Annotated in this window: 50 protein-coding genes and 1 pseudogene (2 of these 51 running past the window's edge); 26 read left to right on the top strand and 25 right to left on the bottom strand. The window is 70.8% G+C overall.

Annotated elements, in window-relative coordinates:
* Positions 1 to 273, bottom strand: the start of a protein-coding gene (locus ABZ904_RS09570; RefSeq protein ID WP_360999292.1) for a glutathione S-transferase C-terminal domain-containing protein. 738 nt of this gene lie to the left of the window's left edge; 273 of the gene's 1,011 nt are visible here — the first part of the coding sequence; the start codon lies at positions 271 to 273; its stop codon lies beyond the left edge, outside the window.
* 224 nt (positions 274 to 497) lie between these two features.
* Here ABZ904_RS09570 and ABZ904_RS09565 point away from each other — a divergent pair, with 224 nt between their 5' ends.
* Entirely contained in the window at positions 498 to 1,439 is a 942-nt protein-coding gene (locus ABZ904_RS09565; protein ID WP_361822256.1) for a cation diffusion facilitator family transporter, read from the top strand.
* 151 nt (positions 1,440 to 1,590) lie between these two features.
* Here the strand turns inward: ABZ904_RS09565 and ABZ904_RS09560 are convergent, their stop codons facing one another.
* Positions 1,591 to 3,045, bottom strand: coding sequence for an MFS transporter (locus tag ABZ904_RS09560; protein ID WP_359400931.1), 1,455 nt, complete (start codon positions 3,043 to 3,045; stop codon positions 1,591 to 1,593).
* Between the two features lie 38 nt (positions 3,046 to 3,083).
* Entirely contained in the window at positions 3,084 to 3,512 is a 429-nt protein-coding gene (locus ABZ904_RS09555) for a DUF3291 domain-containing protein (RefSeq protein ID WP_361822238.1), read from the bottom strand.
* Between the two features lie 159 nt (positions 3,513 to 3,671).
* Here ABZ904_RS09555 and ABZ904_RS09550 point away from each other — a divergent pair, with 159 nt between their 5' ends.
* On the top strand, positions 3,672 to 4,304 hold the full coding sequence (locus ABZ904_RS09550) for a MerR family transcriptional regulator (protein WP_361822235.1): 633 nt from the start codon (positions 3,672 to 3,674) through the stop codon (positions 4,302 to 4,304).
* 237 nt (positions 4,305 to 4,541) lie between these two features.
* Positions 4,542 to 6,878: a SpoIIE family protein phosphatase gene (locus ABZ904_RS09545; protein ID WP_361822232.1), complete on the top strand. Its 2,337-nt coding sequence runs from the start codon at positions 4,542 to 4,544 to the stop codon at positions 6,876 to 6,878.
* A gap of 63 nt (positions 6,879 to 6,941) precedes the next feature.
* On the opposite strand, the gene ABZ904_RS09540 is transcribed toward ABZ904_RS09545, so the two are convergent.
* Both ABZ904_RS09540 and ABZ904_RS09535 read right to left on the bottom strand, forming a co-directional pair.
* Positions 6,942 to 7,388 (bottom strand): nitroreductase family deazaflavin-dependent oxidoreductase, encoded by a 447-nt coding sequence (locus tag ABZ904_RS09540; protein WP_359400920.1) that lies wholly within the window; start codon positions 7,386 to 7,388, stop codon positions 6,942 to 6,944.
* Between the two features lie 208 nt (positions 7,389 to 7,596).
* Positions 7,597 to 8,220, bottom strand: a complete 624-nt coding sequence (locus tag ABZ904_RS09535; RefSeq protein WP_359400918.1) for a LysE family transporter — start codon at positions 8,218 to 8,220, stop codon at positions 7,597 to 7,599.
* 334 nt (positions 8,221 to 8,554) lie between these two features.
* Between ABZ904_RS09535 and ABZ904_RS09530 the strand changes: the two genes are divergently transcribed.
* Both ABZ904_RS09530 and ABZ904_RS09525 read left to right on the top strand, forming a co-directional pair.
* Positions 8,555 to 9,763, top strand: coding sequence for a cytochrome P450 (locus ABZ904_RS09530; protein ID WP_361822228.1), 1,209 nt, complete (start codon positions 8,555 to 8,557; stop codon positions 9,761 to 9,763).
* A 24-nt stretch (positions 9,764 to 9,787) separates the two neighbouring features.
* Complete coding sequence (locus ABZ904_RS09525) at positions 9,788 to 9,988, top strand: ferredoxin (protein ID WP_359400943.1); 201 nt, start codon at positions 9,788 to 9,790, stop codon at positions 9,986 to 9,988.
* Positions 9,989 to 10,128: 140 nt separating this feature from the next.
* Here ABZ904_RS09525 and ABZ904_RS09520 read toward each other — a convergent pair whose 3' ends face one another.
* Positions 10,129 to 10,683, bottom strand: a complete 555-nt coding sequence (locus ABZ904_RS09520) for a helix-turn-helix domain-containing protein (RefSeq protein WP_359400913.1) — start codon at positions 10,681 to 10,683, stop codon at positions 10,129 to 10,131.
* 98 nt (positions 10,684 to 10,781) lie between these two features.
* On the opposite strand from ABZ904_RS09520, the gene ABZ904_RS09515 reads away from it, so the two are divergent.
* The 3 genes from ABZ904_RS09515 to ABZ904_RS09505 all read left to right on the top strand — a co-directional run bounded on the left by ABZ904_RS09515 (position 10,782) and on the right by ABZ904_RS09505 (position 14,627).
* Entirely contained in the window at positions 10,782 to 11,315 is a 534-nt protein-coding gene (locus ABZ904_RS09515; protein ID WP_359400910.1) for a flavoprotein, read from the top strand.
* Positions 11,316 to 11,394: 79 nt separating this feature from the next.
* Positions 11,395 to 12,282 (top strand): alpha/beta hydrolase, encoded by an 888-nt coding sequence (locus ABZ904_RS09510; protein ID WP_359400907.1) that lies wholly within the window; start codon positions 11,395 to 11,397, stop codon positions 12,280 to 12,282.
* A gap of 455 nt (positions 12,283 to 12,737) precedes the next feature.
* A complete protein-coding gene (locus tag ABZ904_RS09505) occupies positions 12,738 to 14,627 on the top strand; it encodes a ricin-type beta-trefoil lectin domain protein (protein WP_361822223.1) in 1,890 nt (629 codons plus the stop codon).
* A 17-nt stretch (positions 14,628 to 14,644) separates the two neighbouring features.
* Here ABZ904_RS09505 and ABZ904_RS09500 read toward each other — a convergent pair whose 3' ends face one another.
* The gene (locus ABZ904_RS09500; protein WP_361822220.1) at positions 14,645 to 17,038 is read right to left on the bottom strand and encodes a SpoIIE family protein phosphatase; all 2,394 of its coding nucleotides are present in this window, start codon (positions 17,036 to 17,038) and stop codon (positions 14,645 to 14,647) included.
* Positions 17,039 to 17,323: 285 nt separating this feature from the next.
* Here ABZ904_RS09500 and ABZ904_RS09495 point away from each other — a divergent pair, with 285 nt between their 5' ends.
* Positions 17,324 to 20,422 carry a glycoside hydrolase family 2 TIM barrel-domain containing protein gene (locus ABZ904_RS09495; protein WP_361822217.1) on the top strand — a complete coding sequence of 1,033 codons (3,099 nt, stop codon included), beginning with the start codon at positions 17,324 to 17,326 and terminating at the stop codon, positions 20,420 to 20,422.
* On the opposite strand, the gene ABZ904_RS09490 is transcribed toward ABZ904_RS09495, so the two are convergent.
* Both ABZ904_RS09490 and ABZ904_RS09485 read right to left on the bottom strand, forming a co-directional pair.
* Complete coding sequence (locus ABZ904_RS09490; protein ID WP_359400898.1) at positions 20,333 to 21,880, bottom strand: cytochrome bc complex cytochrome b subunit; 1,548 nt, start codon at positions 21,878 to 21,880, stop codon at positions 20,333 to 20,335. The two genes, ABZ904_RS09495 and ABZ904_RS09490, sit on opposite strands and share 90 nt — an antisense overlap.
* A complete protein-coding gene (locus tag ABZ904_RS09485; protein WP_360999310.1) occupies positions 21,877 to 22,155 on the bottom strand; it encodes a hypothetical protein in 279 nt (92 codons plus the stop codon). The genes ABZ904_RS09490 and ABZ904_RS09485 overlap by 4 nt, the downstream gene beginning before the upstream one ends.
* 626 nt (positions 22,156 to 22,781) lie before the next feature.
* Between ABZ904_RS09485 and ABZ904_RS09480 the strand changes: the two genes are divergently transcribed.
* Positions 22,782 to 24,443 (top strand): RICIN domain-containing protein, encoded by a 1,662-nt coding sequence (locus ABZ904_RS09480; protein WP_359400892.1) that lies wholly within the window; start codon positions 22,782 to 22,784, stop codon positions 24,441 to 24,443.
* Between the two features lie 73 nt (positions 24,444 to 24,516).
* Here ABZ904_RS09480 and ABZ904_RS09475 read toward each other — a convergent pair whose 3' ends face one another.
* Entirely contained in the window at positions 24,517 to 25,542 is a 1,026-nt protein-coding gene (locus tag ABZ904_RS09475; protein ID WP_361822213.1) for a LacI family DNA-binding transcriptional regulator, read from the bottom strand.
* Positions 25,543 to 25,681: 139 nt separating this feature from the next.
* Here ABZ904_RS09475 and ABZ904_RS09470 point away from each other — a divergent pair, with 139 nt between their 5' ends.
* Genes ABZ904_RS09470 through ABZ904_RS09455 form a run of 4 tightly spaced genes read left to right on the top strand, consistent with a single transcriptional unit; the run spans position 25,682 to position 31,143 of the window.
* Positions 25,682 to 26,986, top strand: coding sequence for an extracellular solute-binding protein (locus ABZ904_RS09470; protein WP_360999313.1), 1,305 nt, complete (start codon positions 25,682 to 25,684; stop codon positions 26,984 to 26,986).
* 7 nt (positions 26,987 to 26,993) lie between these two features.
* Positions 26,994 to 27,950 carry a sugar ABC transporter permease gene (locus tag ABZ904_RS09465; protein WP_359400886.1) on the top strand — a complete coding sequence of 319 codons (957 nt, stop codon included), beginning with the start codon at positions 26,994 to 26,996 and terminating at the stop codon, positions 27,948 to 27,950.
* Positions 27,947 to 28,765, top strand: coding sequence for a carbohydrate ABC transporter permease (locus ABZ904_RS09460; RefSeq protein WP_360999316.1), 819 nt, complete (start codon positions 27,947 to 27,949; stop codon positions 28,763 to 28,765). The genes ABZ904_RS09465 and ABZ904_RS09460 overlap by 4 nt, the downstream gene beginning before the upstream one ends.
* Positions 28,762 to 31,143, top strand: a complete 2,382-nt coding sequence (locus tag ABZ904_RS09455) for a glycoside hydrolase family 3 N-terminal domain-containing protein (RefSeq protein ID WP_359400880.1) — start codon at positions 28,762 to 28,764, stop codon at positions 31,141 to 31,143. The genes ABZ904_RS09460 and ABZ904_RS09455 overlap by 4 nt, the downstream gene beginning before the upstream one ends.
* Before the next feature lie 61 nt (positions 31,144 to 31,204).
* On the opposite strand, the gene ABZ904_RS09450 is transcribed toward ABZ904_RS09455, so the two are convergent.
* The gene (locus ABZ904_RS09450; protein WP_359400877.1) at positions 31,205 to 32,179 is read right to left on the bottom strand and encodes a 2-hydroxyacid dehydrogenase; all 975 of its coding nucleotides are present in this window, start codon (positions 32,177 to 32,179) and stop codon (positions 31,205 to 31,207) included.
* Positions 32,176 to 33,345, bottom strand: coding sequence for a lactate 2-monooxygenase (locus ABZ904_RS09445; RefSeq protein WP_359400874.1), 1,170 nt, complete (start codon positions 33,343 to 33,345; stop codon positions 32,176 to 32,178). The genes ABZ904_RS09450 and ABZ904_RS09445 overlap by 4 nt, the downstream gene beginning before the upstream one ends.
* Positions 33,346 to 33,458: 113 nt before the next feature.
* On the opposite strand from ABZ904_RS09445, the gene ABZ904_RS09440 reads away from it, so the two are divergent.
* Positions 33,459 to 34,628 (top strand): helix-turn-helix domain-containing protein, encoded by a 1,170-nt coding sequence (locus tag ABZ904_RS09440; protein WP_359400871.1) that lies wholly within the window; start codon positions 33,459 to 33,461, stop codon positions 34,626 to 34,628.
* A 33-nt stretch (positions 34,629 to 34,661) separates the two neighbouring features.
* On the opposite strand, the gene ABZ904_RS09435 is transcribed toward ABZ904_RS09440, so the two are convergent.
* The 3 genes from ABZ904_RS09435 to ABZ904_RS09425 form a co-directional block, all read right to left on the bottom strand.
* Entirely contained in the window at positions 34,662 to 35,306 is a 645-nt protein-coding gene (locus ABZ904_RS09435) for a LysE family translocator (RefSeq protein WP_359400868.1), read from the bottom strand.
* A 127-nt stretch (positions 35,307 to 35,433) separates the two neighbouring features.
* Positions 35,434 to 36,114, bottom strand: a complete 681-nt coding sequence (locus tag ABZ904_RS09430; protein ID WP_361822205.1) for a cyclase family protein — start codon at positions 36,112 to 36,114, stop codon at positions 35,434 to 35,436.
* Positions 36,114 to 37,700, bottom strand: coding sequence for a cytosine permease (locus tag ABZ904_RS09425; protein WP_359400862.1), 1,587 nt, complete (start codon positions 37,698 to 37,700; stop codon positions 36,114 to 36,116). Before ABZ904_RS09425 ends, ABZ904_RS09430 begins: the two co-directional genes overlap by 1 nt.
* A gap of 433 nt (positions 37,701 to 38,133) precedes the next feature.
* On the opposite strand from ABZ904_RS09425, the gene dnaK reads away from it, so the two are divergent.
* On the top strand, positions 38,134 to 39,993 hold the full coding sequence (gene dnaK / locus ABZ904_RS09420; protein ID WP_359400858.1) for a molecular chaperone DnaK: 1,860 nt from the start codon (positions 38,134 to 38,136) through the stop codon (positions 39,991 to 39,993).
* 2 nt (positions 39,994 to 39,995) lie between these two features.
* The gene (gene grpE, locus ABZ904_RS09415) at positions 39,996 to 40,505 is read left to right on the top strand and encodes a nucleotide exchange factor GrpE (protein WP_359400855.1); all 510 of its coding nucleotides are present in this window, start codon (positions 39,996 to 39,998) and stop codon (positions 40,503 to 40,505) included.
* Positions 40,506 to 40,535: 30 nt separating this feature from the next.
* Here grpE and ABZ904_RS09410 read toward each other — a convergent pair whose 3' ends face one another.
* Positions 40,536 to 41,138, bottom strand: coding sequence for a hypothetical protein (locus ABZ904_RS09410; RefSeq protein WP_359400852.1), 603 nt, complete (start codon positions 41,136 to 41,138; stop codon positions 40,536 to 40,538).
* A 372-nt stretch (positions 41,139 to 41,510) separates the two neighbouring features.
* Here ABZ904_RS09410 and ABZ904_RS09405 point away from each other — a divergent pair, with 372 nt between their 5' ends.
* The 3 genes from ABZ904_RS09405 to ABZ904_RS09395 all read left to right on the top strand — a co-directional run bounded on the left by ABZ904_RS09405 (position 41,511) and on the right by ABZ904_RS09395 (position 43,362).
* On the top strand, positions 41,511 to 41,942 hold the full coding sequence (locus ABZ904_RS09405; RefSeq protein WP_359400850.1) for a protease inhibitor: 432 nt from the start codon (positions 41,511 to 41,513) through the stop codon (positions 41,940 to 41,942).
* A gap of 368 nt (positions 41,943 to 42,310) precedes the next feature.
* A complete protein-coding gene (locus ABZ904_RS09400; RefSeq protein ID WP_359400847.1) occupies positions 42,311 to 42,433 on the top strand; it encodes a hypothetical protein in 123 nt (40 codons plus the stop codon).
* A 65-nt stretch (positions 42,434 to 42,498) separates the two neighbouring features.
* A complete protein-coding gene (locus ABZ904_RS09395; RefSeq protein ID WP_360999327.1) occupies positions 42,499 to 43,362 on the top strand; it encodes a Cof-type HAD-IIB family hydrolase in 864 nt (287 codons plus the stop codon).
* 21 nt (positions 43,363 to 43,383) lie between these two features.
* Here ABZ904_RS09395 and ABZ904_RS09390 read toward each other — a convergent pair whose 3' ends face one another.
* Together ABZ904_RS09390 and ABZ904_RS09385 are read right to left on the bottom strand one after the other, a co-directional pair.
* Positions 43,384 to 44,595, bottom strand: a complete 1,212-nt coding sequence (locus tag ABZ904_RS09390; protein WP_360999329.1) for a GAF domain-containing SpoIIE family protein phosphatase — start codon at positions 44,593 to 44,595, stop codon at positions 43,384 to 43,386.
* Between the two features lie 81 nt (positions 44,596 to 44,676).
* On the bottom strand, positions 44,677 to 45,681 hold the full coding sequence (locus tag ABZ904_RS09385) for a zinc-binding alcohol dehydrogenase family protein (protein ID WP_361822199.1): 1,005 nt from the start codon (positions 45,679 to 45,681) through the stop codon (positions 44,677 to 44,679).
* A gap of 133 nt (positions 45,682 to 45,814) precedes the next feature.
* Between ABZ904_RS09385 and ABZ904_RS09380 the strand changes: the two genes are divergently transcribed.
* From ABZ904_RS09380 to ABZ904_RS09370, 3 genes are all read left to right on the top strand, one after another.
* Complete coding sequence (locus ABZ904_RS09380; RefSeq protein ID WP_361822196.1) at positions 45,815 to 46,618, top strand: VOC family protein; 804 nt, start codon at positions 45,815 to 45,817, stop codon at positions 46,616 to 46,618.
* A 63-nt stretch (positions 46,619 to 46,681) separates the two neighbouring features.
* Positions 46,682 to 47,374 (top strand): ribonuclease H, encoded by a 693-nt coding sequence (locus tag ABZ904_RS09375; protein WP_359400832.1) that lies wholly within the window; start codon positions 46,682 to 46,684, stop codon positions 47,372 to 47,374.
* Between the two features lie 174 nt (positions 47,375 to 47,548).
* Positions 47,549 to 47,986: a PPOX class F420-dependent oxidoreductase gene (locus tag ABZ904_RS09370; protein WP_360999336.1), complete on the top strand. Its 438-nt coding sequence runs from the start codon at positions 47,549 to 47,551 to the stop codon at positions 47,984 to 47,986.
* 21 nt (positions 47,987 to 48,007) lie between these two features.
* Here ABZ904_RS09370 and ABZ904_RS09365 read toward each other — a convergent pair whose 3' ends face one another.
* Complete coding sequence (locus tag ABZ904_RS09365; protein WP_360999338.1) at positions 48,008 to 48,832, bottom strand: tyrosinase family protein; 825 nt, start codon at positions 48,830 to 48,832, stop codon at positions 48,008 to 48,010.
* Positions 48,833 to 48,867: 35 nt separating this feature from the next.
* Positions 48,868 to 49,251 carry a tyrosinase cofactor gene (locus ABZ904_RS09360; protein WP_359400823.1) on the bottom strand — a complete coding sequence of 128 codons (384 nt, stop codon included), beginning with the start codon at positions 49,249 to 49,251 and terminating at the stop codon, positions 48,868 to 48,870.
* A gap of 495 nt (positions 49,252 to 49,746) precedes the next feature.
* Here ABZ904_RS09360 and ABZ904_RS09355 point away from each other — a divergent pair, with 495 nt between their 5' ends.
* Together ABZ904_RS09355 and ABZ904_RS09350 are read left to right on the top strand one after the other, a co-directional pair.
* Complete coding sequence (locus ABZ904_RS09355; protein ID WP_359400820.1) at positions 49,747 to 51,249, top strand: MFS transporter; 1,503 nt, start codon at positions 49,747 to 49,749, stop codon at positions 51,247 to 51,249.
* Between the two features lie 98 nt (positions 51,250 to 51,347).
* On the top strand, positions 51,348 to 51,935 hold the full coding sequence (locus ABZ904_RS09350) for a TetR family transcriptional regulator (RefSeq protein ID WP_359400940.1): 588 nt from the start codon (positions 51,348 to 51,350) through the stop codon (positions 51,933 to 51,935).
* Positions 51,936 to 51,941: 6 nt separating this feature from the next.
* Here the strand turns inward: ABZ904_RS09350 and ABZ904_RS09345 are convergent, their stop codons facing one another.
* The 4 genes and pseudogenes from ABZ904_RS09345 to ABZ904_RS09330 form a co-directional block, all read right to left on the bottom strand.
* The gene (locus ABZ904_RS09345; RefSeq protein ID WP_359400817.1) at positions 51,942 to 52,568 is read right to left on the bottom strand and encodes an alpha-ketoglutarate-dependent dioxygenase AlkB; all 627 of its coding nucleotides are present in this window, start codon (positions 52,566 to 52,568) and stop codon (positions 51,942 to 51,944) included.
* A 191-nt stretch (positions 52,569 to 52,759) separates the two neighbouring features.
* A complete protein-coding gene (locus ABZ904_RS09340) occupies positions 52,760 to 52,933 on the bottom strand; it encodes a hypothetical protein (protein WP_359399664.1) in 174 nt (57 codons plus the stop codon).
* A gap of 20 nt (positions 52,934 to 52,953) precedes the next feature.
* Positions 52,954 to 53,046: pseudogene (locus ABZ904_RS09335) on the bottom strand (PRC-barrel domain containing protein); the annotation flags it as partial.
* Between the two features lie 500 nt (positions 53,047 to 53,546).
* A complete protein-coding gene (locus ABZ904_RS09330; protein WP_360999354.1) occupies positions 53,547 to 54,425 on the bottom strand; it encodes an alpha/beta hydrolase in 879 nt (292 codons plus the stop codon).
* A 130-nt stretch (positions 54,426 to 54,555) separates the two neighbouring features.
* On the opposite strand from ABZ904_RS09330, the gene ABZ904_RS09325 reads away from it, so the two are divergent.
* Complete coding sequence (locus ABZ904_RS09325; RefSeq protein ID WP_361822190.1) at positions 54,556 to 56,502, top strand: AfsR/SARP family transcriptional regulator; 1,947 nt, start codon at positions 54,556 to 54,558, stop codon at positions 56,500 to 56,502.
* Between the two features lie 85 nt (positions 56,503 to 56,587).
* Here the strand turns inward: ABZ904_RS09325 and ABZ904_RS09320 are convergent, their stop codons facing one another.
* On the bottom strand, positions 56,588 to 56,894 hold the 3' portion of the coding sequence (locus ABZ904_RS09320; protein ID WP_361822188.1) for a HAMP domain-containing sensor histidine kinase. It continues 773 nt past the right edge of the window; the window shows 307 of its 1,080 coding nt (coding positions 774–1,080); its start codon lies beyond the right edge, outside the window — the gene reads right to left on this strand; its stop codon occupies positions 56,588 to 56,590.

Here is a 56,894-nt window from a genome sequence, read left to right as displayed (position 1 = left end):
CGGATCGCGGCCTCCGGGATCCGGCGTGAAGCGCCAACTGCGGTCGTCCTGGATCGGATCGGCGATGGCCAGGGAGAGCGCGTCCTCCAGGCCGAGCAGGCGCCGCGAGATCACCGCCCGGCTCGCCCAGGGGCAGGCCCGGCTGATCACCAGACGGTACCGCCCGGCCGCCACCGGCCAGCCGTCGCGCCCGTCCGCGGTGATGCGGTCGGCGAAGTGGCTCCTGGACCGCTTGAACGCCTTCGTCCCGTACGCGCGGTTGCCGACAACCATGTGACCCCTCCTCACGCGGGCTTGCACCCCCACGCAGGCCGAGTTCCCCGTTTTCCGTCCGCACACCGTGTGAGGCAGCCCGAAGAGGGCAGTCGGGCGACGTGAGCGGCACATCATCGAACGCGGAGCGAGACACGGCGACAGCGGGGCGCGAGCCTTCGGACGGCGGTTCACCGGAGCCCGGGCGGCCTGGGCACGGCGGGTCCTCGGACCGCAGGACGCGTATCACGGTGCTGGTCGCGCTCGCCGCGAATCTGCTGATCGCCGTGGCCAAGGCCGTCGGCGGCGTGCTCGCGGGCTCTCCCGCCCTGCTGTCGGAGGCGGCGCACTCCGTCGCGGACAGTCTGAACGAGATCTTCCTGCTGGCGGCGCTGCGTCGCAGCCGCCGCCCGGCCGACCGGCGCCATCCCTTCGGCTACGGGAAGGAGCGGTTCTTCTGGTCGCTCCTCGCGGCTGTCGGCATCTTCGTGATGGGCGGCTGCTTCTCCTTCTTCCAGGGATTCGAGGCACTGCAGGGCGGCGCCAAGGAGTCCCATGAGGGGTACGTGGCCGGACTCGTGGTGCTGGGCGTGGCGCTGGTGGTCGAAGGCGTGTCCCTGCTGCGCGCACTGCACCAGGTGCACCGGCAGAGCGGTACGGCCGGGCAGGGACTGCGGGACCCGGCGCTGCGCACGGTCGTCGCGGAGGACAGCACGGCGGTGCTCGGCGTGGCGCTCGCGATCGTCGGGATGGTCCTCCACATGGTCACCGGGAACGTGGTGTGGGAGGCGTCCGCCTCACTCGCGATCGGCGCACTTCTTGTGTACGTGGCCTTCCGCCTCGGCCGTGACGCCCGCGAGCAGTTGATCGGCCAGGCCGCGGACCCGGAGCTGAGCGACCGGATGTATGCGCTGCTGGAGGAGCAGCCGGAGATCGACAGTGTGGAGGAGCTGCTCACCATGCAGCTCGGCCTGGACTCGATTCTGCTGGCCGCCCGAGTCGATCTGGTCCCCGGACTGGACAGCGAGGAAGTCGAGGACGTCACGGTGCGCATCAAGTTCTCCATCATGCGCACCATCCCGGAAGCCGACCAGATCTTCCTCGACATCACGGACGCCCCGACCCGTGCGGCCCGGCGCAAGAAGAGTGGCGGCCCCGCCGCGACGGGGGAACGCGGCGGGGCCTGACGGGCGGCTGCCCGGCTGCACACGGATCATGCGCACGAGTTTCGGGGAATCCGGGAGCCGGGCCACGTGGAGCCGCTCGGGGAACGAGCCGGGCGGCGGGACGTGCGCGGCGGCTCCCGGGCGCGACCTGCGCGACGTGGCCCGCCCCCGTCTAGGCGCCGGTCGATTCCACGGGGCGCGGCCGGCGCGGAATGGCCAGTGCGCACAGGGCGCCCGCGAGGACCACGCACACGCCCACCCACACCGCGGGATGCAGGCCGTCCACGAACTCCCGCGGTGACGCGGTGCTTCCGTGGCCCACGAACACCGTGCTGAGCACCGCGATGCCGAGGGCGCCGCCCACCTCGCGGACCGTCGTGTTGGCACCGGACGCCTTGCCCGCGTGCTGACCGCTGACCGAGGCGAGGACGACCGAGGCGGTGGGCGCGAAGACCAGGCCCATGCCGACGCCCGCCACGATCATCGGGCCGACCATCGAGGAGTAGGCGGTGGTGGTGTCCGCGACCAGGTTGATCCAGCCGAGACCGACGCCCTGGAGGAACAGGCCGAGCGCCATCAGCCGGCCGCCGCCGACCTTGTCGGTCAGCAGACCGGCGACGGGTGCGACGAACATCGGCATGAGCGTCCAGGGGAGCGTGCGCACCCCGGCCTCCAGCGGTGTGCGCGGCGGCACGATCTGCAGGAACTGGGCGAGCAGGAACAGGGAGCCGAAGACGCCGAAGTACATGGCGGCGGAGACGACGTTGGTCAGGGTGAACGCCCGCACCCGGTAGAAGGACAGCGGCAGCATCGGCTGTGGAACCCGGGCCTCCCAGGCGACGAACAGGGCGAGCAGCACCGCGCCGGCGGCGAATGCGCCGAGCACCTGTGCCGAGGTCCAGCCGTCCGTCTCTCCGTGCACGATGCCCCACACCACCGCGCACAGCCCGGCGGCGGCCAGGAGCATGCCGACGAGGTCGAGGCGGATGCCCGGCAGAGAGCTCTCACGCAGGGCCAGCAGCGCGAGCGGTATCGCGACGGCACCGACCGGCACGTTGATCCAGAAGATCCACCGCCAGTCGAGGCCGTCGACCACGGCGCCGCCGACCACCGGCCCCATGGCGACGGCGAGCCCGCTGATCCCGGACCACAGGCCCAGGGCAAGACCGCGCAGCCGCTCGGGCACGGCATGGGAGAGCAGGGTCAGGGACAGCGGCATGACGGCCGCGGCACCGAAGCCCTGGATCACCCGGAAGGTGATCAACTGCCCGCTGCTGTCCGCCAGACCGCAGCCGGCGGAGGCGAGGGTGAACAGCACGATGCCGAAGGTGAAGACGCGGCGGCGGCCGAACCGGTCACCGAGCGCGGCGCCCGTCATGAGCAGACAGGCGAAGCTGAGCACGTACGCGTTGACGAACCACTGAAGCTGCTCGGTGGACGCCTTCAGGTCCACCGCCAGGGTGTGCAGTGCCGTCGAGACGACCAGATTGTCGAGCGCGACCATGAACATGGGCACGCTGCACGCGACGATGGCGAGCCACAGCGGCACCGCCCGGCCCGCGGGCGAGGGCGCGAGGGGACCGGCCGCCGGGCCGGTCGCGAGCGTGTTCGGTTCGGACAGAGTCATGTCAGGGATCTCCTCGAAGAGGTTCCGGTGCGATCGGGTCAGTCGGTCGTGTTCTCGGTCGCGGGCTGTGCGTCCGCCCGCTCCTGCTCGGCCAGCCGGCGTCGTGCCTCCGCCCAGTCGAGGGGCAGATCCGCGGCCGGGATCTGCCAGAAGGTGAAGACGGAGCGGCTCATGGTGGACCGCAGTCCGCTCATGACCGACCGGTGAGGTTCGGTCCTGGCGTACCTGTAGAGGGCCTCCTTGTCCTCCCAGGCCGACAGGGTCCAGAACGTGCGCTTGAGGTGCTGGGCGATCAGCGAGGCGCCGTACGCGCCGGGCGCGCCGCGGACCTGCTTCCACGTGGCGAGAGACGGCAGGAAGAACCGGAGTACGTCGGAAAACGAACGGACTTCGAGGCGGGAGGCCATCACCAGGGCCTCGACCTCCGGGGCGGGAGCGTTGACGGTGGTCCAGGGCAGTGTGGGCACGGCACGGCCTTCTTCCGGGCAGGGAGGGGTAACCGCGGTGCGCGCGGCGGGCAAAGAGGCGCAGCGCAGGCAGGGTCAGTTCGGAGGCACGCCTTTGGATACCTCCACTATCCATGTTAGACAGTGGAGGTATCCAATGACCAGAGCGGAGCCGTTCCGATGCGCATGTCCGACCTCAGCCGCAGCAGTGGCGTCTCCGTCACGACGATCAAGTACTACCTCCGCGAGGGCCTGCTGCTGCCGGGGCGCCAGCTCTCGGCGACCCAGGCCGAGTACGACGAGAACCACCTGCGCAGGCTGCGTCTGATCCGTGCGCTCACCGGCGTCCGAGGCCTGTCCGTGAGCGCCACCCGCCAGGTCCTGGGTGCCCTGGAGGAGCACTCCGGCGACATCCACCGCCTGCTGGGCCTGTCCCTCGGCTCGATCAGGCTGACCGGGGAGCAGGCCGACGACGGCCCCAGGGGCACCGCGGAGCAGGACGAGGTCGACGCGCTGATCGACGAACTGGGATGGAACGTGCACAAGGCGGCGCCGGCCAGGGCCGCCCTCGCCGAGACCCTGACCTCGTTGAGGAACCTCGGCGCCCCGCTGGACCGGCGCGCCCTGGTGCCGTACGCACGGCTGGCGGAGCGGACCGCCGTCCTCGACATCGATCAGCTCGACGGCATCGAGGACTCCTTGGAGGTCGTCGAGCGTGCGCTGCTGCTGACGGTTCTCCTGGAGCCCGCGCTGCTGGCGCTGCGGCGCCTGGCCCAGGAGAACGAGTCGGCGCGCCGCCACGCCGACGGCTGAACCCGTCGACTGCACCTGGAGCGGGTCGGGCCGGATGGCCCGGGACCCGCGGTCGGTACCGGAGCCGTTCTTCCGTGACGCCTCCCTCTCCCGGTGGCCCTTCCGTCGCGCGTGAGCCGGGGCGGCGCGGCGCCTGTCCCGGCCCGTACGCACGGCCCCGAACGGGCATCCCGGGGCGCCGCTGTCGCCGCGGCCGCCGGGTTGAGGCAACGCATCGCAGGGATCATTCTGGACGACATGGAGCAAGTCGCCGCTGCGGCGATCGTCGACGCCCGGGGCACGGTGACGGGATGGAGCGAGGGTGCCCGGCAGCTGACGGGATACACGGCCGAGGAGGTCGTGGGGCGCGCTGCGCAGGACCTGCTCGCCGAGGGTGTGCCGCCCTCGGCGCCGACCGTGGTGACCGGCACCGTCGTGGTGCGTCATCGTGACGGTCACCCTCTGCCGCTGTGCCTGACCGCCCAACCCGTGATCGGTCCCGACGGCTCCCCCCAGGGCTTCGTGGTCACCACCGCGCCCAGCACGGGGGACGCGGACCTGGTGGCCAGAGCCTTCCAGCAGGCGCCGATCGCGATGTCCGTGTTCGACAGGGAACAGCGTTACCTGCGGGCCAACGACATGGCCGGTGGGCTCCTGGGGTTCGACGCGGACAGCCTCACCGGGCGGTACTTCCCCTACAGCGCGGACGATTACGACGTGAACGAGCGACGCTTCGACCGCTGTCTGCGCCAGGTCGCCGAGACCGGGCGTCCCGTGCACTACGAGAGCCACAAGCGCTCCGCGTCCGAGGCTCGTGAGCACGCCTGGATGGTCTACGTGTGGCCGGTGCACACCGCTCCCGACCAGGTGGCCGCCGTCGCCATGGCCGCCGTGGACAGCAGCGAGCAGTACTCGGCACGCCGGCGCCTGGTCCTGCTGAACGAGGCCGCGACCGCCATCGGCACCACGCTCGACGTGCGGCGCACGGCCGAGGAACTGCTCGAGGTGGTGGTCCCCAGGTTCGCCGACTTCGCCAGCGTGGATCTGCTCGACTGGGTCCTCGACAAGGACGAACCGCCGAGGGACCACCGCGCTGAGATCGTGTTGCGCCGGATCGCCCACCGGTCGGTCACCGAAGGCATACCGGAGGCCGCCGTCGTGCTCGGCGGAACCGACAGCTACGGGCCCTGCTCCCCGCCCCTGCGGGCACTGCGGGAGTCCCGGGCCGTGCTGCGCAGGGCCGGTGAACCCGACTTCGACCACTGGGTGCAGGAGCGCAACTCCCGGCCCATGGGCGACCCCGCGTCCCGCAGGGGCGCCCACTCCCTGGTGACGGTGCCGCTGAGGGCCCGCGGCACCACGCTGGGCGTGGCGGTGTTCGTGCGCATCCACAACCCGGACCCGTACGCGGCCGACGACGCCGCCCTCGCCGAGGACCTGGCGAGCCGGGCGGCCGTGAGCGTCGACAACGCCCGTCGCTTCGCACGCGAGCGCGGGACCGCACTGGCCCTGCAGCACAGCCTGCTGCCGCGCGGGCTGTCCGAGCAGGCCGCACTCGACGTGGCACACCGCTACCTGCCGTCCGGCTCACAGGCCGGAATCGGGGGCGACTGGTTCGACGTGATCCCGCTGTCCGGCGGGAGGGTCGGTCTGGTCGTCGGCGACGTGGTCGGGCACGGCATCCGCTCCTCGGCCACGATGGGCCGGCTGCGCACCGCCGTGCGCACCCTGGCCGACGTCGACCTGCCGCCGGACGAGCTCCTCACCCATCTCGACGACCTGGTCGCGCACCTGGCGGCGGCGGAGGGCGGCGACGAGGTCGGTGAAATGGGCGCGACCTGCCTGTACGCGGTCTACGATCCCATCTCGCGCCGCCTGGCCCTGGCCGCCGCGGGCCACCCGCCGCCGGCCGTACGGGAGCCCGACGGCGGTGCCCGGCTGGTCACGATGTCCGCGGGACCGCCGCTGGGCGTCGGTGGCCTGCCCTTCGAGGAGACGCAGCTGGAGCTGCCGGAGGGCTCGCTGATCGCCCTGTACACGAACGGGTTGATCGAGGGCAGCGACCGCGACCTGGACGACGGCGCGGTCGAACTGTGCCGGGCACTGGAGACACCCAGCGACACCCTCGACGACCTGTGCGACAAGGTCGTGAAGTCGGTGCTGCCGGACGAGCCGGGCGACGACGTGGCCCTGCTCCTCGCCCGTACCCGCGCCCTCGGCGCGGACCAGGTGGCCACCTGGGACGTCCCGCCGGACCCGGCCGAGGTCGCCACCACCCGGCAGTACGCCATCGAACAGCTGGCCGAGTGGGGCCTGGCTGAGGTCACGTTCGTCACCGAGCTGGTCGTGAGCGAACTGGTGACCAACGCGATCCGCTACGGCGGGCCGCCCATCCAGCTGCGGCTGATCCGCGACGGCTCGCTGATCTGCGAGGTGTCCGACGGCAGTTCCACCTCACCGCATCTGCGTCGCGCGCACGCCTTCGACGAGGGCGGCCGCGGACTGCTGCTGGTGGCCCAGCTCACCCAGCGCTGGGGCAGCCGGCAGACCAGCGAGGGGAAGACGATCTGGGCCGAGCAGTCGCTGCCCGCCTGAGGCCGGGCCCGCGAACGCGGCGGCCGCACGGCGGCAGCCGTGCGGCCCCCGGATCCGGCGCGCTCAGTTCCCGGTCGGCTCCAGCACGAAGACGGGGATCTCACGGTCGGTCTTCTTCTGGTAGTCGGCATACGGCGGGAACGCCGCGACCGCCCGCTCCCACCACTGCGCCTTCTCCTCCCCCGTGACCTCACGGGCCGTCATCTCCTGACGCCGGGGCCCGTCCTGGAGCTCAACGGTGGGGTGCTGCGTGAGGTTGAAGTACCAGACGGGGTGCTTGGGCGCGCCCCCGAGCGAGGCCACGGCGGCGTACCGGCCGTCGTGCTCGACGCGCATCAGCGGAGTCTTGCGGATCTTCCCGCTCCTGGAGCCGAGGGTGGTGAGGATGATCACCGGAAGGCCCGTGTCGCGGAGCGTCGTCCCCTCCGTGCCACCGGAGCTCTCGTACAACTCGACCTGCTCGCGCACCCACTGCGTAGGGCTCGGTTCGTACTCGCCCTCAAGAGCCATGGTTTCCGTCCCATCGTCGCTACGACTGCTGTCACGTCCGTGGTCACCGTCGCCGCGGACCGGCCCCGGGACCCACGTTCCAAGATTCAACACCGGCCGCCCGGCATTTCATCCGTGGCACGGGTCCGCGACACGACCGCGCCGGTCGTCCGGAACGGTCTCCGGCCAGCAATCGTCGGCGCGGTGGGGCTGCTTTCCGTCAGTCCGGTCACACCAGCATCCGCACGGCCAGCGTCACCATCACCGCGCTGGAGACGAACGCCGTGACCAGCCGGCCGCGCCGACCGGTCAGCGCGCGGCCCAGCAGTGCGCCGCCTCCGGCCAGCGTCAGCTGCCAGCTCGCGGACGCGGCGAACGCGGCGAGCACGAACAGGCCCTGCTCCAGCGGCCGGACCGGGCCCCCGGCGCGGCTGCCGAGGACCAGCGCGGCGAAGTAGACGACGGTGGTCGGGTTGAGCAGGGTGATGCCGAGCAGCCCGAGATACGCCCGCCTCGGCGTGGGCGGCACCGCCCGGCCGGCGGTGGCGGTCCCCGCGGAGCGGTACTGATCCAGGGCGGCGACGGCACCGCGCACCGCGAGGGCGGCCAGGACCAGGGCCGACGCCCAGCGCAGCGGGACCATGACGGGCTGGATCAGGACGGCCAGTGCGGTTCCGCCGACGGCCGCCACCAGGGCGTAGAGGCCGTCCGCCGTGGCGACGCCGAGTGCGGCGCACGCGCCGGTGCGCAGGGATGTACGGGCCGTGAGGGAGACCAGATAGGCCGCGACGGCTCCGACGGGTACGGCGATGCCGTAGCCGGCGACGAGCCCCGCGACGAGCGCGCCGGTCACGACCGGCGAAGCCCGAGCCTCCCCGGACGGCAGGGCTGCTGTCGGCCCGGCACCGGACGGGCGGTGGCGGACATCAGCGGCAGCAGGGCTTCGAGCGTAGGCATGCGCAGATCCTGCGGGAAGGCGGATGCCCGGGCAAACGAATTACGATGGCTGGTGCCGGCACGCGCGACGCGTCCGGGCTGTCGCCGCAGGCGGGACGCCGCGCGGTCGACGACATCCTTCGGCCATATACGGCATCCGGCGCATCTGGCCGAACTTCAGGTGGCCGTGTAGATGCCTCGGGCATCTAATGAAGATCGGCAACAGCGAATCTTCGCGTGCGAGGTCATTCATGACGAAACCCGCTACAACCGTGCCGGAACCCGTCGCGTTCCCCCAGGACCGTACCTGCCCCTACCACCCGCCGACCGCCTACGACCGGTTGCGCGAGAAGCGCCCGCTGACCCGGGTCACGCTCTACGACGGCCGTGACGTCTGGGTGGTCACCGGGCACTCCACCGCCCGTGACCTGCTGGCCGACCCGCGCCTGTCCTCCGACCGGACCCGCACCGCCTTTCCGGTGACCAACGCGCGGTTCGCCGCGGCCCGGGACCGCCGGGTGGCGCTGCTCGGCAAGGACGACCCCGAACACCGTGTCCAGCGCCGCATGCTGGTCTCCAGCTTCACCCTGAAACGGGCCACCGCCTTGCGCCCGCGCATCGAGGAGACGGGCGGCCGGCTGCTGTCGGCCATGGAGGCCGCGGGCCCGCCGGCCGAACTGGTCAGAGCCTTCGCGCTGCCCCTGCCCTCCATGGTGATCTGCTCGTTGCTCGGTGTCCCCTACGCCGACCACGACTTCTTCGAGGAGCAGTCCCGCCGGCTGCTGCGCGGACCGTCCGCTGAGGACACCCAGGACGCCCGCGACCGGCTGGACGCCTATCTCGGGGAGCTGATCGACCACAAGCGCGAGGAGCCGGGGGACGGGCTGCTCGACGAGCTGATCCAGGAGCAGCTGCGCGAGGGCGCGCTGGACCGGGCCGATCTGGTCTCCCTGGCCACGATCCTGCTGGTCGCGGGGCATGAGACGACGGCCAACATGATCTCCCTCGGTACGTTCACCCTGCTGCGTCACCCGGAACAGCTGTCGCAGCTGCGCGCCGACCCGGAACTGATCTCCGCCGCCGTGGAGGAACTGCTGCGCTTCCTGTCCATCGCGGACGGGCTGCTGCGGGTGGCCACCGAGGACATCGAGATCGCCGGGACGACCATCAGGGCCGAGGAGGGCGTCCTGTTCTCCACATCCGTCATCAACCGGGACTCCACCGCCTTCCCCGAACCCGACACCCTGGACTGGCACCGCCCGGCCCGTCACCACGTCGCCTTCGGGTTCGGCATCCACCAGTGCCTCGGCCAGAACCTGGCCCGGGCCGAGCTGGAGATCGCCCTCAGCGCCCTCTTCGAGCGGCTGCCAGGTCTGCGGCTCGCCGCGCCGCCGGAGGAGATCCCGTTCAAACCGGGCGACACGATCCAGGGGATGCTGGAACTCCCGGTGACCTGGTAGGAGGCTGCGACCATGACCGGCGACATCTCCATCTCCATCGACAGGGACGTCTGCATCGGGGCGGGCCAGTGCGCCCTCACCGCGCCCGGCGTCTTCACCCAGGACGACGACGGCTACAGCGAACTGCTGCCCGGCAAGGCGGACGGCGGCGGCGACCCGCTGGTGCGGGAGGCCGCACGCGCCTGTCCGGTGGGTGCCATCACCGTCTCCGAGGAAGGCGGTTGAGCACGTCCACGGCACGATGACACGGCGGCGGCACGCGTATCGAGGCCGGCGAGGCGCCCCTCGTGGCCGTCGCGCGCGAGCAGACACCTTCTCGCGCCGGCCCCGGTAGAGCCGTCGGCCGCGTGTCCGCCGCCCCGCCTCTACCGGTAGGCCTCCAGCAGGAGCCGGGCCGCGTGGGCCGCCTCTTCGGCGGGTTCCGCGGAGGCCTCTATGCCCGCGGTGACCATGGCGCCCTCGGCCAGCAGATACAGCTGCCCGGCAAGGGACGCGGGCAGTCCCGCGTCAGTGACGAGACCGGTCAGATAGGCCTTGAAAGCGTGCTTGTGGGCGCGCACCTGGGCCAGCACCCGCGGTGACGTGGCGCCCAGCTCGCCGTAGGAGTTTATCCAGGCGCAGCCGCGGAATCCGGGCTCGCGGAACCACTCGCCCAGCCGGCCGAAGACCGCCCCTATCCGCTCCACGGGGTCCGTGTACCGGTCCACGTACTCGGCCATCCGCTGCCGCCAGCGCACGTCACGGTGCTCCAGACAGGCTTCGACGAGCTGTTCCTTGGCGGGGAAGAGCTGATACAGCCGCTTGAGCGAGACGCCCGACGTGTTGCGGATGTCGTCCATCCCGACGGTCTGTACGCCACGGCCGTAGAACAGCTTCTCCGCGGCTTGCAGCGCCTGCTCGCGGGCGAGTTCGCTGTCCATGTACGGGGCCCTCCTGAGTGTTCCGGGCGGGAGAACCGGCGTTCTCGACGTTAGCAGCCGTGCGACGCGGCCCGTCGCCCCGGCCCTAGAGTGCACGCGTGACCGAAGACGCCTCGAAACCCTTCCTGTACGTCGTCGTCTGCGCGGCGGGTATCGCCCAGGACGTGGGTGAACTGATCATCGCCGCCCAGGAGCGGGGCTGGGAGATCGGTGTCATCGCCACACCACTCGCGCTCCGCTTCTTCGACACGGCCACGGTGGAGGCGCGGACGGGCCGCCGGATCCGGTCCGCCTGGCGGTCCCCGGGCGACCCGCGGCCGTTCCCGGACCCGGACGCGGTCGTCGTGGCACCGGCCACCTTCAACACCGTCAACAAGTGGGCCGCCGGCATATCGGACACCCTCGCGCTCGGCACGCTGTGCGAGGCCTACGGGCTCGGCGTGCCGATCGCCGTGCTGCCCTGTGTCAGTGAGGCGCTGGCGGCCCATCCTGCATACCGCGCCAGCCTCGAACGACTGAACGGCATGGGCATCCGGTTCGGGGACCCGTACGCCGGAGGGACGGACGCGGACGGCGGGCGTCCGCGGTTCCGCTGGGAGCGGGCCCTGGACCTCCTTTCCTCGGCGGCGTGACCGCCGTAAGTGCTCGTCAGGCAGAACCACCTGCCCCGATTATCCGGTCCACCGTGATCTGACGCTTTAGTGTCGTTTCATGACAGGAGACCGCACGGCGCTGGCCGCTCACGACCTCGGGGGCGAAGGGCCCCCTCTGGTGCTCCTTCACGGCATCGGACGCACGCTCGCCGACTGGGCCGCCGTCGCGCCCCTGCTTCTGGCGCGCCATCGTGTGCTGGTCGTGGATCTGCCCGGCCACGGCCGCTCGCCGCGCGGATCGTGGCAGGTGCCCGCGGTGCTCGACGATCTCGAGCGGGTGCTGGCGGCGTACCGGGTCCCGGAGGCGCTGCCCGTCGGGCACTCGCTCGGTGGCATGCTCGCCGTGCTGTACGCCCTCGAGCATCCGGACGTCACCCCCGGTGCCGTGAATCTCGACGGGTTCGGCTGGGGGCGCCCGGACCAGTACGTGGGCCTCGAGCGGGACTACGTCGTCCGGCATCTGGCGAAGGTGCGGGAGTCGAGTGCCGAGGGCCAGGGCAGGGAACTGTCCACGGACGGACTCAAGGACCTCCTTGCCGAGCAGCGCGCCCTGTCCGACCGACTGGGCCTCCCGTACGACCTCCTCGAGGCCGGCGTCCTGCGCTCCGTGAGCGAACGGGAGGACGGGGTCCTGGAGGTGAAGCCGGGGCGGGAGGAGGCGCTGCAGATGATCGCGGCCATGGAGTCCCTCGATCTCTTCGCCCTCTTCAAAAGAATGACCACGCCGCTGCTGCTGGGCCGCGCCGAGCGGACGGTGCCCTCCGTCCCCGACCTGGACTGGTTCGAGCCGATGATGGCCGCCTATGCCAAGGGGCTGGCCCGCGACCTCGCCGCACTGGCCGAGGAGTGCCCTCATGTGACGGTTGTCGGAATCGACGCCACGCACGCCATGTTGCTGGAGAACCCCAGGGCGGTCGCGGACGCCGTCCTCGGCTTCGCCGCCTGAGGAGAGTGCGCGCCGGCGGCCGGCCGCCGGCGCCGGGCGGCTTTGCGGGCCGGAGGTGAATTCCCGGCGGAAGCGGGCCGGACGGCCCAGGAATTCCCGGAGCCGGACGCGGATTACTGACTTTTTGTAAACTCGCCTCTGCCCGAAAGGAATTGGGAAAGTGAGGGAGTCTCTTGTTCGGGATCGTCGAACTGTGCAAAGGTGTCGTCGTCGTCGGCGAGCGGGCCTTTATTTCAGCCGCTGCGCATACCGGTGAAATCGTTCGCCGTCCACTTCAAGTGAGCTGAATCGGGCGGCCGTTCGAAATACCGCTTACCCCGAGGACACTCCCTGAAAGTCGTCGTGCGGGCGGCGCCCCATTGGTATGTACTAAAACGTGTGTGTGGGTTTGGAGGACGGTGGCTGTGAACGATGGGGTCCAGCGGAATTCCCCCGACCCTGTTCCGTCCTACGGTGTGACGGATGAACAGCTCGCCGCCGAACTGATGAAGGCCGCCGGGAAGAGGCCCGTGCACCATCCGGTCGGCGAACTGCTCGACCGGCACTGGGAGGCCGCCTACTCCTACGCCCGGTTGTGCGCGGACGGTGCGCACCCCGCCGGAATGCTCACCACGGCGGCGTTCACCCGGCTGTTCGAGGAATCCGCCCGGCAGGGCGGACCGACGGCCGCATGGCGTCCCCCCTTGCTCGTCACCATCAGGCGGCTGGCGGGGGAATGGGACACCGACCACCGGCGTGCGCTTCTGCGTCCCGCGCTGCGGTCCGGGGCCGGCAGCGCCGCGCGCGCCGCGGCGCGGCTGCTGCCGCCCGAGAACCGGCGGCTGATCTCGCGGGCGTTCCAGCGGCTTCCCGAGCCGGCCCGCTGTCTGCTCTGGCACGCCGAGGTCGAGCGCGAGGAAATCGCCGTGCCCGCCGCCCTGTTGGGGATGGATCCGGCCGAGGCGGCGACCAGGCTGGTGCAGGCGCGCGAACGGCTGCGTGAGGTCTGTCTGGACGTCCATCGTGAATCCGCGCCCGACGAGGAGTGCCGCCGGTACGCCCGTCTGCTGGACGTCTCCCTGCGCCGCGACGACGGCGCACTCGATCCGGATCTGTGCTTCCACATGGACGGCTGCGCGCACTGCCGCAACGCCGCCGAGCAACTGGACGGCTTCGGCGGCCGGCTTCCGCTCCTGCTCGCCGAGGGTGTACTCGGCTGGGGAGCGCAGGCGTACCTCGACACCAAGCGCGTGCGGGGCCAGTCGGCCGAGCCGCCGACGGCGCCTGCCCCCCGGCCCGTCGGCGGGGAGCCGCTGATCGACCCGGCGGGCGTGAACAGTCGGTTCGCGGCCGACCGGCCCGCGCCGGAACCGAACGACGATTCAGAGGACCCCGCGCCGCCGGACGCACCCGACGGGAGACTTCGCCGGGGCACCCGCGCCTCGTCGGCCGTCGGCGTCCCTCGGACGGCCGCCGCGCACAAGGCCGCCGCCCGTCCCTCGCCGCCGCGCCGCCGGCTCGCCCTGGCCGTGGCCGCGGTCGGCGCACTCGTCCTCATACCCCTTGCCGTGTGGTCCGGCGTCCGGTCCGGCGATCCGGGTAAGACAGCCGCGGGCGCGACCTCCGGCAGGTCCGGCCCCGGTACGGCGAGGGGGTCCGGGGCGCCCTCATGGATCGGCGCCGCCGCCAGCGTGCCCACGGGGGCCTTCGAGGGCCGACTGCGCAACCAGGACAGCGGTCTGTGCATCGGCCTCGACCAGCAGGCGGCCGTCGCCCGTACGGAGGCCGTACTGGTCTCCTGCTCCGCGTCCGTGACCCAGCAGTGGGCGTACGAGACCGGCGGACTGCTGCGCAGTGTGGCCGCACCCGGTCTGTGCCTCGACTCCCACCTCGGCTACTCGGTCCAACTCGCCGCCTGCGCACGCGAGTCGCAGCCCGCGGCGAAGAACGTCCGCTACGACTTCACCCGCCAGGGCGCCATCGTGCCGCGCTGGAACCAGGACCTCGTCCTCACTCCCGCCTCGTCCGCGCCCGGCGCGGGCCTCGTGCTCAAGCCGCGTACGGAGGACGACACCCAGCGCTGGCTCACGGGCACCTCGAACTCGCTGCAGATGCAGTCGGTCGACCGGGGCACGGCCGCGCCGACGACGGCCACGGCCACGCGCGGCGCCGAACCCTCCCGCACGCCGACCCGGGCGACCGGCGCTGCCCCGAAGCCGACGTCCAGCCCGGCACCCACCCGGCCGACAGACCTGTCCACGTCCCAGGGGTGGGGTGACTGCTCCTCCCCGTCCTGCGCCCCGGACGGCTGGGGCGGAAGCGGAGGCTGGGGCTGGGGTGGCGGTCATGGCGGCGGCCGGCACTGATCCAGGCCGACCGCGCGTCACTCCTCCAGCAGGCTCAGCTCCGCCCAGATGGTCTTGCCCTCGCTGGTGTGGCGGCTGCCCCAGCGTTGGGTGAGCTGGGCCACCAGGAGAAGACCGCGGCCGCCCTCGTCGTAGGAGCGCGCCCGGCGCAGATGCGGGGCGGTGTGACTGCTGTCGGAGACCTCGCAGATCAGTATGACCTCGTCATGGATCAGCCGGAGCCGGATCGGCGGGTCGGCGTACCGAATGGCGTTGGTGACCAGTTCGCTGACCACCAGCTCGGCCGTGAACACGGCGCTGTCCAGGTGCCAGGCCCCCAGCTGGGCGACGACCTGCTTGCGGATCGCCGCGACCAGCGCCGGATTGGCGGGGATGCTCCAGGTGGCGACCCGGGAGGGGGGCAGCCCGTTGGTGCGGGCGAGCAGCAGCGCCACATCGTCGGCCGTTCCGCCCAGAGGAAGCAGCTCCCGCAGTATCCGGTCGCACGCCGTGTCCAGCGAATCTCCGGGCGGTGCGGACCCCGGGGGCCCGGCGAGGGCCGAGCACAGCAGCTGGTGGCCGGCGTCCACGTCACGTTCGCGGCTCTCGATCAGCCCGTCGGTGTACAGGCCCAGCACCGTGCCCACCGGCAGGTCGATCTCGGCCGCTTCGAAGGGCAGCCCACCGAGCCCCAGTGGCGGCCCGCCCGGCAGCTTGATCTCCCGGGGAAGCTCGCCCGGCTGCATCATCACCGGGGCCGGATGGCCCGCCCGTGCGAGGGTGCACCGGCGCGAGACCGGGTCGTACACCGCGTACAGGCAGGTGGCCCCCACCTCGCCGGTGATGTCCTCGTGCCCCGCCTCCTGGGAGAGACGGACGACGAGGTCGTCGAGGTGGGTGAGCAACTCGTCCGGTGCCAGATCGATGTCGGCCAGCGTGCGCACGGCGGTGCGCAGGCGGCCCATCGTCGCGGAGGCCTGGATGCCGTGGCCGACCACGTCGCCGACGACCATGGCGACCCGCATCCCGGACAGCGGGATCACATCGAACCAGTCGCCGCCCACACCGGCGCGGGCCGCGGGCAGATACCGGGAGGCGGCCTCCACCGCTTGCGTCCGCGCCAGACTGCGCGGCAGCAGGCTGCGCTGCAGGGCCAGGGCCGTCCTGCGCTCACGGGAGTAGCGGCGGGCATTGTCGATGCAGACGGCGGCCCGGGCCGTGATCTCCTCGGCCAGCAGCACATCGTCGGGAGTGAAGGGGTCCGGCCGCCGGTAGCGGGTCAGCACCGCCACGCCCAGCGTTCCGCCGCGGGCCGTGATCGGTACCGACATCGTCGAGTGCACCCCGAGATCGGTCACCCACCTGCGACGGGAAGCGTCCCGGTCGAGCCATTTGGTGAGCGTGGTGGCGGCGTCGGCTGCGACGATCGTCCGGCGGGCGACAAGGGAGTCGGCCTGGGGAGCACCGTCGGGGTAGAGGCCGGTCTGCCCCAGCTGGATCAGCACCTCCGGGGCCTCGGGGTCCATCGACCGGTGGGCGACCCGGCGAAGGGCGATCGGCGCGGTGAGCGAGGTCGGATAGGGGTCGCCCCCGTCGGACGGCGGATCCAGCAGGTCGACGGTGACGAAGTCGGCGAGGGCGGGCACGCACACGTCCGCCAGTTCCTGCGCCGTGCGCGTCACGTCGAGGGTGGTGCCGATGCTGACACTCGCCTCGTTGACCAGCTGCAACCGCTCGCGCGCCCGAAACTGCTCGGTGAAGTCGTGCAGGGTGACACACACCCCCCGCAGTCGATCGTCACTGTCCGTGAGTGGGGCGAGCCGGGCCAGCCAGGTATGCGAGGGGTCCGCTCCGCCGGCGCGCAGGCGGGTCGGGGCCTCCCGCATCTGCTGGCTCTCCAGGACCTCCCGGGCCTCGCGCTCCAGTTCCTCGGTCTCGGGCTTCCCGCCGATCTCCGAGAGCCGCAGGCCCCGCATGTGCTCGAGCGGCAGCCCGATCACCCTGGCCATGGCCTCGTTGACCCCGCACAGCCGCAGATTCTCGTCGAAGACGGCGAGGGCGCAGGGGGAGCAGTGCAGGGCCGTCTTCATCAGTGCGTCGTACTCGCGTCGCGGCCCGGATCCCAGCGGGCTGACCACCAGCCAGTCGCCGCCACTGTCATGCGGCCGGTGGTGGGCGAGCAGCCAGATCAGCAGGGTGTGGCCGTCGTGATGGCGCAGCTGAACCGTCCCGCTCCAGCGGGTGCCGTCAGGTTCGGGCGCCGGCAGCGAGCTGTCCGGGGCGAGCAGGTCGGTGACGGGGCGTCCCTCGGCCTCTCCCGGCGCGTAGCCGAGCAATCGGCGGGCGTTCTCGTTCCATCGGACCAGAACGCCGTTCTCGTCGACGACTGCCCGGGCCGAGGCGGCCTCGCCGGAGGGATGAACCGGGCTCATCGACGCCACTCCCTTGCGCGCACCCGCAGTGACCAAGCGCATCACTCGTGTTCCAGCCTAGTGCGTGGCCGGATTTCGTTCCCGGTCGGCGCGGAGGGGCGATCCGTCCCGTGTCACAGGGGCGGGCGCCGTTCCGTCGGAGCCGATTCCAGGTGCCCGGCCCCGTGACGCCCGCGCCAGAAGTGCGGCGACGAACCCTTGACGCATACACATGTCTCCCCGTCAGAATCCGTTTGTTCGTGACGAGTTGTGAGTACTTCTGGGCCCTGATGAGGGAGAGCCACGATGACGGTCACTCGCAGAACGATCTTGATCGCCGGTACGGCAGCCCCGGCGGCCGGCGCCCTGCTCGGCGCCGGTGCCGGCGCAGCCGAGGCCGCAGCGGCGACGCACACGCCGGGCAGACGAACCGTCGCCCTGCGCGACGGCTGGCGATTCGCGCTGGTCAACCCGGGCGGCATCACCGATCCGACCGGCGCGTACGCCGACGCCGCCGCACCCGGCCACGACGACTCCGGGTGGCGCGAGGTCGCCGTGCCGCACGACTGGAGCATCGAGCAGACCCCCACCACGGAGCACGGCACCACCAGCGGCACCGGCTTCTTCCCCGGCGGCCTCGGCTGGTACCGCCTCGCCTTCACGCTGCCGCCCGCGCTCGCCGGCAAGCGCATCTCGGTGGAGTTCGACGGGGTCTACATGGACTCGTACGTCTACTGCAACGGCACGGAGTCGGGACGGCACCCCTACGGCTACACGGGCTTCGCCGTCGACCTCACCGATCTGCTGCACACCGACGGCAGGACCGAGAACGTCCTCGCGGTCAAGGTCCAGAACCAACTCCCCAGCAGCCGCTGGTACTCGGGCAGCGGTATCTACCGCGAGGCCCGCCTCGTGATCACCGAGCCCGTGCACGTCGCCCGCTGGGGCACGTATGTCACGACGCCGGACATCACCGAGTCGCGCGCCGTCGTCCGCGCGCGGACCTCCGTCGTCAACGAGTCGGGCGCCGCGGTGGACGTCGAGGTCCGATCGAGCGTCAGGGACCCCGACGGCCGTACGGTCGCCCATGCGTCCTCCACGATCACCGTCGGCGACGTGCAGGACGAAACCCACGAACTGGCGGTTCCGAAGCCCCGGTTGTGGGATTTCGCGACTCCGCACCGCTACACCCTGGAGACCGAGCTGCGCGTGGGTGGCGTGAGCACCGACACCTTCCGCACCACCTTCGGTGTCAGGTCCTACCGCTTCGACCCGGACGAGGGCTTCCACCTCAACGGCACCCACACCAAGATCAAGGGTGTCGACCTCCACCACGACCAGGGCGCCCTCGGCGCGGCGATCAGCATCGACGCCGTACGCCGGCAGATGACCATCATGAAGTCGATGGGTGTCAACGCCTTCCGCACCTCCCACAACCCGCCCTCAGCGCAGATGATCCAGGTCTGCGAGGAACTGGGCATCGTGATGATGGTGGAGGCGTTCGACTGCTGGCACACCGGCAAGACCACCTACGACTACCACCGGTTCTTCGACGACTGGTGCGAGAAGGACGCCAGCGAGATGGTGCTCGCGGCCCGCAACTCCCCGGCCGTCGTGCTGTGGTCCATCGGCAACGAGATCCCCGACTCCACCTCCACCGCCGGGCTCGCCATGGCCGACCGGATCATCGCCGCCATCAAGGCCGCGGACGACACGCGACCCCTCGTCATCGGCTCCGACAAATACCGCCGCGTGCCGGCCAAGGGCTCGGCGGCCGACCTCATGCTCGCCAAACTCGACGGGCTCGGCCTCAACTACAACACCGCCCAGTCGGTCGACGCCCTGCACGCCGCCTATCCGCACCTCTTCCTCTTCGAGTCCGAGTCGTCGTCCGAGACCTCGACCCGCGGCACCTACCAGGAACCCGAGCACCTCAACACCGGTGAGAACTACACGCCAGGACGCCGTGGGACCTCCTCCTACGACAACAACCTCGCCAGCTGGACGATGAGCGGTGAGTACGGGCACAAGAAGGACCGGGACCGCGCGTGGTTCGCCGGTCAGTTCCTGTGGTCGGGCATCGACTACATCGGGGAGCCCACGCCGTACAACGTGTTCCCGGTGAAGGCCTCCTTCTTCGGCGCGGTCGACACCGCCGGATTCCCCAAGGACATGTACCACCTCTTCCGCAGCCAGTGGACGACCGAGCCGATGGTCCATCTGGTGCCGATGAGCTGGAACCACGAGGCGGGCGACACGGTCGAGGTGTGGGCGTACGCGAACGTCGACACCGTGGAGCTGTTCCTCAACGGAAAGTCCCTCGGCATACGGAAGTTCGACACGAAGACGACCACGGACGGACGGACCTACCTCGAGACCACCGAGGCGACCGGTGACGACAAGACGTTCACCGGCGGCCCCTATCCGGGCAGCTACACCAGCCCCAACGGCGGTGCCGGCAAGCTGCATCTCACCTGGAAGGTGCCGTACGAGCCGGGCGAGCTGAAGGCCGTGGCACGACGGGACGGCAAGGTCGTCGCGGGCGATGTGCTGCGGACGGCGAACGACGCGCACGCCCTTCGGCTCACGACCGACCGCTCGTCCCTCGCCGCCGACGGCCGCTCGCTCGTCTTCGTGACCGCCGAAGTCGTCGACGCACATGGCGTCGTGGTGCCCGACGCCGAGCACCTGATCACGTTCGACGTGGCGGGCGGCTCACTCGCGGGGCTCGACAACGGCCGGGAGGAGAGCGCGGAACGCTATCAGGCCAGCACGCGGACCGCCTTCCACGGCAAGGCACTCGCCATCGTGCGGTCCGGCACCAGGGCGGGGAGCCTCAAGGTGACGGCGCGCGCCGACGGTCTCCGCACGGCCACCGCGACCGTACGCACCACCGGCGCGCCGTCGCGGGCGACCACCCCGGCGCCCGTCTTCAAGCCCGACCACCCGGCGGCCCCCGCTTACCCCGTGGCGGACGCCGGCTACTCCGGCCGCCCCGACACCCTCCCCGCCGCCATGCTCGACGGCGACCCGGCCACCGGCTGGTCCAACGCCTTCGTCAAGTCGGCCACCGCACTGCTGCCCGCCTTCAGCGGTGCCCGGGCGAGTGACTGGGTCTCGGTCGACTGGGGGCGGGCACGGTCCTTCGACCGCGTCGAGGTGTCCTTCACCGTCGACGCGACCCACACCGCGCCCGCCTCGGTCGAGGTCTCGGTCTGGGACGGCCGGCGGTACCGGCCCGTGACCGGAGCCGCCGTGGACCGGGCCACGGCCTCCGACGCGCCCACCGTGATCACCTTCGACGCGGTCCGCGGCTCACGTCTCCGCCTCCTCTTCACCAGCGCCCACCCGGGTGCCGCCGACGGCGCTGTGCGCGTCAGCAGACTGGAGGTCCCGGCCGGCTGACGGCAGCTCCCGCTGGTGGGCGGTCAGGGTGTACCGCCGGGCCGGGGAGAGCGGCTGCCGCACCTCGACGTACTCGCCGTGCGGCAGCCGCTTGACGATCCCCGTCTCGCGGCCGTGCTCCACCAGCTCACGGTCCTTCTCCTGCAGTCCCAGACAGATGCGCCGGGTCACGACGAAGGCCGCGACCGGGACCACCGGCACGGCGATCCTGAAGGTCCATGTCAGCACGTTGACCGACAGATGCAGATGCGTGGCCAGGATGTCGTTGCCGCCGCCCGCGAGCAGGAGCAGATACAGACTCAGCCATGCCGTGCCGAGGGCCGTGCGGACCGGGCGGTTGCGCGGGCGGTCCAGCAGATGGTGCTCGCGACGGTCCTTGGTGACCCACGCCTCGATGAACGGGTAGACGCCGATCAGGACCAGGAGAAGCGGGAAGACGACCACCGGGATCAGTACGCCCAGGACCAGCGTGTGACCCCACAGATCGATCTCCCAGCCCGGCATGATGCGGACCAGTCCCTCCGCGAATCCCAGATACCAGTCGGGCTGGGCACCCGTCGACACCTGGTCGGCGCGGAAGGGGCCGTACACCCAGATGGGATTGACCGTCGCCATTGCGGCCACGAGCGTGATCACCCCGAAGACCAGGAAGAAGAAACCGCCCGCCTTCGCCAGATACACCGGGAAGAACGGAGCGCCCACGACATTGCGTTCCGTCTTTCCCGGGCCCGCGAACTGTGTGTGCTTGTGGTAGACGACCAGCAGCACATGAGTGACGACGAGCGCCGCCATGATCCCGGGGACCAGCAGCACATGGAAGGAGTAGAAACGGGGCACGAGGTCGTGGCCCGGGAACTCCCCGCCGAAGAGGAACATCGACAGATACGTGCCCACGATCGGCACGGACAGCAGCGCGCCGTTGACGAACCGCAGCCCGGTTCCCGACAGCAGGTCGTCCGGCAGCGAGTAGCCGAACAGCCCCTCGAAGATGCCGAGGACGAGCAGAAGCCAGCCGAACAGCCAGTTCAGCTCACGCGGTTTGCGGAACGAGCCGGTGAAGAAGTGCCGCATCATGTGCGTCAGCATCGCGGCGACGAAGATCAGGGCGGCCCAGTGGTGGATCTGCCGGACCAGCAGACCGCCGCGCACATCGAAGCTGAGGTGCAGCGTCGAGGCGTACGCGTCGGACATGCGGATGCCGTTCAGCGGGACGTAACTCCCGTGGTATGCCACCTCGTTCATCGACGGGTGGAAGAAGAGCGTCAGATAGATACCGGTCAGCACCAGTACGACGAAGCTGTACAGACACACCTCGCCGAGCAGGAACGACCAGTGGTCGGGGAAGACCTTGCGGAGGTACTGCCGGCCCAGGGAGTGGATGCCGAGCCGTCCGTCGAACCAGTCGGCGACCCGCTGCCCGGAGGAGGCCTTCTCGGGCGGTCGGCCGGTCGTCGTCATGCCGACACCTCCCGTCCCGCCCCGTGGTCCCGCGGTGTGTGCGCGAGCGTGTCGGGGTCGCGCACGAGGAAGACGCGCGACGCAGGGGTGCGGTGCGCCAACTGCCGTACGTCCGTGGGGCAGAGGTCCGGGGCGCCCTCGGCGCCGAACATGTCGTAGGCGATCGCGTCGAGCAGTGCGCGGTGATCGACGGAAACCCGGGTCGCGGTGCCGGTGCTGTCGCTGACCGGGAGTCCGTTCTGGTCCCCGATCGCGTTGTCGGTCCTTTCGGGCATGACTGTGCCTCCCTGAGGTGGGCTCACCATTGCGAGCCCGGGAGAGGGTCCGAATGTGACAGGGGACGGTGAAATGTGACGTACATCTCATCGTTCACGACGTCACCGAAGGCCGCCGTACGGCGCCCTGGTGGACCTCACCCGGGAGCCGATGCTCGGCAAGGCCGACGTCTACGGCTCCGTCGACCGGCTAGGCCCTGGCAGATATGGCGCGCCCCCAGCACCGCGGCGGGTGCCGGCTCGCCCTCGGGTCGCCGACCGGGGCCGGAAATGTGTGTGCTCTTCGCAACGGGTCGCTTGGAATTTCGAAAGTCGGTACGAGTGGCGGCAGTTGATGCCGGGCATCGTCCGTTTCACCTTGGTACCGATGTTGTTCATGTGGCTTGTTGGCCGTCAACGACGTGTGCCAAGGTGACCTTCCTACGCATGGGTAATGGACGGGTCCCCGTCGCTGCTCGATATTCCGGGTCGCCGGACTAGCTCAAAAGGCTCATCCTCCGACGGCCGGCGTGCAGCCCGGCCGCGGCCTTTTCCCACGCACCCGCCCAGAAGGTCCGCACCAATCCGGCTCCTTTCGGCGACCAGAACTCCGTGTGCAACCTTGCGCCTTGGAAGGAAACCGCTCAGTGCACACCCCCCGCCCCCCGCGTCCGCCCTACCCTCCCCGTCCCGGCATGGCTCCAGGGGAGTCCGACGAGAGCCTCGCCGTGCGACTCAGAGGCCGTCCGGTCGGCGAAGTCACCCAGCCCGTCGCGCTGCTGATGGCACGGCACTGGCGGGCCGCGCACGACTACGCGGCCATCTGCCTCTCCTCCACGGCGGACGTCGCCTCGATCGTCACGGCCACCGCCTTCCACCGGATACTGGGACAGCTCCAGCGCTCCGGCTCCGCGGCGGCGCTGCGGCCCCAGATACTCGTGGCGGTGCGGGACACGGTGCGGGAGTGGGCGGCCGAGGACCGGATATCCGGTGCCCTGCCGGAACTCGGGAAACCCGCGGGGGCTCGCGGTATGCGTACCGCGAAGTCCATGACACGCGAAAACCGCGGTCTCACCGAACGTTCTTTCCACACTCTGCCCGGACTCGCTCGATGTCTGCTGTGGCACACCGAGGTGGAGGCCGAGCACATATCCGTTCCGGCCGTTCTGCTGGGCATGGACTCCGACAGTGCGGCGGCCGCGCTGGAACAGGCGCGCGAACAATTCCGGGCAGCCTGTGTGCGCTCCCACCGGGAACTCGCGCCGACCGACGAATGCCGCTTCCACAACCGGCTCCTGGACGTCCCCATTCGCCGTGGTGGCGCCTTGCTCCCGGACGTGCGGCAGCACCTTCTGGAGTGCCGCTACTGCCGTTCCGCCGCCGAGCAACTGAGCCACTTCGAAGGTGGGTTGGGCGGGCTGCTGGCCGAAGCGGTGCTGGGCTGGGGCGCGCGGCGCTATCTCGACTCCCGGCCGGGCCGCGCCTCGTACACCCCCCGCTCGGGCGGCGGGCCGGGGACGGGCCACAGACGCCCGAGCGGCGGCGGGCGCCACCGCATGCTGCCCGGGATCCCCTCCCCGGGGCGCCGTATCGCGACCTGGGAGCCGGGGCCCAGGGCGCTGCTGACCGGCGTCGGCATCGCCGCGACGGCCGTGCTCGCCACGCTTCTCGTCACCGGTATGTGGCAGGGCGACGACGGCGCCGACCCGGTGGTCTCCACCAGCGCGAGCGGCGGCCGTACGACGCTCTCACCCGGCTCCGGCACCCTCGGGCCACCCGCGCTGTCCGCACCGCCCGGCACGGCCGGGGTGACCACCGCCCCTCAGCAGACCAGGCTGCGCAATGTCGCCGCCGGCCTCTGCCTCGACATCCACGGCGCGGTGAAGGCCGGCGCGGGCACGCGGCTGGCTCCCTGCTCGACGGCATGGACCCAGCAGTGGTCGTACGAGAGCGACGGACTGCTGCGCAGCGTCGCCGACCCTGGGCTCTGTCTCGATTCCCACGCCACCGACGGAGGTGTCACGCTCGCCGCGTGCGAAGGGGGCCGGACGCGCTCCGGCGACGTCCGCTACGACCTCACCGTGCAGGGCGAGTTGCTGCCGCGCTGGAGCGAGGCTCTCGCTGTCGCCCCCGCGCACGGCGACCCGGGCGCCGACATCGTGGTGAAGACACGTGACGGCTCCGATCTCCAGCGCTGGACGACCGACGGGCAATCAGCCGAGCCGAAGTCCCTGTCGATCGCCGGGACGGGCCGGCCACTGACCACGCGGGCACCGCGGTCGCCCCGCCCGGCGGACCTGAACCTGTGAGGAGCCGCCGGACGGGGACGAGACCGGGAGGCCGAGGAGGAGGTGCGCTGCCGCCCCGCACGTGCGCGCGGGCTCAGGCGGTCTTCGGTGGTGCGGTGCTCTGCCGCACCACCAAGTGGGTCGCGAGCTCGATCCGCAGGGCGGACTTCACGGGGTCGTGGGGGCGCAGCAGCATCCGGGCCGCTTCCTCGGCCATCTGCCGCAGCGGCTGATGGACGGTGGTCAGCGCCGGGCTGGACCACTGGGCGAGCGGGACGTCGTCGTACCCGACGACCGACAGGTCCCCGGGCACACTGAGGCCCTTCAGACGCGCCGCCTCCAGGACACCGAGCGCCTGCAGGTCGCTGCCGGCGAAGACGGCGGTCGGCCGGTCCGGGCGGTCGAGCAGCTCCATGGCGTGCTCGAAGCCGCCCTGCACATGGAAGTCGCCGAAGCGCACACGGCTCGGGTCGACCTCGAGACCCGCCATCGTCATGGCGGACCGGTAGCCGTCGAGCCGCGCGAGGGAGCACATCATGTCCTCCGGGCCGGTGATGATGGCGACCCGCTCGTGCCTCTGGTCGGTGAGGTGACGGGTGGCGGCGAGGCCCCCGGCCCAGTTGGCCGAGCCGACGGACGGCACGTCCGGGTCGGGATCACCGGCCGGGTCCACGATGACGAACGGGATGGCCCGCGACCGCAGCTGCTTCTTCACCTTGTCCGGGAGGGCGGAGAAGACCAGGACCACCCCGAGCGGCCGGCGCCTGAGGACCCCTTCGATCCAGTCCGGCGCGGGGGCGTGCCGCGTGCCGCTCTCGGTGAGCACGACGCTCGCCTTGTTCTCCTTGGCGACGTTCTCCACCCCGCGAATGAGCTCCATGGCCCAGACGCTCTCCAGCTCGTGGAAGACGAGCTCGATGAGCGGTGCCTGGGGCGCGCCCTGAGCCCGGCGGCGGTAGCCGTGGAGGTCGAGGAGCTGTTCGACCCTGGTGCGGGTGGCCTCGGCGACATCGGAGCGACCGTTGAGAACTTTCGAAACCGTCGACAGCGACACGCCCGCCTGCTCGGCCACTGAGGCCAGCGTCACCCGGCCGTCCACCACCTCGTCGTCATCACGCATGTCGGAAGGATAGGCCACTGACCGCCGGTAACGGTTTGGTCGCGCGCATGCACGCCCGTTGACCACGCGGGGTGGCGCACCTACTGTCCGGGCAGCAGCGACTTTCGATGATGAGATCGAAACTTTCGAAAGGTAGACGATGAAGATACGAGTGCGGTTGCCCCGTCTGCTCGCCGGCGGTGTGACGCTCGCCCTGACGCTGAGCCTCTCGGCTTGCGGCAGCGGGACCGGCGGAGGGTCGTCGGACGACGGGAAGATCCACGTCCTCGTCTATGGAGACGCCAGCAACAAGGTCGAGAAGCAGATCGTCGCAACCTTCAACAAGACGTCGGACGTCAAGGCCGTGCTCGACACCATTCCGGGTGCCGACTACCAGCAGAAGCTGCAGACGATCATCAACACGCCGCAGGCGCCGGACATCTTCTTCAACTGGGGCGGCGGCAGCATCCAGCCGTTCGTCAAGGCCGATCTGCTCCTGCCGCTGGACGACTTCATCAAGGACGACCCGGCGCTGAAGTCCGACTTCCTGCCGTCGGTGTTCAACAGCGCCGTCGTGGACGGCAAGGCCTACGGCATCCCGATGCGCGGCACTCAGCCCGTCCTGCTGTTCAACAACAGCAAGGTGCTGGCCGACGCCGGAGTGCAGCCGCCCCAGACGTGGGACGAGCTGCTCAGCACCGTCAAGAAGCTCAAGGCCAATGGGGTCACCCCGATCGCTCTGGGCGGCGGCGACCAGTGGCCGACGCTGATGTGGTTCGAGTACGTCTACGACCGCGTCGCCGGGCCGGAGCTCTTCCAGAAGGCCCTCGGCGGTGACAAGAGCGCCTGGGAGAGCGCGGACAGCAAGAAGGCGCTGAGCATGCTCAAGCAGCTCGTCGACGCCGGCGCCTTCGGCACCAACTTCGACTCCGTGAAGTACACGAACGGCGCGTCGCCCGCGCTGGTGGCCAGGGGCAAGGCCGCCTTCGAGCTGATGGGCTCGTGGTACTACGCCCAGCAGCAGCAGGACGCGAAGGACTTCGCGGCCAAGGGCCTCGGATACACCACCTTCCCGACCATCACCGGCGGCAAGGGCGACCCGGCGGATGTCGTCGGCAACACCAACAACTTCTACTCGGTGCTGAAGAAGACGAAGCACCCGGAGGCAGCCGCGAAGTTCCTGAAGCTCATGTACTCCGACGAGTTCGTCAAGGCGCAGATGGGCATCGGCAACCTGCCCACCACCACCAACACCGAGAAGTTCCTCGACACCTCGGCCAGCCCCGCCTACTCGCACTTCCAGTACGACCTGGTGAAGAAGGCCCCCTCGTTCCAGCTTTCCTGGGACCAGGCCTACCCGCCGTCCGCCAACACGCCCATGCACCAGGCCGTGCAGCAGTTCTTCAACGGTCAGATCGACGCCGACGGCTTCATCAAGGCCATGCAGGCCCTCCCCACCGAGTGAAACGCTCATGACCACGGATATGACGAGCGCTCCTTCCGCCGTCGGGACCCGCAAGGCGGCCCGGCGGCGGACGGAGGGCTCCTACGTCGCCCACGTGGGGCGCCCGGGCTTCGGCTGGGCGCTCCCCGCCACCGCGTTCTTCGCGGTCTTCGCCATCGCCCCGCTGATCATGGTGGCGGTGCTGTCCTTCATGAGCTGGAACGGCCTCGGCTCGCCCCGGTTCGTCGGAATGGACAACTGGTCCCGGGTCCTGGACGACCCGGTCATGATCAAGAGCATCTGGCTGACCCTCCTGATCACCGTGCTCGGAGTGGTCATCCAGACGCCGCTGAGCATCCTGCTCGGCGTCTGGGCCGCGGGGCAGCAGCGCAACCGTGCGGTGCTGTCGGTGATCTACTTCATTCCGCTGCTGCTGTCCTCCACCGCGGTGTCGGTGCTGTGGCGGGCCCTGCTCGACCCGAACTTCGGCATCCCGGCCCAGGCCACCTGGCTGTTCGGTGACGGCAACCTGTTCGGCAAGCAGGCCAGCGCGATCGGTGTCCTCGCGTTCGTGAGCACCTGGCAGTTCACCCCGTTCCACACGCTGATCTACCAGGGCGCCGCCCGCGCGATCCCCCAAGTGCTGTACCAGGCGGCGGAGATCGACGGGGCGGGGCGCTACCGGAAGTTCTTCCACATCACGCTGCCGCAGCTGCGCAACTCGGTCGTCACCTCGACGATCCTGATGATCGTCGGCGGGCTGACCACGTTCGAGACGGTCCTCATCCTGACCCAGGGCGGACCGGGGTCGGACACCACGATCAGCGCCTACTACATGTACCAAAAGGCCTTCAAGAGCTTCGACTTCGGCGCCGGTGCCGCCATCGCCCTCGTCCTGGTCGTCGCCGCGACGGTCATCTCGCTGATCGTCGTCCGCGTGTCCGGCTACGACAAGATGCGCAGCTCCATGGAGGGTGTGTCATGAGGCGCCGCCCCAACTACCTGGCCGGCGTGGGTTCACTCGTCTGGCTCTTCCTGGTCGGCCTGCCGCTCTATGTGATGCTCGCGGCGACGGTGCAGCCCCAGTCCGAGTACTCCCAAAACGGTCCGCTGTCCTTCCCCCACAGCTTCACCTTCGACAACTACACGGGAGCCTTCGACTCGGGCTTCGGTCAGTACTTCCTGAACACCCTGATCGTCACCGCCTGTGTGATCGGCCTGGTGCTGCTGCTCGTTCCGCCGCTCGCCTTCGCGATCGTGCGCAGCCGCAGCAGGATCACCTCGCAGGTCTTCCGGCTGTTCCTGCTGGGCCTCGCCATTCCGGCACAGGCCGTGATCGTCCCGATGTTCTACCTGATCAGCCAGGCCGGTCTGTACGACAACCTGCTCGGCGTCATCCTGCCGACCGCCGCCTTCTGCCTGCCGATGTCGGCGCTCATCCTCAGCGGCGCCATGCGCGACATCTCCCCCGAGCTGTTCGAGGCCATGGCCATGGACGGCGCCACGCCCCGGAGGATGTTCTTCCAGCTGGTGCTCCCGCTCTCCGGGGGCGGGCTGTCCACGATCGTGGTGTTCTCCGCTCTCCAGGCGTGGAACGGCTTCCTGTTCCCCCTTGTTCTGACCCAGTCCGATTCCACCAAGCTGATCACCCTGGGTCTCTACAACTTCCAAACCGAACACGGCATCAACATCCCGGGACTGCTGGCAGCCGTGGTGCTGTCCATGGTGCCCGTCCTGCTCGTCTACCTGTTCGCCCGTCGTGCCCTGGTCCAGGGCCTCATGGGCGTCGGAGGAAAGTGATCGCCAACGTGGCAGTTGAGACCACCCCCGAAACACCCGTCTGGAACGACCCTGCTCACGACGTCCGCACCCGGGTGTCCGCACTGATCGCCGCGATGACCCTCGAGGAGAAGATCGCCCAGCTCTACGGTGTCTGGGTCGGCGCGTCCGACGAGGGCGGCGAAGTGGCCCCGCACCAGCACGAGATGGAGGAGGCCGTCGACCTCGAGGCCCTCCTGCCGACCGGCCTGGGCCAGCTGACCCGTCCCTTCGGCACCGCCCCCGTCGACCCGGCGCTCGGCGCGCTGTCCCTGCTGCGCACACAGGCGCGCATTGTCTCGGCGAACCGTTTCGGCATCCCGGCCGTCGCCCACGAGGAGTGCCTGGCCGGCTTCGCGACCTGGAAAGCCACCGCCTACCCCGTCCCGCTGTCCTGGGGTGCCACCTTCGACCCCGGCCTGATCCGCCGCATGGCCGCCGCGATCGGCCGGGACATGCGGTCCGTCGGCGTTCACCAGGGCCTCGCACCCGTTCTGGACGTGGTCCGCGACGCCCGCTGGGGCCGCGTGGAGGAGACCATCGGGGAGGACCCGTATCTCGTCGGCACCGTGGGCACCGCCTATGTGCAGGGACTGCAGTCCGCGGGTGTCATCGCCACGCTCAAGCACTTCGCCGGCTATTCGGCCTCCCGCGCGGGGCGCAACCTCGCCCCCGTCGGCATGGGCCCGCGGGAGCGCGCCGATGTGCTGCTGCCACCCTTCGAGATGGCCGTGCGCGAAGGCGGAGCCCGGTCCGTCATGCACGCCTACACCGACACCGACGGTATGCCCTCGGCGGCCGACGAGGAGCTGCTGACCGGACTGCTGCGCGAGACCTGGGGCTTCGACGGCACGGTCGTGGCCGACTACTTCGGCATCGCCTTCCTGCGGACCCTGCACGGGATCGCGGGTGACTGGGCGGAGGCCGCCGGCGCCGCGCTCGGTGCCGGTGTCGACATCGAACTGCCCACCGTCAAGACGTTCGGCGCACCGCTCGCCGAGGCCGTGACCGCCGGACGGGTGCCAGAGTCCCTCATCGACCGCGCGCTGCGCCGGGTGCTCGCCGAGAAGGCCCGGCTCGGTCTGCTCGACGCGGACTGGAGCCCGGTGCCGCCCGTGCTGGCCGGCGCCGAACTCGACCGCCCGGACGCGCTGCGCGGCACGGTCGACCTCGACACGGCGGAGAACCGGGAACTGGCGCGGGAGGTCGCCGAGCAGGCCGTGGTGCTGCTCGCCAACGACGGCACGCTGCCGCTGGCCCGGCCGCGCCGCATCCTGCTGGTCGGCCCCAACGCCGACGAACCGACCGCCGTGCTGGGCTGCTACTCCTTCCCGCTGCACGTCGGCGTCCATCACCCGCGGACCCCGGTGGGGATGAGCCTGCCCACCCTCCGGGAGGCGGTGGCACACGAGTTCCCCGAAGCGGACGTCACCGTGCTGCGCGGTACCGGTGTCGACGACGGCGACACCTCCGCGTTCGCCGAGACCGTACAGGCGGCGCAGGTGGCGGACGTCGTGATCGCTGCGCTGGGCGACCGTGCGGGACTTTTCGGCCGTGGCACCAGCGGCGAGGGCTGCGACGCGGACTCGCTGGCGCTGCCCGGAGCGCAGCAGCAACTGCTCGACGCGCTCCTGGACTCGGGCACCCCGGTGGTGACCGTGCTGCTGGCAGGGCGGCCGTACGCGCTCGGCCGCGCCGTGGACGAGGCGGCCGCGATCGTGCAGTCCTTCTTCCCGGGCGTCGAGGGGACCACCGCCCTCGCGGGAGTACTCAGTGGCCGCACCAACCCCAGCGGGCGGCTGCCCGTCAGCGTTCCGCGAGGGCTCGGTGCCCAGCCCACCACCTATCTCGGGGCGCGACTCGCCCAGGTGAGCGACGTGTCCAGCATCGACCCGACCCCGGCCTTCGGATTCGGGCACGGACTGTCGTACACGTCCTTCGCCTGGAGCGACCTCGCGGTGGACGTGAAGGAGACGGGCACCGACGGGGAGTTCTCCCTGTCCTTCACGGTGCGGAACACCGGGGAGCGGCACGGCGCCGAAGTCGTGCAGGTGTACCTGCACGACCACGTCGCCTCGGTCGTCCAGCCGGTGCAGCGCCTGATCGGCTACACCCGGGTACCGCTGGCCCCGGGCCGGGCACGGCGGGTGCGGATCACGGTTCCGGCCGAGCTCGCCTCCTTCACCGGCCGTGACGGGCGGCGCGTGGTCGAACCGGGGGACCTGGAGCTGCGCCTGGCCGTCTCCAGCACCGATCCGCGACTGACGGCGACGGTCACCCTGACCGGTCCGGAGCGGTACGTGGACCACACCCGGCGGTTCCACGCGGCCTTCGTCCAGGAACCCGAGCCGGCCGAGTGAGGCGGCGGCGGCTCGGACCGGACCGACCCGGTCCGAGCCGCCCGATCCGGCGCGGCGTCCGTCAGGAGACGATGTCCCGCGGTGCCCGCCCGGCCAGGAAGTCGGCCGCGTTCTGCACCGCCGCCACCGCGATCCGGACGAGGGTCTCCCGGGTGACCCCCGCGACGTGCGGGGACAGCACGACGTTCGGAGCCTTCAGCAGCCGCAGGGCCGCGGTGGGCGGTTCCGGGTCGAAGACGTCGATCCCCGCCCCGGCGAGCACACCGTTCTCCAGTGCGTCCGCGAGCGCGTCCTGGTCGATGAGGGCGCCCCGCGCCGTGTTGATCACGAACGCGGTGGGCTTCATCATCGCCAGGCGGTCGGCGTCGAGCAGATGCCGGGTCGCCTCGGTGAGCGGCGCGTGCAGCGTGACGTAGTCGGACGTGCGCAGCAGCTCGTCGAGTTCGACATGGCGGGCGCCGAGACGTGCCTCGGTCTCCGCCGCCACGGGCTCGGGGCCCGCGTACAGGATCGACATGTCGAAGGCGAGCGCGCGGCGCGCGACCTCCTCGCCGATATGGCCGAGTCCGACGATTCCGAGGGTCTTGCCGGAGAGTTCGGTGATGGACCGCTGCAGCCGCGGCAGCGCCCAGTCGGCGTCGACGAGCGCGGTGTGCGCCGGCACGAGCTGCTTGGCCAGGGCGAGCATGAGCGCGAAGGTCTGCTCGGCCACGTTCTGCTTCTCGGCACCGCTGGAGCCTATGTTGCAGACCGGCACGTTCCTGGCCCTGGCGGCGTCCAGGTCCACGTAGTCGAAGCCGTGGCTCGCGCACTGGATGAGCTCCAACTCCGGTGCGACGGCGATGTGCTGGGCGGTGACCGGGCCGAGCCCCGTCACGATGACATGCGCCGCCCGCAGCGCCGCCGGATCCTCGTCGGTCCGCTCCACCACGGTGACCTCGGCCTCCCCGGGAAAGACGGTGGCCAGCGCGGAGCCCGCAGCGCGCCCGCCGACGTGCGGCGAGACGACGGCCAGGACCTTCTTGACGTCGGTCATGCGGATTCCTCCATCAGGTCGGCGGGGCCGAGCGTGGCCGGACCGGCGTGTCCGGACAGGGCGAGGGTGAGGTCGAGTTCGGCGAGCAGACAGCGGACGACATGCTCGACGCCGGCCTGCCCGTCGAGCCCGAGCCCGTACGCGTACGGACGTCCCAGGAGCACCGCGCGCGCGCCCAGCGCCAGCGCCTTGAAGACGTCGTCGCCCGTGCGGATCCCGCTGTCGAACAGCACGGTGAGACGATCACCGGCCGCCTCCACCACCCGGGGCAGCGCGTCCGCGGCCGCCACGGAACCGGCCACCTGCCGGCCGCCGTGGTTGGAGACCACCACACCATCCATCCCCGCGTCCACGGCCCGGCGGGCGTCGTCCGGATGCAGGATGCCCTTCAGGACGATCGGACCGTCCCAGTTCTCCCGCAGGAACGCCAGGTCCGGCCAGGTCTTGCCGGGGTCCGCGAACATGCCGACGAAGTGCATCACGGCGGCGTTGGGGTCCTCGTGCACCGGCTTGGCCAGACCGGCCTGGAACGCCGGGTCGGTGAAGTAGTTGGCGGTGCCCACCCCGTGCAGGAACGGCAGATACGCCTGGTCGAGGTCCCGGGGCCGCCAGGCCAGCAGCGGTGTGTCGAGCGTGACGAACAGAGCCGTGAACCCGGAGGCCTTCGCCCGGGCGAGGAAACTGCGGGTGACCTCCCGGTCCTTGGCCCAGTAGAGCTGGAACCAGCGCTCACCGTCGCCGGACGCCTCGGCCACCTGCTCCATGGGCGTGCTGGAGGCGGAGGAGAGGATGAACGGCACACCCTGGGCCGCCGCGGCCCGCGCCGCCGCCGGCTCCGCGTCCGGATGCATGATCGACAGGACGCCGATCGGCGCCAGCGCCAGCGGAGCGGGCAGTCTGCTGCCCAGCACCTCGACCGACAGATCGCGCTCGTGCACGTCCCGCAGCATGCGCGGCACGATCCTGCGCCGCTCGAGCGCCGCCCGGTTGGCCCGGGTGGTGCTGCCGGTACCCGCGCTGCCCGCCACATAGCCGACCGGGCCGGGCCCGAGCCGCTGCTCGGTGAGCTCCTCCAGCCGGGTCAGATCGGTGGGCAGCCGCGGTACGGCGCCCGTCATGCCGTTCAGATAGATCTCGTACTGGAAGTCCGCCCAGTGCCTGGTCATCCGTACGTTCCGCCTCTCGTCCTTGAGACCGCGCTGTACAGCGACGATCCTTGCGACTGTGACAACACCCGTCCAGCGTGGTGCGCACCATGCACGGCTGGGATCATCACCCTGTGACAAACCATTCCGGCACACCCCGGAGCCGCGTCCGGGACGAGATCGCCGCCGATCCGAGGGTCGTGGACGCGGTCGTCGCCGCGGTCCACGGACAGGTGCCGGTGTACGCCGCACTCGACGACAGCAGGCTGCCAGAGGTACGGGCCATCGCCGCCTGGGGCGTGGACCGGCTGCTGCATCTCTGGGCCACCGGTGGTGCGCTCGAACCAGCCGATCTGCGCAGGTTCCGCGGCATCGCGGCGGCCCGCGCGGCGGACGGGCGGCCGGTGCAGGCGGTGCTGCGCGCCTACCGGGTGGCCGCGACGGTCCTCACCGACGAGGTCGCCGCCCGCGCCACCGGCCTCACCGCGGCGGACGGCCTGGCGCTCGCCCGGGTGCTGCTCACAGCCCTGGACACACTGTCGGAGGAGATGGCCACGGCCTACGCGGCGACCACCGAGGACCTCGCGGGGGACCGGGACCGGGCGCTGAGGCTGCTGCTCGACGACCTGATCGCCGGCCGGCACGCCTCGGAGGGCGCACTGTCGGACCGGTCGGCCCGTCTCGGCGTTCATCTCCCCGAGCCCTACTGCCTGCTGGTCGCCGAGCCGGCGGCCGGCGGCGCTCCGGACATGTCGTACGAGGCGGCCGCCGGACTGCTGGGCGCCCTCGGCGACTGCGGTGTGGCACTGTCGACGGTACGGGGCTCCCGCGCCGTCCTGCTGTTCCCCGCCGCGGCGGTGGGGCGGGTGCCGGCCGTCCTCGACGAGCGGGGCTGGCGCGGCTGCGCGATCACGGGGGAGGGTCTCGACCGGGTCGCGGTCGCGCACCGGCTCGCGGCCGACGCACTCGACACGGCGCCGCCCCACGCCCACCGTCCCGGCCGCCTCCTCACCGACGCCGACGCGCACGTACTGGCGCTGCTCGCCGGGCATTCCGCGGCCGCCCCGGAGCACATCGCCCGTCTCGTCCTCGGCCCGCTGACCGACCCCGAACAGCGCCATCTTCTCGAGGCTCTGACCGCCTACATCGACGCCGGATCGGCGACCGCCGCGGCCCGCGCGCTCCATCTGCATCCGCAGTCGCTGCGCTACCGACTGCGCCGTGTCCACGTCCTGACGTCACGGGATCCGCGCGATCCCTGGCAGCGACTCACCCTGGACATCGCCCGCACGGTCGGATCGTGACCCGGCGTCACGGCCTACGTCGGTACGCCGAACTCAGTCGCCCAGCGCCAGCCGGAGGCCGAACGCGCCGATGACCGTACCGGTGATCCCGTCCAGCAGCCGCCGGGTCGAGGTGCGCCGCAGCCGGTCGCGCAGCATGTGTGCGCAGGCGATCAGTACGGAGGACCAGAGCGCTCCCAGCAGGACGTGGGTGCCCGCCAGCAGTACGCCCATGGCGAGATGCGAGGCGCCGGCCGGGATGAACTGCGGCAGAACGGCGACGTAGAAGGCCCCCACCTTGGGGTTGAGCAGGTTGGTCACCGAGCCCTGACGCCAGCCGCCGAACACCGTGTCCGGGGCGCCGGATCGTGGCCGGTCCGCCTCGTCGTCCGCCGTCTCGTCGGCGCGGTGCCGCGTGGACCAGAGCAGTCGGCCGCCCATCCACAGCAGGTAGGCGGCGCCGACCCAGCGCAGCACGGCGTAAGCCAGGTGAGAGGTCGTCAACAGGGCGGTCACTCCCAGGGATGTGAGGACGCCCCAGGCCAGGGTCCCGGTCTGAATGCCGAGGACCACCCCCCAGGCGCGGCGGCGGTGGCCCAGCGCCGCGGTACGCAGTACCAGCGCGGTGTCCAGTCCCGGGGTCAGGGTGAGCAAGCCGACGATCAGGGCGAAGCCCCACAGGGCGGAGAGGTCGATCACCGGGCGAGCGTAGGGGAGTCAGGCTCGCGAAATCCAGAATTCTGCCCGATATCGGGCAGGAGTGGTGTGGTTCCGTCGTGGTCGTGTGCCCGACCGGTGACCGGGGCGACCGGCCGGGCACGACCACCTATGGGTACCGCACGGGATCGCCGACGCGGGCCACTGCCCGGACCGGGGCCCCGTCCGAGCCGGGAAGGTGCAGCGGGAACAGGTACACCTCCACCTGTCGGCCGGCCAGTTGGGCGGCGAGGACGCGGTCGAGGCCGGTGAGGTTCTCGGCGATCACGCCGCCCGCGCCGCACAGCACGCGATGTGCGGGCAGGTCCGGATCGCCGGACGGATCCACGCTCAGCGCGTCCACCCCGACCGTGCGGACGCTCGCGTCGACGATCGCCTGTGCCGACTCGGGCGTCAGCCAGGGGTGGTCCGCATAGGCGTCGGTTCCCCAGGAGGCGGACCAGCCGGTTGCCAGCAGCAGGATCGCGCCCGGCTGGAGCCGCAGCAGATTGAGCGCGGGCGCGAGGAGCTCCGGCGTGATCGGTGCCCTGGCCGACAGGCCCCGTATGTCCGCCACCACCGCCGGGCCGGCGAACCGGTCCAGCGGCAGCGCGTCCAGGGCCGTCCACGCCGAGTTCACGTGGTACGGCGCGTCCACATGTGTGCCCGACTGCGAACCCATGTGCAGGCTCAGGACGTTGACGCCGTCCGTGGCCACCCGCAACGCCCGCTTCACCTCGACCTGCGGGTCGCCGGGATACACGGGCATCCCGGTGACCACGGGCACCGACAGGTCGAGCCAGGAGTCCATCAGCCACCCTCGACGACGAGCGCCGGAGCCGTCTGTTCCGGCGTGCCCGGCCCGGTGATCGCCGGCACCGGTGCCTCGACGGTACGGGCCAGCCGCGCGCCCTGCGGCCCGTACACCGCACGGGGTTCGGGGAAGAGCCGCAACAGCGCCAGGAAGAGGATCGCCGCTACGGCCAGGGACAGCGGCAGGCTGATGTCGACGCCGTTCGCCAGGTCGCCGAGCGGCCCGACGAACTGGCCCGGGATGTTGGTGAACAGCACGCCGATCACCGCGGAGACCCACCAGGCGGTCATACCGCGCCAGTTCCAGCCGTGCGAGAACCAGTAGCGGCCGCCGCGCTGGCGGCGGTTGAAGACCTGAAGCGCGTCCGGGTCGTACCAGCCGCGCCGGGTGTAGAAGCCGAGCATCATCACGACCATCCACGGAGTGGTACAGGTGATGATCATCGTGGCAAAAGTGGAGATCGACTGCACCAGGTTCAGCCCGAAACGGCCGATGAAAATGAACGCGATCGACAGCACGCCGACCACCAGCGTCGCCTGCACCCTCGAGAGCCGCGGGAACACCGACGAGAAGTCCAGCCCGGTCCCGTACAGCGATGTGGTGCCCGTCGACATGCCTCCGATCAGCGCGAGCAGGCAGACCGGCAGGAAGAACCACGTCGGCGAGATGGCGAGCAGCCCGCCGACGAAGTCGGGCGCCGACGGGTCGACGTACTTGGGTGCCCGCTGGGCGATGATGCTCGCGGTCGCAAGACCGAACACGAACGGCAGCAGCGTCGCGATCTGCGACAGGAACGCGGCACCGATCACCTTGCGGCGCGGGGTACCGGCGGGGATGTAGCGCGACCAGTCGCCGAGGAAGGCGCCGAAGGACACCGGGTTGGACAGCACGATCAGCGCGGCGCCGATGAACGACGGCCAGAACAGCGCCTTCGTCGCGGGATCGGCCGAGGCGGTGAACGTACCGGCGTACGACGGGTCGAAGTCGCCGGCGAAGGCGATCGCCCCGAGCAGGAACAGTACGGTCGCCGAGGTCACCGCGATCTTGTTGACGAACAGCATGAACCGGAAGCCGTACACGCACACCGCGAGGACCAGACCCGCGAACAGTGCGTAGGCGATGACGTACGACAGATTGCCGCGCTCGAGGCCGAACAGTCGGTGTGCGCCGCCGACCAGGGCGTCGCCCGAGCTCCATACCGAGATGGAGAAGAACGCCACGGCCGTGAGCAGGGAGAGGAACGAGCCGACCACACGGCCGTGCACACCGAGGTGGGCGGAGGAGGAGACCGCGTTGTTCGTGCCGTTGACCGGGCCGAACACCGCCATCGGACAGAGGATCAGCGCCCCCGCGACCACGCCGAGGAGCGTTGCCGCGAGCCCCTGCCAGAAGGACAGGCCGAACAGGATGGGGAAGGCGCCCAGAACGCAGGTGGAGAAGGTGTTGGCGCCGCCGAAGGCGACCCGGAACAGGTCCAGCGGGGTCGCGGTGCGGTCCGCGTCGGGGATGCGCTCGACGCCGTGGGTCTCGACCTCGGTGAGGGAGGGCGGCGCGGCGGCGGGGGAGGTGGGGTTCTGGGACAACGGGGCTCCTGCGGGGAAAGTGCGGCGGAGCGCGTTCGTGGCGCGAGAGGACGGACGGCGCCGGGCGACCGCGGGGTGGGCGGTGCGAGGTGAGGCCGTTCGTACGGGGTCTGCCGACGCTATGTCCGCACGTCCGGGACACACCAGAGGACGCTCCGTCCATTTTTCGCGCGCGTGATGGACGATTCCTCCACTGCGACGTGGACGGCGCGAGGGTCGGACGCGGCGGCCTTTCAGCTGGTGGCGTACCTGCTCGATGGGAAACTTGACATTGGGGCGCTCAAGTTTTATTCAGGCATTAGAGGCAGCTCGTGGGTCGGAGTGAAAGGCCGTCCCAGTGATCAGGCCCGGAAGGCGGCCAGGCGGGTACTCGCTTGTACGAGACGCTCCGCGACGAGAACGACGACGAGCACGAAGTGGAGGGAGAGTCCCCATGGCACGTCCGGTCGGAATCGACCTCGGCACCACGAACTCAGTGGTCTCGGTCCTCGAGGGCGGCGAGCCCACGGTCATCACCAACACCGAAGGAGCCCGGACCACACCGTCGGTCGTGGCCTTCGCCAAGAACGGCGAGGTGCTCGTCGGCGAGGTCGCCAAGCGGCAGGCGGTGACCAACGTCGAGCGCACCGCGCGCTCGGTCAAGCGCCACATGGGCGACCAGTCCTGGCGCTTCCCGGACAGCGGCACGATCGACGGCAAGAAGTACACCGCGCAGGAGATCTCCGCGCGCGTGCTGCAGAAGCTGAAGCGGGACGCGGAGGCGTACCTCGGCGAGGACGTCACCGACGCCGTGATCACCGTGCCCGCCTACTTCGACGACTCCCAGCGGCAGGCCACCAAGGAGGCCGGTGAGATCGCGGGCCTCAACGTCCTGCGGATCATCAACGAGCCGACCGCCGCCGCCCTGGCGTACGGCCTGGACAAGGAGAACGACCAGACGGTCCTGGTCTTCGACCTTGGTGGCGGCACCTTCGACGTGTCGCTGCTGGAGATGGGCGAGGGTGTCATCGAGGTCAAGGCCACCAACGGCGACACGCATCTGGGCGGCGACGACTGGGACCAGCGGGTCGTCGACCACCTGGTCCAGCAGTTCAAGAACGCGTACGGCGTCGACCTGTCGAAGGACAAGATGGCCGTGCAACGACTGCGCGAGGCCTCGGAACGGGCCAAGATCGAGCTGTCGAGCTCGTCCGAGACGACCATCAACCTGCCCTACATCACGGCCTCGTCCGAGGGCCCGCTGCACCTGGACGAGAAGCTCACTCGCGCCCAGTTCCAGCAGCTGACGGCCGACCTGCTCGAGCGTACGAAGGAGCCGTTCCGCCAGGCGATCAAGGACGCCGGCATCAAGGTGTCCAGCATCGACCACGTCATCCTCGTCGGTGGTTCGACCCGGATGCCTGCGGTGACGGACCTGGTCCGGGAGCTGACCGGCAAGGAGCCCCACAAGGGCGTCAACCCGGACGAGGTGGTGGCCGTCGGCGCCTCCCTCCAGGCCGGTGTCCTCAAGGGCGAGGTCAAGGACGTCCTGCTGCTCGACGTGACCCCGCTGTCCCTCGGTATCGAGACCAAGGGCGGCATCATGACCAAGCTCATCGAGCGCAACACCACGATCCCGACCAAGCGGTCCGAGATCTTCACCACGGCTGAGGACAACCAGCCGTCCGTGCAGATCCAGGTCTTCCAGGGCGAGCGCGAGATCGCGGCGTACAACAAGAAGCTCGGCATGTTCGAGCTGACAGGTCTGCCCCCGGCGCCCCGTGGCATCCCGCAGATCGAGGTGTCCTTCGACATCGACGCCAACGGCATCATGCACGTCGCGGCGAAGGACCTCGGCACCGGCAAGGAACAGAAGATGACGGTCACCGGCGGTTCCGCGCTGCCGAAGAACGACATCGACCGCATGGTGCGGGAGGCCGAGCAGCACGCGGAGGAGGACCGCAAGCGGCGCGAGGCCGCCGAGAGCCGCAACCAGGCCGAACAACTCGTGTACCAGACCGAGAAGCTCATCAGGGAGAACGGGGACAGGATTCCCGCCGACGCCCGGAGCGAGACGGAGAGCGCCATCGCCGAACTGAAGGAGGCCCTCAAGGGCGAGGACGGCGCGGAGATCCGGCGGACCATGGACAAGGCCGCCGCCGCTGCACAGAAGATCGGCAGCGCCCTGTACGAGCAGGCGCGACCCGAGGGCGGCACAGCGGCCGAACAGGGCACGGCGGGCGGCGGCCGGGCCGACGACGATGTCGTGGACGCCGAGATCGTGGACGACGACAACACCTCGCAGGCGGGCTGACCATGAACCCGAGCGGGCCGCAGAGCGCGGAGTTGCGGCGTCTTCTGGACGAGCGCACTGCCGACCTGCAACGGGTGAAGGCCGAGTACGACAACTACCGCAAGCAGGTGCGACGCGACCGCATGGCGGTGCGGGAGATCGCCACGGAGAACGTGTTGCGGGCGCTGCTGCCCGTGCTGGACGCCGTCGAGGGCGCCCGGCGGCAGGAAGCCTTGACGCCGGGTCTGAAGGCCGTCGCCGACGTCCTTCAGGCTCAGCTGGGCTCTCTGGGCCTGGAGGCGTTCGGGGAGGAGGGCGAGGCCTTCGATCCCGAGTGGCACGAGGCCGTGACGCATGTCGTCTCCCCGGAAGCCGAAGGCCTCACCTGCACCGAGATCCTGGCCTCCGGCTACCGGGTGGGCGGCCGGCTGCTGCGCGCCGCCCGCGTGGCCGTCACCGGCCCGCCCCCGTCCCGCACGGCCGGGACCGCGCACGAGATGGCGGGAGGCCGGGGCGGCCACGCCTCACGGTGACCGGCAGCAGTCGTCGGGGCCGTGACGGGCTCACTGCCCCTCGGCCGTGCTGTCCTCGGCCTCGGTGCCGTCGGGTTGCCGGTTCTCGCCGATGTCCGTTCCCTGGCCCTCCCCGCTGTCCGGTCCCTGGGCCCGGACCCGCTGCACATGCTCCAGCGACTCCCGCAGCTCCGTGAGCCAGTCGTCGGTGTGCTTCTGCACGAGGCGCACACACCACGCGAGGGCGTCGCTGCGGCTGCGCGCCACGCCGCCCGCGATGAGCGTGTCCAGAACCTGACGCTCGGGCTGGCGCAGCCGCGTCATCACGGGCGCCGCGACATGGGTGAACAGCGCCCGCTCGCCGCCGCACTCCACGCCCCAGGAAACCTTCTTGCGGAACCGGTGCTCCGCCTCGCGCGCCACCTCGACGCGGTCCTCGCGGGTGCGCTCGCGGAACTCCTGGATCCGGGCCCGGACGGCCGCGTCCCGCTCGGCGGGGGATGCCTGGGCAGCGAGCCGCGGCTCCGGGATACGGCCGACGACGGTGATCTCCTCGCGGTCGACGGTGACCTCGACCAGCTTCTCGAACAGGTCGTCGGGCAGACGGCCGGCGAACCAGCCGCGCAGTTGTTCTCGTTGCTCCGTCGTAATCATGTAATGACGATTACTCCGGTCTGGCACAAAAGCAAGAGCGGGCGGGGTGCGTTTGCCAGGAGCTGAAGACAGCGCTTGCTGCGGCGGGGAAGCGGAATGTTTCAGGCCGATTGCAGAGCCGTGGCAATCCGGCCAGCGGGCTGCCGTCGACGGCCCGCGGCCCCATGGTTGCGGGGCCCGTTCGTTCGAATTCCGTGACTTCACGCCACTGCTTCAACACTAAAAGTTACTGAAACGAGGGGGGTCGATGTGAGATTCCCGTGAGGACTCGGCAGACTCCGGCACGCCGAACCGGCACCCGTCCCGGCCGGCTCCGGAGCCCCGTGCGACCGGAGTGTGCCGTGACTCCACACGAGCGGAAGGATGCACACAATGCCGAACACCGCGCGCTGGGCAGCGACCCTCACCCTGACGGCCACCGCCGTCTGCGCCCCCCTCACCGGGTCCGCCGTCGCCGCCCCGAACGCCCCTGCCTCCCTGTACGCCCCCTCGGCGCTCGTCCTGACCACGGGTCACGGCGAGAGCGCCACTCTCGCCACACCCCAGCGTGCCGTCACGCTGAGCTGTGCCCCGAGCCCCTCCGGCAGCCACCCGGACAGCGTCGACGCCTGCGCCGAACTCAGCGCGGCCGGCGGGGACTTCGATGCGTTGTCGATCAGGGACGGCGCCTTGTGTACCAAGCAGTACGACCCAGTGGTGGTCACCGTGCAGGGCGTCTGGCAGGGCAAGCGCGTCGACTACGAACGCACCTTCGCCAACGAGTGCGTGAAGAGGTCCTACGGGACTGCCCTCTTCGCGTTCTGAGGACGCGGGTCGCGGGGTTGCCGCGAACGTCTGAACAGAGCTTGTAACTGGGGAGTGCAAGCCCTGACGCGGTGAACCACACGATCTCGCAGCGGGACCGGCCGGACGGAGTGGGGCCGTCCGGCCGGCTCCCGAATGAGGTATCCGGACCCGCGCCCCACCGCGCGGCACCCCGAGTCGTATACGGCGGATCCGTCGCCCCGGCCGAAGAGCCGGGGCACGGTCATGTCCGGGCGCCGCCGTGTACGTCCCTGCCGGAGACCGGGCCTCGGCCGAGGTCAGCGGGTACCCGGCCACGGGTCGGGGAGGGGAGTGGCCCTTACGATGGGGCCGGCGACGAGGCGTCGGCGCCGACTCCGGGAGACCCGATGGCAAGAGGTGAGATGGACATCCGCCGAGCGTTCGCCTGCACCGCCCTGCCGAGCACGGCTGCGGTCCGCGAACTGCGCCGCGCCCACGGCGATCCGCGTACCCGCGCCCAGGACGACTGACCGGACCCGTACCGCGCCGACCCGCCGAAGAGACTTTCACCGCTGCCCGAGACAGAAAGCAGGACATGTCCGCCACGCCCTCGTGCCTCCCGACCGCCCCCGAGCTCCCGAGCGGACCGGTGGACATCCGGCTGGTCGTCACCGACATGGACGGCACCCTGCTCGACAGCACCGGAGGGATACCCGGGGGACTCTGGCCGCTCCTTACGGAACTGCGTCGCCGCGGAGTGCTGTTCAGCCCCGCCAGCGGCCGCCAGTACGCCACGCTGGCCCGGCAGTTCGCCGAGGCGGCCGACGGCATGGTCTTCGTCGCCGAGAACGGCACCTATGTGGTGCGCGACGGCGTGGAGCTCAGCTCCGATCCCCTGGACGCCGCTGTGGCCGCCCGCATCGTCGGGACCACGAGGCGGCTCGCGGCCGACGGAGTGGACGTCGGGGCGGTCCTGTGCGGCAAGAAGTCCGCCTACGTCGAGCGGAGCGACGAGGCCTTCGTTGCCGAGGCGAGTAAGTACTACACCCTGCTGCGCACGGTGGAGGACCTCACCACCGTGGACGACCAGTTCCTCAAGGTGGCCCTCTACGACTTCGGGCCCGTGGAGAGGACGACCGCTCCCGCGCTGGCGCCGTTCACGTCGACCCACCAGGTCGTCGTCTCGGGCGAGCACTGGGTCGACGTCATGAACCCCACCGCGAACAAGGGTGCCGCCCTGCGCATGCTCCAGCGGGAACTGGGCATCACACCCGCCCAGACAGTGGTGTTCGGGGACTATCTGAACGACCTCGAGATGCTCGACGCGGCCGACTGGTCCTTCGCCATGACCAACGCCCACCCGGACGTACTGCGTCGGGCCCGCTACATGGCGCCGTCCAACACGGAGCTTGGTGTCCTGCGCACCATCGCCCGTCTGCTGCACCTGCCCACGAGCTGAGTCAGGCCGGCCCGCGGCGCCTCATACTTCCGGGCGGCGGCGGATGCGGGCGGCCAGGACGGCCACGTCGTCCTCCGCGTGGCCGGCGTCGAGGTGCTCCAGGACGTCGGCGAGGGACTCCTCCACGCTCGCGCCCGGCCGCAGCCGCAGCCCGGCGAGCCGGGCCAAGGAGACGTCGATGTCCTCCTCACGCCGCTCGACGAGACCGTCGGTGAACAGCAGCAGCATGTCCCCGGGCGCGAGCGTCCGGGTGGTGAGCTCGTAGCCGCCGATCCCCGTTCCGAGCGGTGGCCCGACGGGTACGTCCAGCAGCTCCCCGGTGCCGTCCGCGCTGAAGAGGGCCGGCGGCAGATGCCCGGCACTGGTCAGTGACGCCGTGCCGCGCGCCGGGTCCACCTGGACGAGCAGACAGGTGGCCGGACGGCGGCTGCCGTCCTCGGCGACCGCAGCGTCCAGCCGCCGCAGTACGCGATGCGGGGGCAGGTCGGTGGAGGCGATGTAGCGCAGCATCGACCGGTAGGCGTTCATGTCCACCGCCGCGTCCAGCCCGTGCCCCATGACGTCGCCCAGCACCAGCAGGGTCCGCCCGAAGTGCAGCCGTACCGTCTCGAACCAGTCCCCGCCCACCAGCGTTCCGCCGCCCGCGGGCAGATACCGCGTGGCCAGATCCAGGTTGGGATGGGGCCGCCCGGGCTCGGACAGCAGAGCCCGCTGCAGCCGGAACACCGTGCCGCGCATGGACGTGTACCGGCGCGCGTGCCCCAGGTGCACGGCCGCCAGCCGGGCCGCGAAGCCTGCGACGGCGATGTCCCGGTCCGAGAACGGCGGGTCGTTGCGCACGGCCAGCAGCGCCCCGTACTGCTGCCCCTGCCCCACCAGTGGAACAGCCACGGCCTGGCGCGCCCCACATCCCGAGAGGTCCATCGGCGAGTCGGTGACCGGACGCCTTTCGTCCAGCGCCCTCATCGACAGCGGACGAGCGCCTTCTACGCCCCACGCCTCCAGCAGCTCGGTCCGGCCGGCCGTCGCCATCCGCTCCAGACCCGGGTCGTCGGGGGGCGGCGAGCAGGGGGCGTTCTCGGGCAGCAGGTCCACCGCGGCCGCGTCGCACACCCGGCCGCACACATAGCCGGCGAGCTCCTCGCAGGTGACCCGTTCGTCGAGCGTCGTGCCGATCGACTCCAGGGCGTCGTCGACGCCGTACGGGGGGTCTGCAGTGTGCTCACCGCCCACAGCGCACCTCCGCGACAACACCTCTCCGAGTCCATCCACGCACGTGGCGGACCGGCCCGCACCCCGCGCGGCACCGGCCGCTCAGAGATCATTCACCAGCACGGCCGCCCCGTCGAATCGCCCTGCCTTCAGGTCCTGCAGGGCGCGCTGGGCCTCGGACAGTGGATACGGGTGCGTCGTCGCCCGCACACCGTACCTGGCCGCGAGTTCCAGGAACTCCCGGCCGTCCTGGCGGGTGTTCGACGTGACGCTGCGCAGCTCCTTCTCGTAGAACAGCTCGCTCTCGTAGTGCAGCACCGGGACGTCGGTCAGATGGATGCCCGCGAGCGCCAGCACTCCGCCGCGGTCGAGCGCCCGCAGCGCCACCGGTACGAGATCACCGACCGGCGCGAACAGGATCGCACCGTCGAGCGGCTCCGGGGGCACGTCCTGGGCGCCGGCCGCCGACGCGCACCCGAGGCCGAGGGCGAGCCGCCGGGAGGCCTCGTCCCGGGTCAGGACGTGCACGGTCGCACCCTGCGCCAGGGCGACCTGGGCGCACAGGTGCGCGCTGCCGCCGAACCCGTACAGTCCGAGGCGCCCGCCCTCCGGCAGCGACGTCCGCAGCAGCGCCCGGTAACCGATGATGCCCGCGCACAGGAGCGGAGCGAGGGCGACGTCGTCCACGCCCGCGGGCAACCGGTAGGCGAAGGCGGCCGGCACGGTCGTGTACTCGGCGTATCCGCCGTCGGCGGTCCAGCCGGTGTACTCGGAGTCCGGGCACAGGTTCTCCGACCCCCTTCGGCAGTACTTGCAGGTGCCGTCCGTACGGCGGAGCCACGCCGCCCCCACCCGGTCGCCGACGGCCCAGCCGCCGGCCTCCGCCCCGAGCGCGGCCACCTCGCCCACCACCTCGTGCCCGGGAGTCACCCCGGGTCGCCGTACCGGCAGGTCGCCCTCGGTCACGTGCAGATCCGTACGGCACACGCCGCAGGCCCGCACGTGCACGAGCAGCTCGTCGGCGGCCGGCACCGGAACCGGCCGCTCCACGAACCGCAGCGGCTTCCGTTCGACGGGGCCCGGCCGGTCCACCACCCATGCGCGCATCGTTTGTGCCCCATCCCGTCCAAGACCGTCCTCGTTCCAGTGTCGGGCGGGACCGCCGTCCGGCGCGCGGCGCGGCCCGGGCGTGGCTGGCGTGAGGAGCGGAAACCAGCCGTCGAGCGGGAAGGCCGGCGTCATGGCGGTACAACCCGAGGGCACGCCCTGCTGGGCCGACGCCATGTTCAGCGATTTCCAAGGGGCCAAGAACTTCTGCGGTGACGTCCTCGGCTGGACGTTCGGCGAGGCCACGTCCGAGTACGGCAACTACAAGCAGGCCTACGCCGACGGCAAGGCGGTCGCCGCCGTGGTGCCGCCCATGCCCGGGCAGGAGGGCCAGTCCGCCTGGTGCCTGTACCTCGCCTCTCCCGACGCCGCCGCGACCGCACGGAACATCCGCGACAACGGTGGCGAGGTGCTGATGGAGCCGATGCAGGTCGGGGACTTCGGCACCATGGCCCTGGCCCTGGCCCGCGACCCGAGCGGTGCCGTCTTCGGTGTCTGGCAGGCCGGCACCCACGAGGGCTTCGAGGCGACCGCCGTGCCCGGTGCCTACTGCTGGGCCGAGGTGTTCACCCGCGAGCCGGAGAAGTCGGACGCGTTCTTCCCGGCCGTCTTCCCCTATCGCGCCAAGCGGATCGAGGACGAGGCGATCGACTTCATCGTCTTCGAACTCGACGGCGGTCCGGTGCTCGGCCGGATGAAGATGACGGAGGACTTCCCGCCCGAGGTCCCGTCGTACGTCAATGTGTACTTCACCGTCGAGAACTGCGATGCGGCCGTCGAGCGGGCCACGAAGAACGGAGCGGTCCTGCGGTTCGGCCCGATGGACAGCCCCTTCGGCCGCTTCGCCGCGCTGACCGACCCCCAGGGCGCCGACTTCTCGGTCATCGACGTCACCACGACGCAGGGCAGGATGCCGGACATGAGCGAGGTCTCCTGAGGACCGCTCCTCCTCGGCCGGGCGGCTTTCGGCCCCGGACCGGAGCGGTCCTCGGAGCGTGGCATGATCGGGGACATGCCTGAACGTGTTGTGGCCGCCTGCGACGGGGCTTCGAAAGGAAACCCCGGACCTGCCGGATGGGCCTGGGTCGTCGCCGAGAAGGACGAGATCCCGAGCCGCTGGGAGGCCGGCCCGCTGGGCAGGGCGACCAACAACGTCGCGGAACTCACCGCGCTCGAGCGGCTGTTGACGGCGGTCGACCCGCAGGTCGCGCTGGAGATCCGTATGGACTCCCAGTACGCGATGAAGGCCGTCACGACCTGGTTGCCGGGCTGGAAGCGCAACGGCTGGAAGACCGCCGCCGGCAAGCCCGTGGCCAACCAGGACCTGGTCATGCGCATCGACGCGCTGCTCGACGGCCGTGAGGTCGAGTTCCGCTACGTCCCCGCCCACCAGGTGGGCGGGGACCCCCTCAACGACTTCGCGGACCGCGCCGCCAGCCAGGCGGCCAGTGTCCAGGAACCGGCGGGCAGCGAGTACGGCTCCGTGGAGCCCCCGCCGTCATCGGAACCGGGCGCCGCCTCCGGGCCGGCCCGGCGCTCCGCACCCGCGAAGAAGCGCTCCTCCAGCCGCACCATCAAGGCGAAGTTCCCCGGCCGCTGCCTCTGCGGCCGCCCCTACGCGGCGGGCGAGCCCATCGCCAAGAACGCACAGGGCTGGGGCCACCCGGAGTGCCGCACGGCAGGCGAGGACTGACGACCGGAGCCGCCCCAAGGGGTTCGGTCACGGCCGTCGCCGCCCACCCGCCGCCGCTCCGTCAGCTCACGCGTGCGACCTCGTCGCCGCACCAGGTGTCTGCCTTTCGGGGGACGCCGCCTCGGCCGGCCGCCCGCACGCGTGTCCGCCCCGCCGCGCGGCCGTTGAACGAGCATGACGAACCAGAACAGCCGGCTGCCCCGGGAATTGCGAGAGCTCATCGAGTCGGGCCCCATGGCCCATCTGAGCACCATCAACCCGGACGGAAGCCCGCAGGTGACCGTGATCTGGATCGGGCTGGACGGCGACGACGTCGTCAGCGGTCATATGGCGCGGCACGTGAAGCTGCGCAACATCGAGCGGGACCCGCGGGTGGTGCTGTCCTTCGACGGGCCGCGGGTGCCCGGCGCCTTCCTGAACGAGTACGCCGTGCTGCGGGCACGGGCCGCCGTGGAGCCGAGCGACGCCACCTGGGACCTGCTCGACCGCCTGGCCAAGGTGTATGTCTCCCCGGACTCGGAATTCCCGGCGCCGAAGGGCCCCGGCTACATCGTGCGCTACTCCGTCGAGCGCATCGGCGGCGTCGGACCCTGGGCACCGGCCCCGCACTGAGCGCCGGCACGCACCACGGAGTCAGTCCGTGTCGAACGTGTAGTGCGCCGTGTGGTCCAGCAGGTCCACCGGGCGTACGTCGTTCCACGGCTTCATGGTCTCCCTGAGGTCGACCACGTCCGGGGTTCCGCTCAGCGGCAGATACCCGGAGCCGGCGTGGCGGCGCTGCCACTCGGCCCACAGTTTGTCGACGAAGGCGTGGTGCAGCCAGAAGACCGGGTCGTTGGGGGAGACCCCGGTGGCCATCTGCCCGCCCACCCACACATGGACGCGGTTGTGCAGGTTGACGCCGCGCCACCCCTCCAGATGGTTGCGGAAGCCGTCCGAGGCGCTGTTCCAGGGGGCCATGTCGTAGGTGGCCATGGCGAGCACCGAGTCGACCTCGGCCCGGGTCGGCAGGTCGCGGGTACCGCTGCCGAGCGCGCGCCGGAGATAGGTGCGGCCGTCCACGCGCACATTGACCGGCCAGCTGCCGGTGGCCGCGGCGAAGGGTCCGTCCATCACCCGGCCGTCGAGGCCGCGTCCGGTGCCGCCGAGGAAGTCCGGTGCCCACAGCGAGGAACGCGGCGATCTGTCGCTCGTCCAGTCCCAGTAGGGCAGCGCGACCGAAGCGTCCACCGACTGCAGTGCCTGCTCGAACTCGAGCAGGAATCTGCGGTGCCACGGAAGGAACGAGGGCGAGCGGTGCCCCGTCCGCTCACCGCTGTCGGTGTCGCCCATGATGAAGGCGTTGTGGGTCGTGACGAAGGCGTCATAGCGGCCGGTGCGCTTGAGCTCCACGAACGCGGCGACCAGCCGCCGCTTCTCGTCGGCCGTGAGGTTCGCCTGGTTCTTGCGTACGGTCATGTGCGGGAGACTCCGGGAATCCTGTGCGTGGACGGTCAGTTGAACGGAACGAGCGGGGCGCCCTGCAGCTCAACGACGGCGGCGCGAGCGGCAGCGCGGGGGCTCGGCACGGGGGCGTAGTGGCTGACGACGCTGATCCAGCTTCCGTCCGCGTTGCGCATCACATGCAGCTCGACCCCGTCGATGAACACGCCGTACCCGGAGCCGTGGTGGTGGCTGCCCATCGCCGGGCGGCCCTGTATCCGGCGCCCCAGGTACACCTCGTCGAAGGCCTCGGGGCCGCCGTGGTCGTGGCCGGCGACGGCTGCGGGGGACGGGTGCGCGGGGGCGGAGGCCGAGGCGGCCTGAGCCGTGAGGCCGCCGGTCGCGGCGACGGCGGCACCGGCGGTGAGGGCGCGGCGGCGGGTCAGTCGGGGCATACGAAGTCCTCCTGAGGAGCGGGGGGTTGACGACGTGTCCTGCCTATCCGCCGACCGGACGGGCCGGGAAATCGCGGGAAACCGGTTGGCTGCGATCAGGACAATTGCCCACATGCTGTGCAAGGTTGAACCAATATGATCTTGCCGTTGAGGTGCGCCGCGGATCGCTCGGAAGGGGAAATTCCGCCTCTGTCGCGGGGGTGCCGAGGCGGTTCTTTCGCAGCGAGCGGCGCACGGGTGACGGCGCTCACGTCCGCGATGTGACGTGAACTGCCGCATGGGGCCCCGGAGCAGGACGACGGCGACCGGGTGGTCCGGGTGCGGGTGACGGTTGGTGGCCGGGGGGTCAGGGCGGGGGCGGTGCGAGCCAGGCGAAGTTGACGGCGGCGGGTGCGGTCCAGGTCGGGGCCCGGTGGGAGCCGCTGGGTGAATGGCTATTCACCGGATAAGGTGAATAGCCATTCACCTCGATTTTCCAGCACAGCGCGGAGAGCCATGCCCCCGATACCCGCCCCCTCCGACCGATCTCCCGCCCTCCGCGAACCGGGCGGAGCGACGGGAGTGCGCGGTCGGTTGACCGTTCCGGTGCTGGCCTTCGGCGGCATTCTCATGGCCGTCATGCAGACGGTCGTCGTCCCCCTGCTGCCCGACCTGCCGCGGCTCACCGGCGCATCGGCGGGCACGGTCTCCTGGATGGTGACCGCCACCCTGCTGTCCGGTGCCGTGCTCACCCCGGTCCTCGGGCGCGCGGGCGACATGTACGGCAAGCGGCGCGTACTGGTGACCGCCCTCGGGCTGATGACGGTGGGCTCCGTGCTGTGCGCGCTCTCCTCCGACATCGGGGTGCTCATCACAGCGCGAGCGCTGCAGGGCGCGGCGGCCGCGGTCGTCCCGCTCTCCATCAGCATCCTGCGCGACGAACTGCCGCCCGCTCGTACCGGATCCGCAGTGGCGCTCATGAGTTCCACCGTCGGCATCGGCGCGGCGCTCGGACTGCCGCTGGCCGCGCTCGTCATCCAGTACGTGAACTGGCACGCGATGTTCTGGGTGACCAGCGGTCTCGGGGCCGTCGGCCTCGTCCTCGCCTGGTGGGCGGTGCCCGAGTCACCGGTGCGCGCCCCCGGGCGGTTCGACGTGCTCGGCGCACTGGGTCTCGCCGCCGGGCTCTGCTGTCTGCTGCTGGCGGTGTCGGAGGGCGGCCAGTGGGGCTGGGACGGTCCCCGCATCGTGGCTCTGTTCGCGGCCAGCGTCCTGATCCTGGCGACATGGTCCCTGCAGCAGTTGCGCGCCGAGCGGCCTCTCGTCGATCTGCGGCTGGCGTCCCGCCCGCGGGTCGCGCTGCCCCACCTCACGGCCCTTCTCGTCGGGTTCGGCTTCTACGCCAACTCCCTGGTGACGGCACAACTCGTGCAGGCCCCGAAGGCCACCGGCTACGGTCTCGGGCTGTCCATCGTCGGAAGCGGCCTGTGTCTGCTCCCCGGCGGTGTGATCATGCTGCTCCTCTCGCCGCTCTCGGCCCGGATCTCCACGGCCCGTGGTCCGCGGATCACGCTCGCCCTGGGCGCGGCCGTGCTCGCGTGCGGCTACGCCGTACGGATCGCGGACAGCCGGGACCTATGGATGATCATCGTGGGCGCGTCGATCGTGGCGACCGGCACGACGCTCGCCTATTCGGCGCTGCCCACGCTGATCCTGCGCGCCGTGCCCGCGGATCAGACCGCCTCCGCGAACGGGGTCAACGTCCTGATGCGCACCATCGGCCAGGCCACCTGCAGTGCCGCCGTGGCCGCCGTACTGGTCCACCACACGGAACCCGTCGCGGGGACCCCGGTGCCCACGCTGCACGGCTATCTGCTGGCGTTCGCGATGGCGGGTACGGTCGCCCTGGTGGCCTGCGCCGCCGCCCTCACCATTCCCGGCGGGAGTTCCGCCCGCGGTATCCGCCGGCCCCGGCGGCAGGCCGCGCCGGCCCATGACGAGGCACTGGAAGGAGCGTGAGCGCCGTGAGCCCCACACGCGCCACCGCTCGGCCGGGCCGTCCCACGGGGCCGGCCCGGGAGGCGGCGTCGGTCCGCGAAGGTGCGGAGGCAGGGGCCGTGCCTGCCGTACCCAGGGAGGCCGAGGCGCCCAGGTCTCCGGCTCGCCGTGATGCCGAGGCGACCAGGGCCGCCATCCTCCGCGCCGCCCGGTACCTGCTCGCCCGGCACGCTCATGCGGACATCACGCTCAAGGCGGTCGCCGACCGCGCCGGTGTCAGCGCGCCCCTGATCCTGAAGTACTTCGGCAACAAGGACACGCTCTTCTCGCAGGTCATGTCCTTCGAGACGGACGCCGCGGCACTGCTCGACGCACCGCTCGCGGACCTCGGCCGGCACATGGTCCGCCAGGTCCTGATGAGCCAGACCGAGCAGGGTGCCGACCCGCTCCTGCGCATCGTGTTCGCCCCGCTGCACGGCGAGCAGGGTGACATCCTGCGCGGCAACTTCCGCACACAGGTCAGCGATCGCCTCGCCGCGCGTCTGGACGGCCCCGACGCGGGTCTGCGCGCGGAACTGGCACTGGGCGCACTGCTGGGCCTCGGCGTGATGTTCGGCATCGCGCGTGGCACCCACCTGCGCGCCACCGACGTCGACGACATCGTCGAGCGCTGGGCGCCGGCCGTACAGGTGCAGCTGACCCCCTGACCCGGTTCAGCTCACGCCCTGCGGGCGGAACTGGACGCTGATCCGGGGGCCCGTGGCCCGGGTGCTCTTCGGGATCGCGTGCTCCCATGTCCGCTGGCAGGAGCCACCCATCACGATCAGATCGCCGTGTCCGAGCGGTCGCCTGATCGTCTCGCCGCCACCGCGCGGCCTCAGCGCCAGATCGCGGGGCGCGCCCACGGACAGGATGGCGACCATGGTGTCCTCGCGCGCGCCGCGCCCGATCCGGTCACCGTGCCAGGCCACGCTGTCGCGTCCGTCGCGGTAGTAGCAGAGCCCTGCCGTGACGAAGGATTCCCCGAGCTCGGCCGCGTAGTGCGCGGACAGTGCCGTGCGCGCCTCTTCGAGGACGGGATGCGGCAGTGGCTCACCCGCGCGGTAGTACGAGAGCAGCCGCGGCACGTCCACCATCTGCTCGTACATCTGCCGCCGCTCGGCGTGCCAGGGCACGGTGGAGACCAGTTCCTCGAACAGCGCGTCCGCACCGCCGAGCCAGCCCGGAAGCAGATCGATCCACGCACCGGCTCCGAGCATGGTCCGCCGCACCCCGTCCAGCGGCCCGAGCCGGATGTCATCGGTCTGGTCGAACAGGGAGCCCTGGAGATGCGTGGCCATAGAAGGCAGCGTACTCCCTGATTCGAAAATCTGTTCTGTTTGCAGTGGGGGGCCGCCTTGAGATCCGGGCGTTGTCGATGTGACCGCTGGACGCTAGTTGGCGGATGCTCACGCTGGTAGCGAGAAGATCACTTGAAGCGGTCACTGGCCGGCAACCTGGTCGACGCAGACCGACGGCCCCGCCGTGGCGATCACCGGATGTGGTGGTGGTGCCATCGCCGGGACCAGTGCGTGCCCATCAGCAGGAGGTTGGCCACGAACACCACCACGCCGATGATCAGGAGGTAGAACAGTCCCTTCATCAGCACGCCGATGAATCCCAGGGCGACCGCCGCGAGAATCAGCAACAGGAAGAGCGCCAACATGGATAGCCACTTCCTTCCTACAGGTAGACCGCTTCAACGGCGCCGATCTTGTGGGTCTGGGGATCGATCACGTCGCGGCTGCGCCACTCACGGATATCGGCTGAATGGATCATGCCTCGCTCCTTGCAGCCGGCAGAGAACGCCGCGTATCCCACAGTACTCCGGGAGCTTGACCTGGTCTTTTTCGCCTACGAGTACAGCATCGGCGCGGAAGGCCACCGGTTCCCGTCGCTGCACGACGGGTGCAGTGGCGGCGGCTGGAAACTGAAAGCCATCGGGCACCCCAACCCCCGGCTGTGCCGCCATCCTCGATGGCGCGCCGCCCCGCGTAGAGCCGCTCTGAGCTTCAAAGACAGCGAAGTACGCGGTACGAACGTCGGGGAGTGCATCATCCCTGAAGGTGTCGGGAGAATGCAGGAGAGAGCGGAGCGGGTCGCGGGCCAGGCCGGTCTTCTCCCGGACCGCCGGCTGCACCAATAGCTGGTCTTCGTTGAGGAAGCGGCGCACGTTGGCCGGCGTGTTCGGTTTGAGGATTGACGCATCTTCACAGCCTCGTGGTGTCCCATCTGCGCGCCTTCGGTGAGTGCCGTCGATACCGGCGCGTCCGGGACGATCAGCGCTTCACCAGGTTCAGGATCAGCGTCGCGATGTCCTCCGGAGCCGCCTCGGCCATGAAGTGGCCCGCCTGGGTGGTGAAGTGCTGCAGGTCGGTGCTCCACGGCCGCCAGGTCGCGGTGGCGTCGAACCCCAGCTGCCGGCCCCAGTCCTGCTGGACGACCGTCACCGGCATGGTGAGCCGGTTGCCGGCGTCGAGGTCGGCCTGGTCATGTTCGATGTCGACCGTCGCGGTGGCACGATAGTCGGCGACGATCGACGGAACGGCGTCCCGGCATGCGCGAAGGTACTCGGCGCGCACCTCTGCCGGGATCGCGTCGGAGCTCGTGGACCAGACGTCGAGGAAGTGGCCGAAGAACGCGTCCGCGCTGCCCGCGATCATCTGCTCGGGCAGACCGGGCGGCTGAGCCATCAGATACAGGTGGAAGGCCACCGCCGCGCTGACCCCGTGGAGGACGTTCCAGGTGTCCAGAGTGGGGACGATGTCCAGGATTCCGAGGTGGCTGATCCGATTCGGGTGATCAAGGCCGGCCCGGAACGCAACATGCGCACCGCGATCGTGCCCGACCAGCGCGAACTGGTCGAACCCGAGCGCGTCGGCCAGGCCGACGATGTCTGCGGCCATCGTCCGCTTCGAGTAGGTGTCCTCGGCGACCGCTTCCGGCTTGCTGCTGGCGCCATAACCGCGAAGATCGGGGCAGACCACAGTGTGCTGCTCGGCCAGGACGGGAGCGACACGCCGCCACATCAGGTGGGTCTCGGGAAAGCCGTGGAGCAGCACAACGGCCGGTCCTTCTCCGCCGACCGCCGCGTTCAGCTCCACGCCGTCAGCCACACCGATCGACCTGGTCCCGAACCCCGGAATGCTGATGCCCATCGTTGTCGTCCCCTTCTTCCAGCCTCGTGAGTCGCTGTCGTTCACGCACGGATGCGTGAACGACAGCGATGATCCGAGAGCCGGGTTAGCAGTGGATCAGCAGCGGCCCGAAGCCGACGACAATGAGGACATGGAGATCCTCGTGAAGGTGCTCGGGCCGATCGAGGTCACGGATGCCGAGGGCCACCCCGTATCGGTGGGCAGCCAGCGTCGCCGCGAGCTTCTGGGACGACTGGTCGCGGCCGACGGCCGGGTCGTCCCGCTTCCGGTGCTGGTCGATGATCTCTGGGAGGACCCCCCGCCGGCAGCGGCCGGAACGGTCCGCACCTTCGTCGCCGAGCTGCGCCGCGCCCTCGAACCCGATCGTCTTCCGCGCACTCGGTCGCACACCATCGAGACCGTCGGCACCGGATACGCCTTGCGGATCCCACGGGCGCACGTCGACGCCCACCGGTTCGAGGACACCCTCCGGGCCATGCACGACGGGCCCAGCGGCGAGGCTGCCCGTGCGCTGGGCGAAGCGTTGTCGTGGTGGCGAGGCGAGCCGTACGCAGCCCTCGACGCCTCGCCCTGGCTGACGCCAGAGCGCGCCCGGCTGACAGAACTGCACCGTCAAGCCGTCGAGTTGCGCGCCCGAGCGATGCTCGACCTCGGACGTGGCGCGCCCCTCGTCCCGGAGCTGGAGGCGTTCGCCACCGCACACCCGTGGCGGGAGCACGCCTGGGTTCTGCTGGCCCATGCTCTCTACCAAGCAGGCCGCCAGGTCGATGCGCTGGCCTCGCTGCGCGACGCGCGAGCCAGGCTGCTGGATCGGTTCGGACTGGAATCGGCGGACAGCCTCGACCATCTCGAACGTGACATCCTCCGGCACGCTCCGCACCTCACGCCCGCGCCTCGGGACGAGGACCGGCTGCGCCTGCTCACACGCACCGAAGCGACGGGGACCTACACCCGGCTGCGCTCGATGAGCACGGTCGCCCGGGCCGCCGCGGTCACAGGCGGCACCAACCTGGTACTTGCCCAAGAGCAACGCGCCGCGGCAGCCGCGGAAGCAGAACGGACCGCAGACCCTGGCCTCACTGCCCGCGTGATCGCGGCGTACGACGTCCCCACCATCTGGACGCGCGCCGACGATCCCGGACGGTCCGAGGCCCTGGTCGCGACCACTCGGCGCACTCTGCACCGACTGGGACCTGGGGCTCCACCCGCGCTTCGAGCACGTCTCCTCGCCACCATCGGGCTGGAGCACCGCGGAACCCGAGACCGCTGGGCCGCCGAGGCGGCGTCCGAAGCCGAGCACTTTGCCCGGGACCTTCACGACCCCAGCGTGCTGGTACTCGCGCTCAACGCCCGATTCGTACAGTCATTCCAGCGCCCCGGGCGCACCGGAGAACGCGACGTGATCGCGGGCGAGCTCATCGATGTCTCCACGCGGCATGATCTCCCGATGTTCGAGATCCTTGGCCATCTGATCAAGATCCAGGTCTGCGCGGCCCGCGGCGACACCGAGACCGCGCAACGGCACGTCGTGGCGGCCGAGCGGCTCGCCGCCGTTCACGAGACCCCGCTCGTTCACGTTCTCACCGCCGCTTTCCGGGCCATGCAGCTCGCAGAACGCTCGGACGACCCCGCCGAGGTCGCTCAGGCCTATCGCACCGTGGCCACCGACCTCGCCGGCGCCGGCATGCCCGGGGTGGAAGCCGGCATCTTCCCGCTCGCGCTCCTCTCCCTCCGCATGCGCCACCAACGTCCCGTGCCGACGGACCCCGCCCTGGACTGGGGGCCCTACCGTCCCTGGGTCCAGCCCCTCCTCGACCTCGCCTGCGGCAACCTCACAGCGGCCCGCGAGGCCGCCGCCATCCTGCCCAGACCCCCCGCTGACCACCTGTATGACGCGCTCTGGGCCGTCACCGCACATACAGCGATCCAGCTCCACGACGAATCACTCGCCACACAAGCGCACGAAGCCCTCTTCCCCCTGCGCGGCGAGATCGCGGGTGGAACAACCGCCGTGATCAGCTTCGGCCCCGTCGACGACATCCTGGCCACCCTCGATCAGTACCTCATTCGGAGATGACGCCCACCGATCGCTGCCACGGGTCACCTTCGCCCGCACCGGACTTCCATTCATCGATCCAGTGGGCCCCGCTCGGGGACGGTGCCTAGGGCGTCCCGGGAAGCCGGACCGTGACGAGGAGACCGCCGGTGGGGCGGGGCACGAGGTCGAGGGTTCCGTCGTGGGCGCGGACGATGCTGTGCACGATGGCCAGACCGAGGCCGACGCCTGCGTGTTCGTCGGTGCGTACGCGTTCCGTTCCGCGCTGGAAGGGTTCGATGAGAGTCGGTACCAGTTCCGGTGGGAGCCGACGTCCCGTGTTCGCGACCCTCAGCACGCTCGTGTCGCCGTGCGCCTCGGTGTGGACCGTCACGGTGCCGCCGCCGGGAAGGTTGTGGATGACGGCGTTCTGG

Source organism: Streptomyces sp. NPDC046900, assembly GCF_040644975.1.
Lineage (GTDB): Bacteria > Actinomycetota > Actinomycetes > Streptomycetales > Streptomycetaceae > Streptomyces.
The sequence above is the reverse complement of the archived record's forward strand: the minus strand, read 5'-3'. Positions and strand labels throughout refer to the sequence as shown.

Coding starts and splice junctions, on each gene's coding strand:
- ABZ904_RS09560 (WP_359400931.1), bottom strand. CDS start 3,045: ATGACTCTGTCCGAACCGAACACGCTCGCGACCGGCCCGGCGGCCGGT.
- ABZ904_RS09550 (WP_361822235.1), top strand. CDS start 3,672: ATGCGCATGTCCGACCTCAGCCGCAGCAGTGGCGTCTCCGTCACGACG.
- ABZ904_RS09545 (WP_361822232.1), top strand. CDS start 4,542: ATGGAGCAAGTCGCCGCTGCGGCGATCGTCGACGCCCGGGGCACGGTG.
- ABZ904_RS09540 (WP_359400920.1), bottom strand. CDS start 7,388: ATGGCTCTTGAGGGCGAGTACGAACCGAGCCCTACGCAGTGGGTGCGC.
- ABZ904_RS09530 (WP_361822228.1), top strand. CDS start 8,555: ATGACGAAACCCGCTACAACCGTGCCGGAACCCGTCGCGTTCCCCCAG.
- ABZ904_RS09520 (WP_359400913.1), bottom strand. CDS start 10,683: ATGGACAGCGAACTCGCCCGCGAGCAGGCGCTGCAAGCCGCGGAGAAG.
- ABZ904_RS09510 (WP_359400907.1), top strand. CDS start 11,395: ATGACAGGAGACCGCACGGCGCTGGCCGCTCACGACCTCGGGGGCGAA.
- ABZ904_RS09500 (WP_361822220.1), bottom strand. CDS start 17,038: ATGAGCCCGGTTCATCCCTCCGGCGAGGCCGCCTCGGCCCGGGCAGTC.
- ABZ904_RS09495 (WP_361822217.1), top strand. CDS start 17,324: ATGACGGTCACTCGCAGAACGATCTTGATCGCCGGTACGGCAGCCCCG.
- ABZ904_RS09490 (WP_359400898.1), bottom strand. CDS start 21,880: ATGACGACGACCGGCCGACCGCCCGAGAAGGCCTCCTCCGGGCAGCGG.
- ABZ904_RS09485 (WP_360999310.1), bottom strand. CDS start 22,155: ATGCCCGAAAGGACCGACAACGCGATCGGGGACCAGAACGGACTCCCG.
- ABZ904_RS09475 (WP_361822213.1), bottom strand. CDS start 25,542: ATGCGTGATGACGACGAGGTGGTGGACGGCCGGGTGACGCTGGCCTCA.
- ABZ904_RS09470 (WP_360999313.1), top strand. CDS start 25,682: ATGAAGATACGAGTGCGGTTGCCCCGTCTGCTCGCCGGCGGTGTGACG.
- ABZ904_RS09465 (WP_359400886.1), top strand. CDS start 26,994: ATGACCACGGATATGACGAGCGCTCCTTCCGCCGTCGGGACCCGCAAG.
- ABZ904_RS09460 (WP_360999316.1), top strand. CDS start 27,947: ATGAGGCGCCGCCCCAACTACCTGGCCGGCGTGGGTTCACTCGTCTGG.
- ABZ904_RS09450 (WP_359400877.1), bottom strand. CDS start 32,179: ATGACCGACGTCAAGAAGGTCCTGGCCGTCGTCTCGCCGCACGTCGGC.
- ABZ904_RS09445 (WP_359400874.1), bottom strand. CDS start 33,345: ATGACCAGGCACTGGGCGGACTTCCAGTACGAGATCTATCTGAACGGC.
- ABZ904_RS09430 (WP_361822205.1), bottom strand. CDS start 36,114: ATGGACTCCTGGCTCGACCTGTCGGTGCCCGTGGTCACCGGGATGCCC.
- dnaK (WP_359400858.1), top strand. CDS start 38,134: ATGGCACGTCCGGTCGGAATCGACCTCGGCACCACGAACTCAGTGGTC.
- grpE (WP_359400855.1), top strand. CDS start 39,996: ATGAACCCGAGCGGGCCGCAGAGCGCGGAGTTGCGGCGTCTTCTGGAC.
- ABZ904_RS09410 (WP_359400852.1), bottom strand. CDS start 41,138: ATGATTACGACGGAGCAACGAGAACAACTGCGCGGCTGGTTCGCCGGC.
- ABZ904_RS09405 (WP_359400850.1), top strand. CDS start 41,511: ATGCCGAACACCGCGCGCTGGGCAGCGACCCTCACCCTGACGGCCACC.
- ABZ904_RS09400 (WP_359400847.1), top strand. CDS start 42,311: ATGGCAAGAGGTGAGATGGACATCCGCCGAGCGTTCGCCTGCACCGCC.
- ABZ904_RS09395 (WP_360999327.1), top strand. CDS start 42,499: ATGTCCGCCACGCCCTCGTGCCTCCCGACCGCCCCCGAGCTCCCGAGC.
- ABZ904_RS09385 (WP_361822199.1), bottom strand. CDS start 45,681: ATGCGCGCATGGGTGGTGGACCGGCCGGGCCCCGTCGAACGGAAGCCG.
- ABZ904_RS09380 (WP_361822196.1), top strand. CDS start 45,815: ATGGCGGTACAACCCGAGGGCACGCCCTGCTGGGCCGACGCCATGTTC.
- ABZ904_RS09375 (WP_359400832.1), top strand. CDS start 46,682: ATGATCGGGGACATGCCTGAACGTGTTGTGGCCGCCTGCGACGGGGCT.
- ABZ904_RS09370 (WP_360999336.1), top strand. CDS start 47,549: ATGACGAACCAGAACAGCCGGCTGCCCCGGGAATTGCGAGAGCTCATC.
- ABZ904_RS09365 (WP_360999338.1), bottom strand. CDS start 48,832: ATGACCGTACGCAAGAACCAGGCGAACCTCACGGCCGACGAGAAGCGG.
- ABZ904_RS09360 (WP_359400823.1), bottom strand. CDS start 49,251: ATGCCCCGACTGACCCGCCGCCGCGCCCTCACCGCCGGTGCCGCCGTC.
- ABZ904_RS09355 (WP_359400820.1), top strand. CDS start 49,747: ATGCCCCCGATACCCGCCCCCTCCGACCGATCTCCCGCCCTCCGCGAA.
- ABZ904_RS09345 (WP_359400817.1), bottom strand. CDS start 52,568: ATGGCCACGCATCTCCAGGGCTCCCTGTTCGACCAGACCGATGACATC.
- ABZ904_RS09340 (WP_359399664.1), bottom strand. CDS start 52,933: ATGTTGGCGCTCTTCCTGTTGCTGATTCTCGCGGCGGTCGCCCTGGGA.
- ABZ904_RS09330 (WP_360999354.1), bottom strand. CDS start 54,425: ATGGGCATCAGCATTCCGGGGTTCGGGACCAGGTCGATCGGTGTGGCT.
- ABZ904_RS09325 (WP_361822190.1), top strand. CDS start 54,556: ATGGAGATCCTCGTGAAGGTGCTCGGGCCGATCGAGGTCACGGATGCC.